We start from the raw sequence: 56,903 nt of genomic DNA on the forward strand, positions 1-56,903 counted from the left end.
TCAGTGGTGAGGGCTTCCTGCTAGAGATAGGGCAGGTGTTGCACTCACCACCTGAAACCGCCCCCATTTTTCGCGATATTTGGGTCGTTCTCGATAGAAAGCCTCCGGGAGAGTTGGGCCGGTTCCCGGTGTTCCCCGACCTGGCCCGATCCGGCACCGTCGCCCGGCCGCACGTCGCCCCGGTACGCTGGGTAGATGCGCGAACCCTGGGATCCTGCCGGCCCGAGTGTGGTCTACGCGGGCGACAACCTGCCGATCATGCGCAGGCTTCCCGGCAGCGCGTTCGCGACGGTGTACCTGGACCCGCCATTCAACACGGGACGGTCACGGCAGGCCGAGCGGGTGACGGGCGTGCGTGCGGAGGGTGGTCGGCTCGGGTTTCGGGGCCAGGGCTACGACGTGACGCGCGAAATGACACTCGCCTACGACGACCGCTTCCGGGACTACTGGGACTTCTTGGAACCTCGGCTCGAAGAGGCCTGGCGTGTGCTGTCCCCGGACGGCCTGCTCTACTTGCACCTCGACTACCGCGAGGTGCACTACGCAAAAGTCCTGCTCGACGCGATGTTCGGGCCCGAGTGCTTCATCAACGAGATTATCTGGGCCTACGACTACGGGGCCCGGACGAAGCGCCGGTGGCCGGCGAAGCACGACAACATCCTCGTGTACGCGAAGCTTCCGGATTACTACTATTTCGACGCGGAGGCGGTGGACCGCGAGCCCTATATGGCCCCGGGGCTCGTCACTCCCGAGCAGGCCGAGCGGGGCAAGCTGCCGACAGACACCTGGTGGCACACAATCGTTTCTCCGACCGGGCACGAACGCACCGGGTACCCGACGCAGAAGCCCGTCGGGATTCTGCGCCGGATCGTGCAGGCATCCTCCCGGCCGGGGGATTGGGTGCTGGATGCATTCGCGGGGAGCGGGACGACGGGGGCTGCCGCCGCGGAGTTGGATCGTCGCTTTGTCCTGATTGACGACAACCCGGAGGCAATCGACGTGATGCGTGAGCGTTTCGCGGGCCAGGGGGTGAGCTTCGCATGACCGAGGCGAATCGCGGTGGTGGCGGTGGTGGCGCGGCCGGGTTCCCCGTGCACCTGGACCGTACTGCGGAGGCCCCGCTGCCGGTGCAGCTTGCTGCGGCACTGCGCGAGGCAATCGACGCCGCAACGCTCCGCCCGGGGGAAACCGTTCCCGCCACCCGGGAGCTCGCACGTCGTCTGGGTGTTGCCCGCGGCGTGGTCGTTGTGGCGTATGAGCAGCTTGTTGCCGAGGGCTATCTCGCAGCGACGCACGGGCAGGGCACCCGGGTCAACCCGGCGCTTGAACTTGTGGAGCCACGCTCCGCGATGAGTCCGACCCCAGTGGGGGCCCCGGCGCCCGAGCCTGTGCAAGCCCCCGCCCCACTCGCCCCCGGGCAGCCGATCACCGACACCGTGGTGAGTCCGGCGTGGCGTTCTGCGTGGCGCAGTGCGGCTGGGCGGGTCGATGTGGCACCGCCTGCGCTCGGAGATCCGGCGCTGCGTCACGAAATCGCGGAGCATCTGCGGCGCATGCGCGGTACTGCCCGGCAGGCGAGCGATGTGCTGGTCACCGCCGGTACGCGAGACGGTCTCGGGCTGCTCCTCGCAGCGCTTGGCGGGGGGCGCGGCCGCGAACTTGTCGTGGGTGTCGAAGATCCGGGCTTGCCTTCGTTGCGCGGCGCCGTGCAGGCGCACGGCGCGCGGATCGTCGCGTTACCCACGGACGCCGAGGGGCTCGACACCGGACGCTTGCCCAGCGGCATGCTTGACGCCGTGATCGTGACGCCGAGCCACCAGTACCCGCTGGGCGGCTCGCTGCCGCTGCCGCGCCGACGCGAGTTGCTCGCGTGGGCGCGGCGCACCGGCGTGGTGGTGATCGAGGATGATTTCGATTCCGAGCTGCGTTACACGGGCAGCGCGCTCCCGACCCTCGCGGCCCTCGACGATCCGGCGCAGGGCTCGGTGGTGTTGCTCGGCACTTTTTCGCGCACCCTGGCCCCGAGCCTCGCTGCCGGATACCTGTTGGCTCCCGCCGGGTTGCGCGCCCGGATCGAGCCGCTGCGGCGTGAGCTGGGTGGGCCGGTATCAGGGGTTGTACAAGCGGCGCTCGCTGATTACCTCGCGAGCGGGGAGCTGCGGCGGCACACGGCTCGGATGCTGCGGCGGTATGCGGCGCGCCGTGACGCAGTGTCGGATCGGCTCGCGGGAGCGCGGGGCGTACGGGTGCGCCCGATGGATGGCGGCCTGCACACGGTGATCGAGTTCGCCGGAGCGGAGGGTCCCGTACGAGAAACCGCGGTGCTTGACGCAGCGCGTGCGGACGGACTCGGGGTGCAGGGCCTCGCTGGGTACTGGCAGCAGCGGGACAGTGTCCCCGGCCTCGCGGGCCTGGTGCTGGGTGTGGGCGGCCCGGATGACGCCGAGTTTGAGCGCGCGCTTGTACGCCTGCGCGGCATTCTCGACGCATAGCCTGCCACTTTCTTCGCTTGGGGTGGGTAGACACCTAGGGGCCGAACTTGCTACGATTGCCGAAGCGTTTCGGCAGCGTAGCCTAAGCAAGGCAATGAAGCTCCAAAACGTTTCATCAATGAACGCGGCCCGCCGCGAGACACGTGAAATGAGGAAACCATGAGTGAAGAGACGTCGGCATCGGTAGACGAGACCATGTGGAACGGCCTGCTGCACGGCGGGCTTGGGGGAACGTTCATGGGGGTGCCCAAGATCGAGCTCACGCGTGAGGCGATCGCCGCAGCGGGTGCGAAGGCCGTGGTCTACGGCTTCCCGTTCGACGCGACGACAATCAGTCGCAGTGGCGCGAACTACGGACCACGTGCAATTCGAGAGACCTCGGTGCAGTACACGAACTTCCAGGCCACCTTCGACTTTGACCTCTTCACGCATCTGCCGTTGTTCGATGGGGGCGACTGCCACGTTGCGCTGGGGAATACACCGAAGACCTTTGAGCGAGTCGAGGCTGACATCGCCGAAATCGTTGCGGGCGGAGCGATCCCCGTCGTGTTTGGCGGCGACCACTCGGTGAGTATCCCGGTCGGGAACGCGGCCAGGAAGCCTGGGACGAGCCCGGGGTGGGTGCAGTTCGATACCCACCTTGACAGTGCGCCGGACGTCGGTGGCGAGCTGCTCAGCCACTGCTGCACGATCACCCGCGCGGTCGACAATGGCTACGACCCAGCAAAAATGGTGCTCGTTGGAATCAACGGCTGGATGAATCCGAAGACTGAGCTCCAGTACTGCCGTGACCACGGTATTCGGGTGATCTGGCTCGAAGATATCTGGACGAAGGGCACGGCCTGGGCCGTCGAGCAGATCCTTGAGCGCGTCGGTGAGGAAGGGTTCTACCTGACCTTTGACATTGATGCGCTCGACGCCGCGTTTGCGCCGGGCACCTGCGCGCCGACCCCGGGCGGAATGACGATTCGGGAAGCCTTCGAGATCGTCCGGGGGATCTCGCCCGCGGGCCTGATTGGTCTTGACATTGCGGAACCCGCGCCTTCGCTGGATCACTCCACGCGCACGCAGCTGATCGCGGGCCGCCTGGCGCTCGAGGCGCTTGCGTTCCACGCTGGATCCCCAAGCGAGCCGATCTACATCGGCTAAGAGCCGTCTCATACCGCGGCCCCACGCTGTCGTTTCCAGGCAGGTGGGGCTGCGGTGTGTGCGGGGCCGGGTTAGCGCGCGTACAGGGCCGGCCGTCGCTGGGAGAGCATATCCGTGAGGGGGTCTGGGGGAGTCGCCGCGGTGCGCGAGCGGTCCGTAAGGGAAAGGTTGCCGGAGATGACACCTGATGTCGCGGAGTCGAGCTCGGCGAGGGTCCCTCCGTCTGCCATCACCAGGCGGCTCCCGCCACAGAACTCGTGTCCGGACTCGGTACCGACCCGGTTAGCGTAGGCGACGGGCACGCGGTTTTCGAGTGCCCGGGCCGTTGCCGCGATGCGGTGGTCGAGGGTGTAGGGATGCATGTTGGCCGAGCCCGCGGCGATGAGCTGTGCGCCGCGCAGCACAAGGGTGCGCGCCACCTCCGGAAACTCGATCTCGAAGCAATTCACGACGCCAATTGTGGTCTCGCACAGTGTGATGGGGGTAAGTGTGTCGCCGGCGCGGAAGGCCTCGCTCTCATTCCCGAAGAGATGGGTCTTGCGGACCATTCCCCGAACAGTTCCATCGCGGTCGATCGCGAGAATGGCATCGAAGAATCCCTCCGGTGCCGCCTCGATGCATCCGACGAGGAGCGCCGTGCCCGCGTCCCGGCACGCGGTGGCCAGCGCGATCACGCGCGGGTCGGTGTGTGTGAGCGCGAGTTCCGCCAGGCCCGCGGTCTGGTATCCGCTGAGGAACAGTTCTGGGAAGAGCAGCAGATCGGTGTCGGCAGAGCTGGCGAGCGCGGCGGTGACCCGGCGCAGGTTTGCCGCGAGGTCGCGGGGGCGGGGTGCGTCTTGAATCACCGTGACGTGCAGTGTGCGGGTGTGCATGTGGCTCCTCGTGTTGGGCAAGCAGGGGTCCCGTGGGTGCTCTGGGTACTCGGGCGGCCAGGGACGGGTTGCCTAATCGTTTCACTGAAAGATCCTAGGCCAGAACTAGCCCATTTGCTACTTGCTAAAACGTTTCGGCCGCGGTAGCGTGACTTTCGGACAGTGACGGCATGGTTCCGATGTGTCCGAACTACTTCCGGGCGCGCCAATGATCGTCGCGTCCGTCGCCGAAATGAAGCAAAGGAGTTTCTATGAGTACGGCGCCGACGGTGATGAAACGTGAATTCACCATGTTCTCTGCCTTGTCCGTGGCTTTCGCCTTCGTGTCGCCGATCGTGGCGGTCTACAGCGTGCTGGGGGTGGGGCTTGCAACCTCTGGCCCGGCATTCATCTGGGGAGGCCTTATTCTGTACGCGGGCCAGTTCATCGTGGTCCTGACCCTGGGCATGCTCGCTTCGAAATGGGCGGACTCGGGCGGGATCTATCAGTGGTCACGCAGGCTCCTGGGGCACCGCTACGGCTGGTTTGCCTCCTGGACTTACATTTGGACGCTCCTGATCACGCTTCCCGCCGTGGCGTATGCCGGGGCTGTGCTGATCCCCCCGATCTTCGATATGCCCTCGGCCGGCCCGGAACTCGTCACCTGGCTCGCAGTCGGGATGCTCGCATTCAGTACGCTGGTCAACCTCGCGGGTCGCGTGTTCATCAAGATCCTGATGGTAACGGTCATCGTGGCGGAGGCCGTGGGGTCGATCGGGGTCGCGGTCTGGCTGCTGTTCTTTCAACGACATCAAGGGCTCGAATACCTGTCGCCTGAATCACTGGGGGACTACCGCGGTGCGTTTTTCGCCGCGCCGCTCGTGATGGCAATTGCGTTCTCAAGCTATTTCGCCATCGGATTTGAGAGCGCGAGTTCGATCGCAGAAGAGGTGAAGCGGCCCAAGAAGGCGGTGCCGAAGGCGATGGTTGTGTCCTTCTTTGCAATTATGGTGATCGTGCTCTTGAGCACACTTGCCTTTACCTTGGCGGTGCCGAATGATGCGTTCCTGCAGGATCCCGAGAATGCGGCGGATCCTGCAGTAGCGATCATCGCGGCGACGTTCCCGGAACCAGTGTTCCGTGGCATCCTTGCACTGTTTGTCATCGCCTTCGCTGCCAGTCTGATGACGATTCAGATCACCGTCTCCCGGATCATCTGGGCGACCGCACGCAACGGTGAACTCCCGTTCGCCCGGTTCCTGACACGGCTCTCCGGCGAGACCGGGCTGCCACGGCGGGCCGTGCTCATTGCGGCCGTGATCGCGGCCCTATTGTTTATTCCGTTCCAGAGCGAGGGGATTCAGATGGCACTGATCTCATTCTCCTCGGTCGGGTTTTTCCTATCGTTCCTCTTCCCCGTGCTGGGGCTCGCCGTCGCTCGACTCCGGGGTCGGTGGAGCGACGACCCGAGCCTGTTCCTCGGTCGCGCCGGGAGGGCTGTGAGTCTCCTCGCGCTTGTGTGGCTGGTGTTCCAGATTGTGAATGTCGCGTGGCCCCGAGAGAGCGGTGCCGGGTGGGCGACCGACTGGTCAACGGTGATCGGGATCACCGCGGTGGGAGTCCTCGGCGTGATCGTTGAGCGCTGGGTTCACCGGAAGCGACTGCATGCTGCGTCCACGGGATCCACGATTGTTGTGTTCGAGCGTGACGAATCCGAAGACGACGATGACGAAGATCGCTCCGACCTGGAGACTGGGGCACCGTCTGCTGGTGTCCGCGGTTAGCTTGCGTCCTCCGGCTGCAGGGTGGAACCGCGCACGGTGAGCGCCGTCGGGACAAGTTCTCGGCGGCGCTCCGTCGTTCCATCGAGCCCGTCGAGGAGCAGGTCGACGGCAATCTCACCGAGACGGATGGGCTGTAGGTCGAGCGCGGTGACAGGTGTGTTCAGGCCATAGTCGAGTGAACGGCTGTCGGTGAGGCTCAAGACCTGCAGATCGTCAGGGATGCGCAGGCCAAGCGCCTGAGCGCTGCGTTCGGTCGCGTGCGCAAGCGTATCGAGAGTGGTGAGTACCGCGTCGAAGCGGCGCTCAGGTGACGCGAGCGCCGCGTGGATCGTTGCCTCGGCCTCGTCGACCCGTGGACCGGGAGAGCGCAGGATCACGGGGTCAACTCCGGCGGAGGAGCACCAGTCGAGGTATGCGGAGAGCTCATCGCGCACATACGAGGAGCTTGTCTCGCTGAGGAACAGTGCCGGACGAGCGGGCCGCACGGCACTCAGGTGGCTGAGCGCCGTCGTGGTCCCGGCTGCAAAATCGTTGTCGACCCACGAAAGGTCATCCCAGTTGCGTCCGATAGTTACACAGGGAAGGCCAGCCGTCGTGGCGGCGTGGACGAGCGGGTCGTTTTCGCTCGGGTCCACGACGATCAGTCCGTCCGCGGCTGACAGGAACGCCGGAGAGGGGGTACTCGACGGCAGCATGGAGAGGAGGAAGCCACGGTGGAATGCGTGCGCTGAGGCACCGCTGAGTACGCGGAAGTAGTAGTCGATGTCCCACTCCGGCTGCACGCCCGACGCGGTCGTGTTCGCAGACGTCGGTGAGACTGAGAGCACCAACGAGCCGGTGCGGCCTGCATTGAGATTCTTCGCGAGTCGATTCGCGGTGTATCCCAAACGGGCCGCCGTGTCGATCACGTGTTGACGCGTGGCCGCGGCGACACGACCCTTCCCGTTCAGCGCTTCTGACGCGGTGGCGACTGAGACGCCAGCCTCGTGGGCGACATCCTTGATCGTGGTGCGGCGCTGCTTCATGATTCCTCGGATTCCGTGTTCGGCAGTCGGATCGGGGCCGGTGCGGTGACGACCGCGCGGATCGCCGCTTCGAGCAGTGCGGGATCCTGCGCGGGCGGGAGTACGCTGCGTGCCTCAACGACAAGGGCGTCGATGCGCTCGCGGGTACGGGCGCTGACAAGCGCTGAGCCCGCTACCGCGGCGAGGGCCGTCTGATCCGTGGCGTGGTCGGGGCCGGCATCCGCGAAGAGGTGCTGCGCGGCCAGCCACAGTGGAAACGAGGGAACCCCGTTGCGAAGGTCGACGCCGTGGTCCTTCCCCAGTTCTTCGAGATCACCGTGGATGTCGAGCAGGTCGTCCGCGAACTGGAACGCGAGGCCCAACCGGATTCCCGCCTCGCGCGCGCGAAGTTGCTCCGCACCCGTGCGCTCCGCACTGTGCGCGGCAAGCTCGAAGGCGGCACCGAAGAGCGCTCCGGTCTTCAATGCGCCGTAGCGCTCGAGGAGCGCCAGAGCATCCGCATCCCACCGGAGCGCTGATTCCAACAGCTGCCCCTCACAGAGATCGGCGAATGCGCGAGTGAGCGCTGCCGTGACGGTGGCTCCGCGCGAGGCGCTGTGCGCGAGCGCGAGCGCGAAGAGCTGGTCGCCCACCAAGATTGCGGTCGCGGGAGTCGTGAGTTGGTGCAGAGCGGGGGCACCGCGGCGCGTGGCAGACGCGTCGATGATGTCGTCGTGGACAAGCGAGGCGGTGTGGACGAGTTCGAGGGCGGCGGCGATGTCGATGAGTTCGTCCCGGACCCCCGGGCGGTCGGGAATCCCATATGCGTAGGCGGCGGTGAGGAACGCCCGCGCACGCACGTGCTTTCCACCCGAGAGCGGGGCGATTCCCGCGGGTGCATCCTGTGCCCACGGGCTTCGAGCCACACGATCTGAGACGATGTCCGCCAGCTTCTGTACCACCGCTGAGAGGAGCTCCTCGACCGCTGACGCGGGAGCCTCATTACGTGTGCGCGACCCATCCTGGGGTGAGGTCTCAGTTGTGCTGCGGGACTGCGACTGCTGCAGGGCTGCCATTCGGATGCTCTCCTCGTCCTCGGGGCTGATTCCTCCAGCGTAGGGGCGCCGGAACCCCGGTGCCAAATCGATTCAGCAGGAAAATATCGCAGAACTCACGCGGAATTCCGGGGATCTGTCCGGGGCCCAGCCGAAGCGGGCAGGCTATCCTGAGTGCGTGAGCGTCGACAATCTTTCCCCGAGCATGCAGAACTACCTCAAAGTCATTTGGGGGCTGCAGGAGTGGTCTGACGCGCCCGTGTCGAACTCAGCCATCGCGGAGTCAGCGGGTGTGCGGCTCTCGACAGTGTCCGACGCGCTGCGTAAGCTCTCCGACCTCGAGCTGATCGGCCACGCCCGGTATGGCAGCGTGACGTTGACCGACACGGGGCGCGAAAACGCGGTCTCGATGATCCGGCGGCACAGGCTCTTGGAGACGTTCCTGGTACAGGCGCTCGGATACGAGTGGGACGAGGTGCACGCCGAGGCAGACCGCCTCGAACACGCCGTGTCAGACGAGCTGATCAATCGGGTCGATCGAGCGTTGGGCTACCCGACTCGTGATCCTCACGGCGATCCGATTCCGAGTGCGGACGGCCGGGTGCATCGCCCAGACGCAGTGATCCTGGCGTCCGTGGAAGCTCCGGCTCACGTGCGAGTCGAGCGGATCTCAGATTCCGACACCGCGATGCTGCAGTACTTCGCGAGCCGCGGACTCGTTGTCGACGCTGAACTCGACGTGTTGCCGGGAGAACCCTACTCTGAAGCCGTGCTGGTGCGGGTGGCGGGCGCGAGTGACCCGGTGAGTCTCGGGCCGGCCGCGGCGGCGTCGATGTGGGTCTCGGTGCACGGGGTCGAAGCCGCCTAGGCGCTCGGCCCGACGTTGTTTTCCCTCGTGCCGGACTCGCCCGGAGTGGGGACTGCGCAACCGTCGTGAAATCCGGGATGATGGGGGAGCGCCCTTCCGGGTGCGCGAGAGGAGCACGGTGTTCGGCTGGTCAAAGAAGCGCAAGCGTGGCGGATCGCGCCCGTTGCGACGACTGCCGAAGCGTGTCCTGGCCCCGGTTGAGGAGATTGTCGAGCAGGGGTTGCTCGTCGCGGATGTCGCAATCAGGATGACCGTGAAAAACGCCATCATCATGAACGCGTTGCAAAAGCATGTCGATTATGACGAGGCGCAGATCGTGGAAATGGTTCGCGAAGCGACGGAGGATCTCGCGCGTGAGCGTGAGCGCGATGCCAAGCACATCGCTCGGATGCGCGGCGAGATCCGGGACACGGGTCGCAGCTCCTGGAGTGAATCAGACTACGGCAACGACGACAACCGTACGCTGCGGCATCGCCAGGAAGTCTATGAGCGCGTCGCCGAGGAGCTTCATGCGAAGGCCGCCGACGAGGCGGGGCTGCAGGCAACTGCGGTACGGGCGCGCGACCTTGCGTGGCATGAAATCGGCGACTCGCTGAAGGAGCGCGCCACTCATCCCTATTACAGCGGCGGCGATTCTGAGGAGTACCAGGAGGCGCGCGATAGCCGGATCCAGCAGCTCATCGAGAAAGACCTCACGGAGCTCATGAAGGATCACGCGGCCCCCGCCGCGAGCAAACCCGAGAAGGTGCGCTTTTTTAAGCGGAAAGATCGCGAGTAGCGACCGCCCCACCGGGTGAGTTTGTCCGGGTTGCGCAGCGCCCACACAGCGGTGATGCGCTCGGATCGGATCTCGAAGCCCATCGCAGCGACAGTTCGTCCCTGCGCGGTCGCCACAAGACCGGGTTCGCCGCCTACGATCGCCTCGTGTGTCACGAGTCCCGGCGCGCGCGTGTGTGCCCCCGCGAAGAACTCAGCCACTTTGCGCGCCCCGTGAATGGGTGCGAGCGCCGCGGAGACAGCGCCACCACCATCGACCACAGCCTGAGCTGCGGGATCGAGCGTGCGTACCAGCGCGGCGATGTCGCCAGACTCCCAGGCGCGGTGAAACGCGTGGACGGCGGCGGCATGCGCGTCACGAGCGATCGGAGTGCGCCGAGATTGCCGGACCCGACGCCGGGCGTTTGCAGCGAGCTGCCTGCAGGCCTCGGCGCTGCGGCCGAGCACGTTCCCAATCTCGACGAATCGGTATTCGAAGACGTCATGCAGGATCAGCGCCACCCGTTCAGCGGGGGTCATCGATTCGAGGAGCACGAGAATAGCGAGCGAAATAGACTCGTTCATGCCGATCCGGTCGGCGGGGTCAATCGCGTCAGTCCTGTTCGCCAGAGTGGTCCAGTGCAGCGTCGGCGGGACGGGCTCGGGAAGCCACTCGCCCACATAGCGCTCACGGCGCGCCCGCGCAGATTTGAGGGTGTCGAGGCAGATTCGGCTCACCGTCGTGCTCAGCCACGCGCGCGGGTTCGTGATCTCGGAGCGCTCGTCCGGTGCGAGCCGAAACCAGCGCAGGTAGGTTTCTTGGGTGGCGTCTTCCGCCTCCGATATCGACCCGAGGAAGCGATAACTGAGCGCCATGAGGAGTCCGTGGTGGAGCTCCGGAACCTCGGGCTGATCTGGGGACATGCGGGTCCTTCCCGGTCGTGGGCCTGCGGGCGCTGCGCGTCTCGTACGGTCCGCGCGTACCCATGAGACGAGGGAGCCCCCGGAAACGTGAGGCGGGCATGGAACTTTCGGTCCGTACCCGCAGGATCTCACGTCGGGCTGTGCACTCTCGTCCTATGTGGTGAGGCGCCAGCAGACGACGGACTCTCGCCGCACGCGGGCAGCGCCTCCGGACGAAAGGAAACGGTATGGCTGACACGGTGACCCTGGTGAACGTGGTCGAGGTGACGCCTGAGCGGCGGGGCGAGGTACTGGCGCTGCTTGAAGAGGGAGCGGAGCGTGTGATCTCGCGGCGTCCCGGGTGTATCGATCTCACCCTGCTGGAGGGGCTTGACGGTCGCCGGATAATCGTCGTTGCGCGGTGGCACAGCGCTGAGGCGGCGCACGCGACGCAGGCGGACCCGGCGGCCGCGGAATATGCGCGGCGGGTCGCCGAACTTGGGGTGCCACACCCGACCGTGGCCCGTGTGGTTCGGGAGTTCTCGGGGTGACTGGCGCCGCACGGGGCTCGCGGTTCACGAGTGCTGCGGCGCACTATCTGGATGAGCGAACGAAACTTGCGGGGGCAGTGCGCGGACTCGCGCGGAAGGTCTTTCCGGACCACTGGTCTTTTCTGCTTGGGGAGATCGCACTCTACTGCTTTGTGGTGTTGCTCATTACGGGGACCTTTCTCACCTTCTTCTTCCAGGCGTCGATGGAGGAGCTCGCGTATGCGGGCCCCTATGTGCCGCTGAAAGGCGTCGAGATGTCGGCGGCTCTGGCGTCCACGCTCGACATCTCGTTTTCGGTGCGGGGCGGACTTCTGATCCGGCAGACGCATCACTGGGCGGCGCTGCTCATGAACGCCGCGATCGGGCTGCATCTGTTGCGCGTCTTCTTCACGGGAGCGTTCCGGAAGCCACGAGAACTGAACTGGGTGATCGGCTTCGTGCTCTTCGTGCTGGCGATTGCCGAGGGATTCACGGGCTATTCACTTCCCGACGACACACTCTCCGGGAACGGGCTCCGCATTGCGGACGGCGTGGCGAAGTCGATTCCGGTGGTCGGGACGTACACCTCGTTCTTGCTGTTCGGGGGCGAGTTTCCGGGCACCGCAATTGTGGGGCGACTGTACGCGCTCCACATTCTCTTGATTCCGGCGGTGATGCTCGCGCTGATCGCCGTGCACCTTGTGTTTGTGGTGCTGCACAAGCACACCCAGTACCGGGTGCCCGGTGCTACGGGTGGCAACGTCGTGGGGTACCCGCTCCTGCCCGTCTATGCTGCGAAAGCGGGCGGGTTCTTCTTCATTGTGTTCGGAGTCATCGTGCTCATCGCGGCCGTTGTGGGGATCAACCCGGTCTGGGCGTACGGCCCCTACGATCCCTCGCCGGTCTCGGCCGGGACGCAGCCAGACTGGTATATCGGCTTTGTTGATGGAATCCTTCGCTTGGTGCCGTCGGGGTGGGAGACCGAGTGGCTCGGCCTGACCTGGTCCTGGAACATGCTGGTCCCGGTGCTTGTGCTGCTCGGCTTCCTGGGGCTCGTGGCCGCGTACCCGTTTCTCGAATCCTGGATCACAGGGGACCAGCGTGAGCATCATGTACTTGTGCGCCCCAGAAACGCGCCGGCGCGCACGGGTCTCGGCGTTGCCGGTGTCATCTTCTACGCGGTGCTCTGGGCGGCGGCCAGCTCGGACCTGATCGCGACGCATTTTCAGCTTTCGATCGAGGGCGTACTGCTGGCACTGCAGCTCGCGCTTGTGCTCGGGCCGATCGCTGGTTACGCGGTCACGAAACGCGTGTGCCTCGGGCTGCAGCACCGGGACCGCGCTGAGCTTGTGCACGGTCGCGAGACGGGGCAGGTCGTCCGCTTGCCAGGGGGTGCGTATGTGGAGCGGCATGCGGCGCTGTCGCCGGACGAACGCTGGCGTCGGCTCCCGGAGCCCGGTGGGCCGCAAGTCATTCGCGTGCCGCGTGTAGGAGAGCACCTTGCGGGCAGAACTCGGCTGCGGGCCGCGCTCGCACACTGGTTCTTCTCAGATCGGCTCGTCGAGCCTGAAGTAGGTCCTGAAGTAGGTTCTGAAGTAGGTCCTGCACTAGATCCTGAAGGGGGTGACGCCGCGCACCGGGGCATTCCCTGAGCGATGAGCTTGCCCAATGGTCAGTGACCGCTGTATGGTCAGCGTATGCTGACCATTACTTCTCGCGTTGACGCCATGAATCGTCTCGGCCGCGCAATGGCTGACCCGAGTCGATCACGCATTCTCCTTGCGCTGCTCGACGGTCCGGGGTACCCGGCGCAGCTGGCTCGCGACCTTGATCTCACGCGCAGCAACGTGTCGAATCACCTCACGTGCCTGCGGGGTTGCGGGATCGTGGTGGCTGAGCCCGAGGGGCGACAGACGCGCTACGAGATCGCCGACCCGCACCTCACGGCGGCGCTCAGCGCGCTCGTTGACATCACGCTCGCGGTCGACGAGCGCGTGCCGTGTGTGGACCCTGGCTGCGCGGTCGCCGGGTGCTGCGAACCCGGCCGTGCGGGGGAGGGCACTGAGCGGTGAGTGTCGAGTGCTGCGCAGGCGAAACTTCAGCGCGTGTACCCGGCGGTGAACTCGCGGAGCCACAGCTCCCGCGGTCGTGGTGGCGCAACCCAGGGATCCGCCTCCCGCTCGCTTCAGGCCTTGCGTGTGTTACGGGCCTTGGTCTGGAAATTCTCGGTGGTCCGGCGCAAGAACTCGCCGCGCAGATCACGTTCGCGCTCGGGCTTGTGTTCGGTGCTGTCACCTTCGTGCCGGCCGCCCTGCGCGCGCTCTTCCGGCGGGGCCGGGTTGGGATCGGCTTGCTTATGACAATTAGCGCTGTCGGTGCGGTGCTCCTCGGGTATCTCGGTGAGGCGGCCGCGCTGGCGTTCCTCTACTCGCTGGCAGAGGCCCTCGAGGACGCGGCGATGGATCGCGCCCGCGGCGGGCTCCGTGCGCTGCTCTCGCTCGTTCCCGAAACGGCAACGGTGCTCCGTGGTGGATCCCGCACCGTGATTCCTGCACGCGAGCTTGGTGCGGGGGATCTCCTGCTCGTGCGTCCCGGGGAGCGAATCGCGACCGACGGAATTATCCGCGCCGGGCGCAGTGTGCTCGATACCTCCGCGATCACCGGTGAATCGTTGCCCGTGGTGGGAGAACCGGGGTTCGCAGTCTCGGCGGGAACGATCGCGGGCACGGGTGCCCTCGAAGTTGAAGCAACGGCGGACGGCACCGATAACTCACTGACGACAATCGTCGCGCTTGTCGAGCGGGCGCAGGCCGAGAAAGGGGAGCGGGCCCGGATCGCCGACCGGATCGCGCGCCCGCTCGTGCCCGGTGTGATGATCCTCGCCGCGCTTGTCGCACTCCTCGGGTCGCTCATAGGTGAGCCGGAGACCTGGATCACGCGTGCGCTCGTGGTGCTTGTGGCGGCGTCTCCCTGCGCACTCGCGATTGCCGTCCCAGTTACCGTCGTCTCTGCCATCGGCGCCGCAAGTCGCTTGGGGATCGTGGTGAAGAGCGGGGCCGCGTTCGAGCGGCTCGGCGGGATCCGGCGGGTCGCGATCGATAAGACGGGCACGCTCACTCGGAATCAGCCCGAGGTCACTGAGGTTGTGGTGGCCGCGGGGGAGTCCCGGGCCGAGGTGTTGGCGCTCGCGTCAGCCGTGGAGCGACACTCAACTCACCCGCTCGCCGCGGCGATCACGGCGGCAGGGGGGAGCGACAGAGCTGCGGTCGCTGGGGACGTTACTGAGCTTGCGGGCAGTGGGATTCAGGCGATGATCGACGGCGAGCTTGTCGCGGTAGGGAGCCCGCGCTGGGTGGATCCGGGACCCCTTGCTGGCGAGGCCACGCGGCTCGAGGATGCGGGGCACAGCTGCGTGGTTGTCGCTCGTGGCGGCCGGCCCGTCGGCGTGATCGGGGTGCGAGATGAGCTCCGAGTTGAGGCTGCCGAGGCAGTGGCGATGCTGCGGGATCGGGGGATTGCGGTCGCAATGCTCACGGGCGACAATGCCCGGGCCGCGCACGCGCTCGCCGCCGCGGCCGGGGTTCCCGAGGTGCACGCCGAGCTCCGGCCAGAACAGAAGGCGGCGTGGGTGGTGCAGTCCTCGAGTCGCGCCGCGACCGCGATGATCGGGGACGGCATCAACGACGCCCCGGCACTCGCGGCCGCGAGTGTGGGGATCGCGATGGGCGCGACCGGTTCCGACGCGGCCATCGAAAGCGCTGACGTGGCGTTCACCGGGCACGACCTGCGGCTGATCCCGCAGGCGCTCGCACACGCGCGCCGCGGTCGCACGATCATGACGCAGAATGTGGCGCTGTCGATCGCGATCATCGTGGTGCTCGTTCCGCTCGCGGTGACCGGCGCCCTCGGCCTCGCCGCGGTTGTGCTGGTGCACGAGCTCGCCGAAATGCTGGTAATCGGGAACGGGTTGCGCGCCGCGCGGGTGCCGAGACGCGACCGGAGGGTCTGAACTGCGTCCGGTACCTGGTGTTGCCAAGTACCGGTACTTAGTGTTACTGTCTAGCGGTAGGTAGTAACGCTAGTGAGTCGCCCAGTGTGGCGGCTTCAGTTCGGGGAAGGGGCGCAATGGCATCGTTGATGACCGAAATGCTTAAGGGCACACTTGAGGGAATCGTGCTCGCGATCCTGTCGGATCAGCCGGCATACGGCTATGAGATCACGACCCGGTTGCGTGATGAGGGCTTCGAAAACATCGCGGAGGGCACGGTCTACGCGCTGCTCATTCGGATCGAACAGAAGGGCCTCGTCGACATCGCGAAGGTGCCCTCCGAGAAGGGGCCCCCGCGCAAGGTGTACTCACTGAACGATGCCGGCCACACACAATTGGCAGAGTTTTGGGACACCTGGACGACCCTCTCCGCGCGCATCGCGCACCTGCGTGGCTGACCCGTCCCCGGGCACCACGACTCACACACTTTTCACTCGCGTGCGTCACACGCACGCCCTCTGACTCAGGAGTTACTTCATGATCCCCAAATGGATTGATGCCCTCATCGGCTCGCTCGACCAGAAGAAGCAGTACCGAGCCGACACCGCGCGGCTCGAGGCCCTGCCCGAGCCGTATCGCGCGGCGGCGAAAGCCTTCCAGCGCTACTTCACCTACTGGGCCGGGTTCACCGATGGCGATACCCTCGTGCAGCTGCTTGGCGATCACGTCGATCTCTGGGAGCGGGCAGCCGTTGACGGTACCCCGATCCGCGATCTTGTCGGGGAGGATCCCGTCGAGTTCGCCGAGACCTTTGCGCGAGCGTATGCCGGCAAGGAATGGATCGACAAGGAGCGGACGCGGTTAATCGCGGCCATTGACGCCGCGAGCGGGGGTGAGCGTCATGCCTAGCAGTGCAGCCGCCCGACCAGCGATCCGTGTCCGCGGCCTCGAAAAATCGTTCGGGAACCTTTCGGTGCTGCGCGGTGTGGACCTCGAAGTGCCGCGCGGCACGATCTTCGCGCTCCTCGGGTCCAACGGAGCGGGGAAAACCACGCTTGTGCGCATCCTCGCAACGCTGCTCCCCAGCGGCGCCGGGACCGCGGAGATCCACGGTCATGACGTAGCCGCGGACCCCGCCCACGTGCGCGAGTTGATTAGTCTGACCGGGCAGTTCGCCGCGGTGGATGAGGTGCTCACCGGACGCGAAAACCTGATCCTCGTGGCGCAGCTACGCCGCCTCCCGACCCCCGGTGTCATCGCGGATACGCTGCTTGAACGCTTCGCGTTAAGCGACGCCGGATCACGCCGGGCCGGCACCTACTCCGGCGGCATGCGGCGCAGGCTCGATATCGCCATGAGCCTCGTCGGGGATCCACCCGTGATCTTCCTTGACGAACCCACGACCGGGCTGGACCCGCAGTCCCGCATCGAGGTGTGGAGCACGATCACCTCCATGGCTGAGAGCGGCACCACCGTGCTGCTCACCACCCAAACGCTTGACGAGGCCGAACACTTGGCCGACCGCATCGCGATCCTGCACGATGGCACCATCATCCAGGAGGGGACGCTTGCCGAGCTGCAGCGGCTGTTGCCGGCCGCGAAGGTCGAATACGTCGAGAAGCAGCCCTCCCTGGAAGACGTTTTCCTCGCACTTGTCGAGGATCCGGCACGAAAGGCTGCATCATGACCACGCACGCGCTCACCGATACCCGGGTGCTGACCTGGCGCTCGCTGCGTCATGTGCTGCGCAGCCCGGACACGATCATCACCACCGCGATCATGCCCATCGCGATCATGCTGCTCTTTGTGTTCGTGTTGGGCGGCGCGATCAGCACCGGCTCCGGCACCTCATACGTGAACTACCTGCTCCCCGGGGTGCTGCTCATCACGATCGCCTCGGGTGTGGCCTACACCTCCTACCGTCTGTTCCAGGATCTGCGGGGCGGGATCGCGGAGCGTTTCCGGTCCATGCCGATCGCCCGCTCAAGCGTGCTCTGGGCACACGTGCTGACCTCGCTCGCCGCAAACCTCGTGTCCGTGGCGCTCGTGATCGGGGTGGCTCTGCTGCTCGGTTTCCGGACCTCAGCCTCGCCGCTCGCGTGGCTCGCCGTCGCAGGGATCCTCACCCTGTATACCCTCGCACTTACCTGGCTCGCGGTGATCGCCGGGCTCAGCGCCAAGACAGTCGACGGTGCGAGCGCGTTCAGCTACCCGCTCATCTTTCTCCCCTTCTTGAGCTCGGCCTTCGTGCCGACGGACTCCATGCCCGGACCGCTCGCGTGGTTCGCCGAGCATCAGCCGGTCACCGCCGTGGTGAACACGATCCGCGCGCTGTTCGCCGGGCAGCCCGTCGGCGCAGAGCTGTGGAGCGCGCTCGCCTGGCTCGTCGGGATCCTGATCGTCGGATTCGTGGTCGCGACATCGCTCTACCGGCGACGAGTCGGGTAGCTCGCCGGGCGGCCTTGCCGTCTTCCCAAGCGGGGCATAGCGTGGAGCGTGAGGACGGGGTACCCCGCCCAGATCTCGCAGGGAAGGGACACACGCTATGGCACAGTATGAGGTTTCGGATCGTTCAGCGGTGGTGACGGGGGCCGGATCGGGGATCGGCCGTGCGGTCGCGCTGCTGCTCGCGGAGAACGGCGCGAAGGTTGTGGTGCAGGATCTGGACGCCGGCAGTGCCGACGCCGTCGTGCAGGAGATCACCGCGGCCGGTGGCACCGCCGTCACGGTTGTCGGCGACGCCGGATCAACCGAGGTTATCGACGAGACGATTCGCGCGGCCGTGGCGCTCGCGCCCCTGAAGATCGCGGTAAACAATGCGGGAATCGGGGGAGCGGTCGGCGCAACGGCGGCCTACTCGGACGACGACTGGCAGCGCGTCATCGACATCAACCTCTCTGCCGTCTTCCGGGGCACCCGCGCCCAGCAAGCACATATGGTGCAGCACGGCGGTGGTTCGATCGTCAACATGGCCTCGATCCTGGGCAGCGTCGGCAGTGCCGGCTCGCCCGCCTACGTGGCAAGTAAACACGCGGTTGTGGGGCTCACGAAGACTGCCGCACTTGAATCGGCGGCCCTTGGGGTACGCGTCAACTCGGTCGGCCCCGGCTACGTGGATACTCCGCTGCTGAAAAACGCCGATGAGGCAACGCGCGCCGCGCTCATCGCGAAGCACCCGATGGGGCGACTCGGCCGGGCCGAAGAGATCGCGCACATGGTGGCGTTCCTCGCGAGCGACGCGGCCTCGTTCGTGACCGGGAGCTACCACCTCGTCGACGGCGGCTACACCGCTCCATAGGCCGGTTCCGGAGTTGCTGCCGCGTGACGCCCTACGCGTCAGGCGTCAGCAGTTCCGGGTGTCTCGCCAGATAGCCCTCGATAAACCAGCACGAGGCGAGCACCCGGCGGCCTTGCACAACCTCCGACGTGACCGCGTGATGCGCGAGCAGCCCGGACAGGCCAGTGCCCCGAAAATCGGGGTGCACAACTGTGTGGTCGAAATCGATGATGGTGCCGGACTCCCCGGCCGCACCCCGGAAGGAATAGTGCGCTTCGCCGATCAAGCGGCGGTCCGGCTCCGCTGCCGCAGCGTACAGCGCAAAGCGCTGCTGATCGGGCTCGTGGACGATGTGAAAGCCGTCCGCAGTCGCCTGCGTTTCCGTCAGATAGCGTGCCATGTCGCTCAGCCTAACCCGGGATCGTCAGTGGCGCTCGGCTATTCTCAAAGGGTGCAGAAGTTGTGTCGGGTGTCCGTCGCCCTCGGAGCCGCCATCGGGGTACTGATGCTTGTCGGCTGCACCCCGGAGCCAGAGCCGGAGCCCGAGGTGCTCACCGCGAGCGAGGCGGGGGGAGCGTACCTCGACGCCGTTTGCCCGGTGAATGCGGCCTGGGATATCGCAGACGCCGAGCTCGAGCAGCTTCGCCTTGCGCTCGCGCGCGGTGCGGTCTCCGACACGAAGCTCGCCGACGCGAAGCCTGTGAGCGACGCGCTGGAAGAAGTCGCCGCGGCGAGCAAGATCGCCGCGGGCAGGCTTGATCCGAAGTCGACAACGTGGCCGGAGGATGCGCAGGCCGCGGTCGACGATGTTCGCGAAACACTGCAAGACGATCGCGAGCAGATCGGCCGCGTCATGAAACTGCCCCCACATAAGCTCACCGGGTACTCGTGGGAGGGGGCCGAAGACACGGCCCGGGCCGCTGCCCAGGCGCACGAGGCCCTCGGCCTGCCCGAAGACGCTGACGCAGCGTGCGCGCAGTGGGCGGAACAGCAGTCGAAACCTCAGGTGAAGCCGCAGTCGAAACCGAGCGAGCGGCCGGAGGCTGCCGGGTAAACGTTCGGGGAAATGGCGTGGTCCGAGCCGGTTTTGGGATAAGATCGATCTCTTATGTCTTCTTCCCGCAACACGCCAGTCGATCCGCCCTCCCTCAGTACCGAACGTGAATTCGGCCCGCGCGAGCAGCTCGCGATCTGGGTGCTCCTGATCTCCTCCTTTGTGGTGATCCTCAACGAGACGATCATGGGCGTTGCTCTGCCCAAACTGATGAGTGACCTCGGTATCACGGCGGTCGCCGGACAGTGGCTGACCACGGCGTTCCTGCTCACCATGAGCATTGTGATCCCGATCACGGGCATGCTGATCCAGCGTGTGAAAACACGGCACCTGTTCATCACCGCGATGAGCCTGTTCACGCTGGGGACGCTGATCGCGGCGCTCGCCCCCGGCTTCGCCGTGTTGCTTGTGGGGCGCGTTGTCCAAGCGAGCGGTACCGCGATCATGATGCCGCTCCTCATGACGACGGTCATCACGCTGGTTCCCGAGCAACAACGGGGTCGCCTCATGGGGCGAATTGCGATTGTCATTTCCGTCGCTCCGGCGCTCGGCCCGACGATCTCTGGCTTGATCCTGCAGGTGCTCAGCTGGCGCTGGCTGTTCCTCATCGTGCTGCCGATTGCGGCAATCGCGCTTGTCATTGGGGCGCTGCGCCTTCCCAACGTGGGGGAGCAGCGGGTGGCTCGGGTCGATCTCGTGTCGGTGCTCCTCTCGGTGCTCGGCTTCGGTGGGCTCGTCTATGGCCTCAGCCTCGTGGGTGAGAGTGCCAGCGGCACGCCCCCGATCGCCCCGTGGATCCCCGTCGTAATTGGCGTGCTCGCAATGATCTTGTTCGTGTGGCGACAGCTTCGCTTGCAGCGTGAGGACCGGGCGCTGCTCGATCTGCGCACCTTCAAGTCGCGGCCATTCGCGCTGTCCGTTGTCCTGTTCACATTCAGCTCGATGGCGCTGTTCGGGTCGCTGATCCTGCTCCCGATTTACACGCAGAACGTGCTGGGCTTCGATACTCTGCAGACCGGTCTGCTGCTGCTTCCCGGCGGCCTCGTCATGGGGCTCCTCGGACCGTTTGTCGGCCGGCTCGTTGACGCTCGCGGGGCGCGGTTTGTGCTCATCCCGGGCACGATTGTTACCGCCGTCGCTTTGTGGGGCATGGCGTTGTTCACGGATTCCACACAACTGTGGCAGGTGCTCGGCACCCACCTACTCCTGAGTATTGGGCTCGCGGGTGTCTTCACGCCGTTGTTCACCGTATCGCTCGGCTCGCTGCGGCCGCAGCTCGCCTCCCACGGCAGCGCGATGATCTCCACGGTGCAGCAGGTGGCAGGTGCCGCCGGCACCGCGCTGTTCATCACGGTGATGACCCTGGTATCGACCCAGGCCGCTGGCGGCCCGGAGGCTGTCGACGCGCACGCGCTTGCGGCGGGGACGCGCATGGCGTTTTTCATCGGTGGGATCGCCGCCACCATAGGCGTGGTTGTCGCCTTCTTTGTGCGAGACGCTCCGCCGGAGGCCGCGGACGTAACTGCAGCGCCGGCTACCCCAGCGCACTGATCGAGCGCCGCACGGCCTCAGCAAGTTGGCGCACGGCCGCCGACGGACCGCTGGGGCCGGCGGGCGCGGCGAGCAGTAGTTCCCGTGCAAACCGGGGATCGTCGATGGGGCGGAGCACCACGCCCTCGGGCGGGTGGTTCCCGACGAGGCTTGGCACCAGTGCGACCGCCATGCCCGCGGCAATCAGACCGAGCACAACAGAGTAGTCGTCCGTCCGAATCGCGACGTCGATCTTGTACCCCTCGGCGAGGAAGACCTCCCGGACAAGATCGTCGAGGGTGTCGCCGGGGGTCGAGCCCATGACCCAGCTGTCGTCTGCAAGGGAGAGGAACGTCTCCCTGTCGAAGCTGCGGTGATGGGCTGCGGGGTGGGTGGCGGGCAGTGCGAGCAGCATCGGGTCTGTGAAGAGGTGAGTGGTATGCACCTCCGCGCGGAACGGGAGCTGGTAGCCGCCAGCCGCGTACACAAGCGCCGCGTCGAGGGTGTGCTGGTTGACGCGCGTGACGAGCGGTGCGAGCTCTTCAAGAGTCGCATCGAGCTCGATGCCGAGTTCTGCGACACGGCTCGTGATGCCCGGAAGGAGGCGGGCGGCAGCCGTCGGAAAGGTACCGAAGCGGAGCCGGATCCGGCCCAGCTGGGCGAGGTCTCGCACGTCGGTGAGCGCCCGGTCGGAGAGGCTCAAAATCTCCTCACCGCGCTCGAGCATCAGCGTCCCGGCGGTGGTGAGCTTGCTCCCGCGCGTGCTGCGCACCGTGAGATCCGCCCCCACGAGTCGGTCGAGATTGCGCAGGTGGTAGTCGACGGTGGGCTGACTCCATCCGAGTCGGGTCGCGGCGCGAGCTACGGAGCCCTCTGCGGCCACCGCGCTGAGCGCTTGGAGCTGGCGAAGATCGATCATCGAGTATCCCTCTCCTGTCTGGACCTCACCGGGGTCCAAAGTGGTTCCAGTTCAATATACTCTCTGGTGCCCGGGAGGTGAAGCGGGGGTTCCGGGCACCCCCAATCCCCGCCAATCTGGACACATGCTGCATCAGGATTCTCATCACGCTCCCTACTCTGACCGCACCGCAGGCACTGACGCCGCGAGTACCTTGGTGCGGGCGGCGGCGAGTTCGGGTGCCGCGCCCGCTGGCGATCCCGGCGTGGTGCCGCGCCCGGCCCCCGAGTTCGGGCCCGAGCACGCGAGGGCGCCCTACGCCGAGGCGCTGCAGCGTTTCGCGGCCTCATCACCCCGGTCATTTATGGTGCCGGGCCACGGCAATGACCCCGAGCACGGCGGCGCACACCTGGCCGAACTTTTCGGCGAGCGGGTCCCCGAGCTTGACGTGCCGCTGATGCTGCCCGGCATTGACCTGGGTGAAGATTCACCGCTCGTCGCGGCTCAGCGCCTCGCAGCGGACGCCTGGGGCGCGAAGCGCAGCTGGTTCCTGACAAACGGGGCCTCACAGGCGAACCGGACCGCCGCGATCGCGGTGCGCGGCCTGGGCGAGCGCATCATGATCCAGCGCAGCATGCACTCGAGCCTCACCGACGGCGTGCTGCTGGCCGGTCTGATCCCGTCGTTCGTCTCGCCGAACGTCGACGAGCACCACGGCATCGCGCACGGGCTCACCCCCGAGGCACTTGATGCCGCGCTCACTCGCGAGGCCGAGGCCGGCCACCCAGTCGACAGCGTGCTTGTCGTCTCGCCGAGTTACTTCGGATCCACCGCGGACGTCGCCGGCCTCTCCCGTGTCGCGCACGACCACGGTGCCGCAATCATCGTCGACGGTGCCTGGGGTGCACACTTTGGTTTCCACCCGGGCCTGCCGGAGTCGCCGGTGCGGCTTGGCGCGGATCTCGTGATCTCGAGCACGCACAAGCTCGCCGGGTCGCTGACCCAGTCAGCGATGCTGCACCTCGGTGATACTGCGATGGCGGAGCGCCTCGAACCGCTTGTGGCGCGCGCGTTCTCGATGACGGCGTCGACCTCGATGAGCGGGATCCTGATGGGCTCCCTCGACACCGCGCGCCGCGCCCTCGTGCAGGGCGGCGCGCAGATCGGTGAGGCCGTGGCCGCCGCCGCCGAGATTCGCGCTCGGCTGCGCCAGGACCCGCGCTTCCGGGTGATCAGCGACGACTTTGCGGCGTTCCCCGACATCGTGGAGACGGACGCGTTGCGGATCCCGATCGACGTGTCGGCTCTGGGGCAGAGCGGCCACTGGGTGCGCGCCCGGCTGATTGATGGCCACGGCACATACACGGAGATGTCGACGGCAACAAGCGTGGTGCTGGTGATCGGCGCGCTGCGCACGGTCGACGTCGATCGTTTCATGCGCGATCTCGGGGCCGTGGCCGACGAGGCCGCCGCGCTTCCCGCAACTGACGCGGTGGCGTTCCCGGCACTCCCGGAGTCGGGGGAGCTGCGGATGCGCCCCCGCGAGGCGTTCTTTGGGGACAGCGAGACTGTGTCTGCGGAAGAGGCTGTGGGCCGTGTCTCGGCGGATACGCTCGCCGCCTACCCGCCCGGGATCCCGAACCTACTGCCCGGCGAAGAGATTACCGCCGAGACTGTCGCATTCTTGCGTGCCGTCGCAGCCTCTCCCACGGGCTACGTGCGCGGCGCGGCCGACGCCGCCGTCGCGACCTTCCGCGTGGTGCGCGCTGGGGCGTAGGCCCACAACCGACCCGGTACTACAGAACCGACCCGGTGCGCGCAGAACTTCTTGCGCGTAACGGGTCGGTTTTGCACTACGGGGTCGGCTCTGTCGGTGACGACCCGACGCCCCGACGCCGGGGCGCGTGGGCTACCGATTTGCCTCGGAGGCGCGCTGAGTGCGGGCCCCGCGGCAGCGCCGCTCCGTGAATTTCCCGCCACCGCGCTCACCTCGCTCATCGCTCCGGTCCTGCTGCAACCGTACGCTGAGCCTCGCGCGAACACAACGACGGCGGGCGGTGATCCGTGAGGATCACCGCCCGCCGTCGTTGCTCGGCAGGACCGAGGAGAAAGTCTGAGGCTACTTCTTTTCGAAGAGGTTGCCCACGAGCGTCGAACCGATGAGCACGACCGCGAGCAGGATCACGCCGACGATCGAGATCGCGACGACGTCGACGGGCTGGCCGACGGACGAGAACATCGACTCCGAGTTGTCCTGGCCGATGGGCGACGCGAACGCGGGCGCTGCCACGAACACCGAAGCGAGAGCCACGGTTACGGCGGTGGCAATACGGGTACGGATCTTCACGATTGTTCTCCTCGCGGGTCTCAGCGGCATACGGGTCTGTGGCCCACACGCCAATACGACCATCCTAGCGTGCTTTCTCGCGCCGAGGCACCGCCCCGCCCTAGGCTGGAACCATGACACATTCGCGGCAGCACACCCCAATCGATCGCGTCGCAGAGGCGTGGGTGGACACCCTCGTGGCGCACGATCCCACGATCGGCACCTACATCGGCCGGAACGGTGGCGGGCTGCCGGACTACTCGCCTGAGGGGGCCGCGGCCTTCGCGGATGCGCAACGGGGAACGCTTGCGGCACTTGACGCCGAGACCCCGGTCGACGCTGTAGACGCCGTGACCCGAGCGGACCTCACCGCGGAGTTGCGTCTCGGCCTTGCGCAGAGTGAGGCGGGGGAGGATCTGCGCGATCTCAACGTGATCGAGTCGCCGTTGCAGCAGATCCGGGACAGTTTCGACCTCATGCCGACGGCGACGGATGCGGACTGGGCTGAGATCGGGGAACGCCTGCGCGCGGTGCCCGCCGCACTCGACGGCTACCGGGCGTCCCTCGCGCTCGGCGCAGAGCGCGGCCTTGCCCCGGCGCTCCGCCAGGTGACCGAGGTCGCCGCTCAGTCGCGGCGCACCGCGGGCACGGCCGCGGCACCCGGTTTCTTCGGGCAGCTTGTTGCAGGTCGCGGTGCGGAACTTGAAGCCGCGGCCCTCGCCGCCGCGCGTGCCTACGCCGAGTGCGCAGACTTCCTCGTGACCGATCTCGCCCCCCGTGCGACACTGGACGACGCGTTCGGCCGTGAGCGCTACGCACTCGCCTCGGAAGCGTTCCTCGGGGCGCGCGTGGACCTTGATGAGACCTACGAGTGGGGGCTCGACGAGCTCGCGCGCATGGTCGACGAACAGGAGCGGATCGCCGCGGAGATCGTTGGCGGCGCGCGACACCCGGGAATCGTGGCTGAGGCGATCGCATTGCTCGAACGCGACGAGAGCCGCAAGCTGCACGGCACCGACGCGCTGCAGCGGTGGATGCAGGAGACGAGCGACCGGGCCGTGGCGGAGCTTGGTGCCACGCAGTTCGACATCCCGCAGGAGATCCGTGCGCTCGAATGCATGATCGCACCCACCCAGGAAGGCGGGATTTACTACACGGGGCCGAGCGACGACTTCTCACGGCCGGGCCGCATGTGGTGGTCGGTGCCCGAGGGTGTCACAGAGTTCGATACTTGGCGCGAACTCACGACCGTGTATCACGAAGGCGTTCCGGGGCACCATCTCCAGATCGGCCAGGCTGTGGTGAACCGCGGCACGCTGAACGAGTGGCGGCGCCAGCTCGCGGGAACCTCGGGCCACGCTGAGGGCTGGGCGCTCTACGCGGAGCGACTCATGGAGCAGCTCGGCTACCTCGATGATCCGGCGGATCGCCTGGGCATGCTCGACGGCCAGCGCATGCGCGCGGCGCGGGTGGTACTCGACATCGGCGTGCACCTCGGCAAACCGCATCCGGACGGCGGGACCTGGGATGGTGATAAAGCGTTTGCGTTCATGGCGCAGCACGTCAACATGAACGACGGCTTCGTGCGCTTCGAGGTGCTGCGCTACCTGGGCTGGGCGGGCCAGGCCCCCTCGTATAAGGTGGGCCAGCGCATCTGGGAGCAGCTGCGTGACGAGGCCGCAGCGGGTGCAGGATCCGGTTTCGATATCCGCGGATTCCACCGCGACGCCCTCGCGCTCGGTGGAGTGCGACTGGACACGCTGCAGCGCTCGCTGCGCGGCGAGCTCGGCGCGTGACCGCGAAAGCTGTGCCCGCCCTCTGTCCGTGTGGCAGCGGCGACGCGTACGCACAGTGCTGCGGTCCGCTGCACGACGGCAGCCCCGCGCCGACGGCCGCGCGCCTCATGCGCTCGCGCTTCAGCGCCTTCGCGCTCGGCCAACAGGAGTACCTGCTCAGCAGCTGGGATCCGAGCACCCGGCCCGAGGAACTCACACTTGACGACACGATTGAGTGGCGTCGGTTGTTCATCTCGGACACCTCCGCGGGAGGCGAAGACGACAACCACGGCTGGGTGGCGTTTACCGCGATCGGGAGGACGCCTGCGGGGCGTTTCGAGCAGGCGGAACGCAGCTTCTTCCTCCGCGGTGCCGACGGTCACTGGCGCTATGTGGACGGGGAAGAACGCTAGCGCGCCGGATCCGGCACGGCCGCTCGCACCACTACAGTTGTGCTCATGGTCAATGAAGCCTTGGAGTACACGCACGACGTCGTCATCGTCGGAGGCGGGCACAACGCGCTCGTCGCCGCAGCCTATCTCGCACGGGCGGGGAAACGGACGGTGGTGCTCGAACGCCTTGATCACTTTGGCGGTGCCGCGGTGTCCGAGGAACCCTGGCCGGGGGTCGAGGCGCGGCTGTCTCGCTACTCCTATCTGGTGAGCCTGTTGCCGCAGCAGATCGTGGCGGATCTTGGCCTCAAGCTTGAACTCGCGCGCCGACGCTACTCCTCGTATACGCCTGATCCGGCGGATCCGAGCCGCGGCATCCTCGTCGACAACGGGGATGCGGCAGCGACAACCGCATCGTTTGCGCGTGTGACGGGGGACGCCGCGGAGGCGGAACGCTTCGACGCGTTCTATGCGCGGCTCGTACCCGTCGCCGAGCTGCTGTTCCCCACGGTAACGGACCCGCTGGTGCGGCGCTCGGAGCTGCAGCGGCGACTCGGGGATGACACGCTGTGGGCGGAGCTTTTCGAGCGGCCACTCGGCGGCCTGATCCGAGATTCGCTGACAACTGACATTGCTCGGGGGATCGCTCTCACCGATGGCTTGATCGGGACCTTCGCGACGGCAGATGATCCGTCGCTGCGGCAGAACAAGTGTTTCTTGTACCACGTGATCGGCGGCGGAACCGGAGACTGGGACGTGCCCGTCGGGGGGATGGGGCGCGTGAGCGGTGAATTGGAACGGGCCGCCCGGGAATCGGGGGCGGAGCTCCGTGGCGGGGCCGAGGTGCGCGCCATCACGGCCGACGGCACCGTGCGGCTCAGCGATCCGGCGGCCGATCCCGTGCGCGGGCGACTTGTCCTCAGCGGCGTCGGCCCGGCGGTCCTCGAACGCCTCCTGTCGGAAGGGAACGCCCCGGCCGCCGCTGTACGGGAGGCCCCGGAGCGCCCCGAGGGGGCGCAGGTGAAGATCAACATGCTGCTGAGCCGACTCCCGAAGCTGCGTGACTCCGAGGTCGATCCGCGCGCCGCGTTCGCCGGTACCTTCCACATCAACGAGACCTTCACCCAGCTCGAGGAGGCGCACGCTGCCGCGACGGCTGGAGGGCTTCCCGCTCCGATCCCGGCCGAGATCTACTGCCACTCCCTGACGGACCCGTCGATCCTGAGCCCGGAGCTCCAGGCCGCCGGAGTCCAAACGCTCACGCTGTTCGGGCTCCATGTGCCGGATCGGCTCGTGACCGGGGACACCAACGCTGAACTGCGCGCGGAGCTGCTCGCCGCGGCGCAGCGCTCCCTCGACTCGGTGCTCGCCGAGCCCATCGCCGACTGCATCTTCATCGCCCCGGACGGCTCGCCGTGCATCGAGGCGCGCACCACCGCCGACCTCGAGGAATCCCTCGGCATGATCGGCGGGGATATCTTCCACGGTGCCCTGTCGTGGCCGTGGGCGGAGGACGATGAGACCCTCGACACCCCTGCCGCGCGCTGGGGCGTCGACACTGCGCTGCCGAACCTGCTCGTGTGCGGCTCAGGGGCCCGGCGCGGCGGTGCCGTCAGCGGGATCGGCGGCCATAACGCGGCGCACGCCGCGCTGGAGTTGCTCGCGGAGTAGCGCACGCTGGAGTGGGGGCGGGCTGGTGCCGCGCGGGCCGCAGCCCGCGCGGCTGACGCCTACGCCTGCGCGTCGCGGATCCAGGCCTCAACGTCGTCTGCGGTGCGCGGGATCCCGGCAGAGAGATTCACGCAGCCGTCCTCGGTGACAACGATGTCGTCCTCGATGCGCACGCCGATGCCGCGGAACTCAGCGGGCACAGTGAGGTCGTCGGGCTGGAAGTACAGGCCGGGTTCGATCGTGAAGACCATACCGGGCTCCAGGACGCCCTCCATGTACATCTCGCGCCGCGCCTGCGCGCAGTCGTGCACGTCGAGGCCGAGGTGGTGACTCGTGCCGTGCACCATGTAGCGGCGGTAGTAGGCCGTGCCGTCGTCCTCGGGCAGGAAGCCCCAGTCGCGGGTGTGTCGTTCGATCACCTGCATCGCTGCCGCGTGGACATCGCTGAACCGGATGCCGGGCCGCACGATCGCGCGCGCAGCGTCGGCCGCTTCGAGTACCGCGTCGTACACGCGCCGCTGCACCTCCCTGAAGGTACCGGAAACCGGGACCGTGCGCGTGATGTCGGCGGTGTAGAGGCTATCGAGTTCGATGCCCGCGTCGAGCAGCAGCAGGTCGCCGCTGCGCACGGGGCCGTCGTTGCGGATCCAGTGCAGCGTGCAAGCGTGGGGGCCGGACGCCGCAATCGTCTCGTAGCCGACAGTGTTGCCGTCGAGGCGGGCGCGCTGGTTGAACACGCCCTCGACGATGCGCTCGCCGCGGGGGTGCGCGCTCGCCGCGGGGAGCGCGGCGAGCACCTCCGTGAAGCCTGTCGCCGTTGCGTCGACCGCGGCCTGCATCTCGTTGAGCTCGAAGGGGTCCTTCACGAGGCGCAGTTCGGAGGTGGCGCGCGCCAGCTCGGCGTCGTCGAGTGTGCGGTCGGCATCACCGGGAACAAAATCTGCGAGGTGCGCGGTCGCGATGCCGAGCGCCGCAGCGACCTGGCCGAGGGAGGGTCGGGGGCCGATCCAGAACTCGCCGATCTCCGGGTTCGCGAAAAACTCGTCGCTGTCGCGGCCCGCGCGCTCGCGGAAGTACAGGGTGGCGGTGTGGCTGGTGTCGCCCGCTGCGGGATCCTGCGCCGGATCCAGCACGAGGATCGCGCCGGGCTCGCTCTCCGAGCCCCAACCGGTGAGGTGGGCGAAGGCGCTGTGCGCGCGGTACTGGTAGAACGTGTCGTTCGAGCGCTGCTTCATCGCGCCCGCAGCGATAACGAGGCGTTCGCCCACGAACTGGGCGGCGAGTGTGGTGCGGCGTCTTGCAGCGAACGGTGCCACGGGGAGTTCAGCGGGAAGCGAGGTGGGCTGCTCTGCCCAGCCGCTGGAGATGAACTCCGCGAAGCCGCGTGTCTGCGGGGTGGTGCTGCGGTTACTGTTGTCGATTTCGACCTCGTGAGTCGTCTGCGCGGTATCGGTCATGCCCCCATCTTCTCACTCAGAGATGCGTGGACGCGGTGCAGACATAGAATGATTCTTATGGCAGATTCCGGAGCGACGCGTGCGTATGACCTGCACACGCACTCTGTGCACTCCGACGGGACGACGCGGCCCGAGGAGATCGCGCGCGAGGCCGCTGATCTGGGGCTCGCGGGCTTTGCGCTCACGGACCACGACACGATCTCCGGGTGGGGCGAGGCGCGCGAGGCGGCCGCTGCGCACGGGATCGAGTTCATCCCCGGGATGGAGCTCACCACCCAGCACGCCGGGTACTCCCGCCACCTGCTGGGGTATGGCATGGACCCGGCCGCCGCGGAGCTGTTCGCGGCACTCGAACACGTGCGCAGCGCCCGGATCGAGCGCGCCCGTGAAATGGTGCGCCGAGTGTCCCTGGACTACGCGATTCGGTGGGAAGACGTGGTGGGGGATGGAGACGCCCGCACTGTGGGTCGGCCGCACGTGGCCGACGCACTTGTCGCGGGTGGGTATTTCCCGGACCGCAGCACGGCGTTCGAGGTGGCTCTCCACCCCGGGTCCCCGTACTACCTTGGCACCTACGCGCTCGACACAAGTGACACGATCCGGATGGTGCGCAGAGCCGGGGGAGTTGCCGTGCTTGCTCATCCGGCCGCGATCCGGCAGCGCAGTGCGGCCACCCCGAAAGACATTGCGGAGCTCGCGAGTGCGGGACTCTGGGGCGTCGAACTCGACCACCCTGAGAACCGCGAGGACTGGTTGCCGCCGCTTGTCGCCGCCGTTGCCGAGCTCGGGCTGGAGACGACGGGCGCGAGCGACTACCACGGTGCGGGCAAAGCGAACCGGCTCGGGCAACGTACGACGCCGGGCCCCGTTGTTGACCGGCTCCGCGCAGGCCTCACCGTGTCGAGCTAGCTGCGTTCTGCCCGCACCACCCTCAGCCGAGGAACGCGGCAACCCGGGCGTTAAAAGCCTCGGGCGCGGTAATGAACCCCGCGTGCACGGGGATCGTTGAGAACTCCGCGCGGGGCAGGTGCGCCGTGACCCAGCGCTCGGCAGCTGCGGCCCAGCTGTCCTGTGCAAGGAAGAGCAGTGGCTTGCCGCTGTCGTGGTACGCGACGGCGGGGGCTGTGAGGTCCGTGGCGAGGCCCTCGACGCCCGTGATGATTGCGATGTGCTCGGGAGTGCGGGCACCGTCTGCGATCAGCCGCGCCACCGCGGGCTCCGCGGCTGCATCGGCAGGGTCCACGCCGAGTGCATCGCTCGCGATGTAGGCGAGGAAACCCGCGCGGTCGGTCGAGAGGAAGGTAATGTACGCGGGCAGCCCGTCGTGGCTGAGCGCCGCCTCGCCCCACTCAGCCGGGTCACGCGGATCGAAGGGGACACGCGGCGGTTCGTCGATGAGGATCAGCTTCGCAACCCGCTCGTGGCCGTGCTGCTCCAGGTACGAGAGCACATCGAGCACGCCGAACGACCAACCGGCGAGCGCGAGGCCAGGGAGATCGAGCGCTTCGATGACGGCGGCGAGGTCGCGGCCGCGCTGCGGGAAGTTATTGCCGGTGAGCGGCTTGCTGGATTCGCCGTGGCCTCGGGGGTCGAGCGCAATCACCTCATAGCGCTCGGCCAGCTGAGTGAGCTGGTGCACAAACACCTCGCCCGAAAAGTTCCAGCCGGGCACCAGCAGCAGTGGGGTGCCGGATCCGGCCCGGAGCACGCGGAGCTCAACATCAGGGGCCACGGAAATGCGCTCCGCAATGACGGTGTCGGGCAGCGGCGGGAAGTGAATGCTCATGCCCTCACGCTACGGAGGATTCACGCCGTGCGGAAGCGTGTGTCGCCGTGTGACGGGCCGGGCTTACTCAGTGATCGGGCTGGGGCTGTTGAGCGACACTGTGAGATGGGTGGTGACGTGCTGCACTACGCCGCCCACAGCAATCCAGCCGTTCGCCGCCGTTGCAAGAACATCGGCGAGATCCCCGTCGAGCCGCGTCGCAAAGTGGTCCGAGCCCGCGTAGACCCCCGCGGCCTTCGCCTCCTCGATTGCGGCGTAGATGGGGCTCATGTGATCCCCGGTCGACCCGCCGTCGAGCAGCGGGTACAGCGACCAGTGGGCCCGCGCACGGACACCGGTGGGCGCGAGCACCACGGGCTCGGCTCCGAGCGCATCGACCCCGGCCGGAAGCGCGCACGCAAGTTCGCCGGGGCAGCCTCGCGACAGCAGGATCGCCGCCGACAGATGCGCCCCGCTCGCCGCGGCCGCCGCGATCACGTCCCGCAGGAACGCGAGCACGCGCGCCTCGGTCCCGCCCACAAACGTCGAAATATCGTTCGTCTCGATTGTGAGTTCGTCACGGTTTGCGTTAGCCAGTGCATCGAGAATGATCCGTACATAGTCCGAGTCGTAGACGGAGAGCGTGAAGCGCGCCCCCACGCCGTAGTCGACGGGGGAGAGGGCCGGGCTGAGATCAAGTGCATTCGTGGTCACGGGGACAACCCTAGGAGATCCGACACCGAATCTGGAATCTGCTACGGTGTGGAGCACACGGGAGTCCGGTAGGCCGGGCTGAGAGGAAAGTACTCAACTTTCGACCGTCGAACCTGATCTGGATCATGCCAGCGCAGGGAGACACTCTTGAATTACCCGTGCCCCCTCAACGATTGAAAGGGCACGCATATGCGTCACCACACCCCTGTCCGCACACCACGACTCCTCGCCGCGGCCGCGGCGCTCGCCGCCGGAACGATCGCTTTCGCGGGGTGCGCGGCTCCGGCGTCCCCCGCTACGGGCGAGGGCGGATCCGGCACCGCAGCCGCGTCGGATCTGGCCCCGGTGACCTTCGCCCTTGACTGGGCACCGAACACCAACCACATTGGTCTCTACGTTGCCGAGGCGGAGGGCTACTTTGCCGACGCCGGGCTGGACGTCGAGATTCTGCCGTACGGTTCGACCCCCGCCAGCCAGCTTGTCTCGGCCGGGGAAGCCGACTTTGGAATCGGGGGCCAGTCTGGTGTGCAGATGGCCCGCACCGCCGGGCTCGACGTGACCTCGGTGTACCGGATCACCCAAACAGACACCGGTCGGCTCGTGGTCCTGGGTGACCGCGAGGACCTGCAGCGGCCGAAGGATCTCGACGGGCTCGTGTTCGGTGGCTTTGGGGCCCCGCTGTTTGGCGCGCTCGCGAGTTCCACGATCCAAGGCGACGGCGGGACGGGGGACTTCGAAGAGGTTGTGCTCGACACCGGTGCCTACGAGGCGCTGTCGCAGGGGCGGATCGATTTCACTCTCTCCGTCGCGACCTGGGAAAACCTGCAGATGGACATCGATGGCCATCCCTACCGCGCCTGGCGCTACCAGGACTTTGGAGTCCCGGAGCAGCAGTCGACAGGCATCATTTCGAGCGACGCGTATTTGTCGGAGCACCCGGCTGAGGCACAGGCATTTGTGCGCGCCGTTGCCCAAGGGTATGAGTTCGCGGCACAGCACCCCGAGCAGGCGGCGGACATCCTGCTCGCCGCGAACCCGGACACGCTGGGTACAGCCGAGGAGCTTGTGCGCCGCAGCGCTGAGCTGATGGCGCAGGACGGCTACTTCGTGGCGCAGGACCGCGAGATCGGTGCGGTTGATCCCGCAGCCTGGGACGCGTTCGGCGCGTTCCTCTTCGCGGGCGGCTTCCTGACTGATGCCGAGGGGAAGCCGGTGACCGAGGAGCCGGACTGGTCAACGTACTACACCGACGACCTCCGGTAATGCGGGCGGGACTGGAGCCCGCGACACGGGCCACCCGAGTTGCAGGGATCGTCGCGCCGCCAGCGATTGCCGTGGTGGCGCTCCTCGGCCTGTGGCAGTTCGCGACAACCGCCGGGTGGGTGCCCGCGGATCTTCTCCCGTCACCCACCCGGGTCGTGACCGCAGGAGCGGGGGAGCGCGAGGCGCTGTGGCGGCACGCGCTCCCCACGCTCACGGCGACCCTGACTGGATTCTCGCTCTCGGTGGCCGTCGCGTTCCTCGTCGCGACGCTGCTTGATTTCTCGCGTGTGTTGCGCCGCGCGATCCTGCCGTTGCTCGTGGTCAGCCAGACGCTGCCGCTGATCGCGCTCTCCCCGCTCGTGGTGCTGTGGTTCGGGTTCGGGCTGCTCCCCAAGATCCTGCTTGTTGCCTTTGTGACCTTCTTCCCCATGGTTGTGGGTCTGCTCCGGGGCTTCGCCACCGCGGATCCCGACGCGGAACACCTGCTGCGCTCGATGGGCGCGAACCGGTGGCAGGTGTTTCGCATGCTGCGGCTGCCCGCGGGTATCCCGTCGTTTTTCTCGGCGCTGCGCATCTCGATCACGTACGCCGTGGTCGGCACGATCTTCGCGGAGTACGCCGGTGCCGTAGCAGGCCTCGGCGTGTACATGCAATCTGCGAAGCACGTCTTCCGAACGGATCTCGTGCTTGCCGCGGTGGCGGTGAGCTCGGTGCTCACGCTGACGCTGTTTGGGTGTGTGGCGCTGCTCGAACGGGTGGCGGTTCCGTGGCTGCGGATCGAGCAAGGGGCGGCGCGGTGAGCGGGGTGAGGGATCCTGTGGCCCCGTCAGGTCCGGGTGCCGCGCTTGAGCTGCGCGGGATCCGGAAATCCTTCGGTGAGCAGGCGGTCTTGGCCGAGCTCAGTCTGCGCGTGGGCGCGGGGGAGATCGTTTCGCTTGTCGGGGCGAGTGGCAGTGGGAAATCGACGCTGCTCTCGATCCTTATTGGGGCGCTCCGTGCGGAATCGGGTGAGATCAGATTCGGCGGTGCGGCCGTCGAGCCGGCGGCGCTCGGACACGATCGCCCCTTTGCGTACATGCCGCAGCGCGATGTGCTGTTGCCGTGGCGGCGGATTCTCGACAACGCAGGGATCGGTCTCGAAGTCGCGGGGATGCCGCGCCGGATCGCACGCGCTCGGGTGGGGGAGCTGTTCGGCCCGTTCGGTCTCGCCGGGACCGAACGGCGCTATCCGCGCCAGCTCTCCGGAGGGATGCGGCAGCGGGTATCTTTTCTCCGTACAGTAGTGCAGGGCAAGCCCGTGCTGCTGCTCGATGAGCCGTTCGGAGCGCTCGACGCGATTACCCGCGATGAGCTGCAACGCTGGCTCCTGGAGATCTGGGGCGCGCACGGCTGGAGCATCTTGCTCATTACCCACGATATTCGCGAGGCCGTGCGCCTCAGCGATCGCGTGCTTGTGCTCGGGGCTGCTCAAGGCCGGGCAGATCAGGCCGCCTGCATTGTCGGGGAGGTCGCCGTCACCCGGGAAATTCCGCGGGCCGACGGCTTCCTGCTGGATCCGCGCGTGCCGCATCTCGAGGCCGAACTGCACCAGGTTTTGGCGCGGGCGGCAGGCTGAGGCGCTGCGGCACGACAGGCCCCTAGACATGACTCACGGCCCGGCACGGAAGGATTTCTCCTTGAGTGCCGGGCCGTGAGAGGCAATGCGCGGGGTGTGGTTATGCGGCCGGTGCCTCTGCGGCGGGCGCCTCGCTCGCGCCGCTCGTGTCACCCTGCGCGGCACCGTTCTGGCCCTCGGCCGAACGGCCCGAGCCGCCCCGGCGGCGGCGACGACGGCGCGGCGTCCCCTCGCCATCGCTCGCGAGGGGAGCGCCCGGCTCTCCGCCGCCCGCGGCGTCGTGGCCGTGCTGCTCATGTCCGTGAGCCTCGTGGCGTCCGGGGCCCTGCGGGTTCGCGTCGCGGGTGCGGCGGCGGGTGCGCGAGCTGTTGCCCGCTCCTTCTTCCCCGGAGCGCGCGTCACCGGAGCGTGCGGCACCGGATCCGCCGCGGCCACGGCCGCGATCCCGGTCGCCACCTGTGCGGGGTGCCCGCTCCTTTGTTGGCGTCGCCTTCAGACGTCCCTTTGTGCCCTCGGGAATCTTGAGGTCTTCGAAGAGGTGCGGCGAGGAGGAGTAGGTCTCGACCGGCTCCGGTACGCCGAAGTCGAGGGCCTTGTTGATGAGCGCCCACTTGTGCAGATCGTCCCAGTCAACAAATGTCACGGCGATCCCGGTGCGGCCTGCGCGGCCGGTACGGCCCACGCGGTGCAGATACGTCTTCTCCTCGTCGGGCACGGTGTGGTTGATCACGTGGGTGACGTCGTCCACATCGATGCCGCGGGCGGCAACGTCGGTGGCGATGAGGATGTCCTTCTTGCCCGCCTTAAACGCGGCCATCGCCCGCTCGCGCTGCTCCTGGTTGAGGTCACCGTGCACCGAAGCCGCGTTGTAGCCGCGGTCGACGAGTTCCTCCTGCAGCCGCGCGGCTGCGCGCTTGGTGCGCATGAAGATCACGGTCTTGCCGCGGCCCTCAGCCTGCAGGATCCGACCGATCACCTCGTCCTTGTCGAGCGAGTGGGCGCGGTAGACGATGTGCTCAATGTTGGCCTGCGCGAGGCCCTCATCCGGATCCGTCGCGCGGATGTGGATCGGATTCGACATGAAGCGGCGCGCGAGCGTCACGATGGTTCCCGGCATGGTGGCCGAGAACAGCATCGTGTGCCGGATCTGCGGCGTCAGCGAGAAGAGCTTTTCGATGTCGGCGAGGAAGCCGAGGTCCAGCATCTTGTCGGCCTCGTCGAGCACCATTTCGCGGACCTGCGAGAGGTTGAGTAGCCGCTGGTTTGCGAGGTCGAGCAGACGGCCGGGGGTGCCAACCACGATCTGCGCGCCAGCTTTGAGCTGCTCAATCTGGCCCTCGTATGCCTTGCCGCCGTAAATCGAAACGACCGATGCGGCACGGTTCTTCGCTGCGAGGACAAGGTCCTCCGTGACCTGCACGGCAAGCTCACGGGTCGGTACGACAACAAGTGCCTGCACCCCGGGCTCCGGGTTCGCGCCAACGCGCTGCAGCAGGGGGAGACCGAAACCAAAGGTCTTGCCGGTGCCCGTCTTTGCCTGGCCGATAATGTCTTGCCCCGTCAGCGCGAGCGGGATCGTCTGTTCCTGGATCGGAAAAGCATCGATGATGCCTTCGCCGGCAAGTGCATCGACCATGTCCTGGTCGACGCCGAGTTCGAGAAAAGTTGCCACGTGTGCGTCCTTTAACAGTGTGCGGTGCTGCGCGCGTTGTCCAAAGGCGCAGCGGCCGATCGCTCCTGCGGCGTCGGCGGTGAATACGTACAGGGCCCAGTCTATTCCGGGATCCTGCGCTTTTCCGCGTGCGCGGCCAGGTATTTTGTCTCGGTGTGGATGCCGCGCCCGGCTCTGGGCGGCGATAAGCTTGCAGAATGTTCGAGTGGATCCGAGGCCTGCGCCGCACATCCGCCCCCGCCCGGAAGCTGCGCTCCCGCGGTGACGCGGCGGCAACCGAGCGCGTCGAGATCGCCGAGTTTGCGCCCGGAATCCTGCCGTTTCTCGGATTGACGGCGTACCTGCAGCTGGAGCTGTACGAAGCTGCCACGCGTGCGGTCTCCGGGGCGCCGAGCCTCGAGGCGAAAAACGTGCTTGCGGAGGTCGCGGGGCAGACGCTCTCTAAGCATCAGCTGCTCACCACCGAAATTCGGAGCCGCGGGCATGAGCCGCACGTATTGATGACCCCGTTTGCGAAGGTTATCGACGAATACGTGGAGCGTATCGACACCCCCGACTGGCACCAGCACGTGCTCTCGCTGTACCTTGTCGGGGGCCTTTTCGACGATTTCTTTGCGAACCTTGCCGAGGGGATTCGCGACAACTACCGTACTGAGGCGATCCGGATCCTGAGCAACCACGCGGGCCGAGCCGAACTGAAAGCGCTGCTTGAGGACGCGATGGCGGAGGATGAGGGCCTGGGGAGTTGGCTCGCGCTCTGGGGCCGCCGCCTCGTGGGCGACACGCTGCTCGTGTCCCGTGAGGCGCTCGCGCTGAGCGAGCGCCGTGAGTTCGATGCGAGTGAGGTCGAACCTGTGTTTACCGAGCTGATCGCTGACCACATCCGGCGCATGGACGGGCTGGGCCTCACTGCCTGATGGTGCTTCCCATGACGACCCCGCGCTGCGATTACTTCGAGGCCGGGCGCTGCCGATCTTGCGCGTTGATCGAGACGCCGATCGCCGAGCAGCTCGCCGCGAAGGATGCCCGGTGCCGTGCCCTGCTTCCGGAGGTCCCTGCAGCGGTCTGGCTTCCCATCGTCTCCGGCGGTGAACGCGACTTCCGGAACAAGGCGAAGCTCGTTGTCGGTGGTTCCGCGGGCGCGGTCACGCTCGGGATCCTTGGCCCCGGTGGCATCGGCATAGACCTTCGTGACTGCCTGATCCAGGAGCCTGCGATCCGCGCCGCGATCCCGCGCATCGCCGCGTTCCTTGATGACACCGGACTCGCGCCCTACGACGTGCCCCGGCGGCGCGGTGAACTCAAATACGCGCTTGTCACGGCGGCCCCGTCCGGCGCACTCATGCTGCGCTTCGTCGTGCGGAGTGAGCACGCTCTCGGGACGCTGCGCCGGGCACTCCCCGAACTCCGGGCGGCCGTGCCGGAGGCAACGGTACTCTCGGTGAATCTGCTTCCCGAGCACGTCGCGCTGCTTGAGGGGGAGCGGGAGGAGCTGCTGCTCGGGTCGTCGCTCACGATGGAGCTTGGCGGTGGCGGATCCCGCGCGGGGGAGCCCCGTGCGGACGGGAGTGGCGTCGCGCTGCACCTGCGGCCCCAGAGCTTCTTCCAAACAAACACGACCGTGGCCCGGGAGCTCTACGCCCAGGCCGCCGACTGGGTGGCGCGCGTTGACCCCGCGTCGATCTGGGATCTGTACTGCGGCGTGGGTGGCTTTGCGCTTGCCTGCGCTCCGCGTGTGGGAGAGGCAGGCGCGTCCGGCTCGGACGCGCGGCGCGTGCTGGGCGTGGAGCTGTCTGCAGAGGCCGTGCGATCCGCTGAACGCAGCGCGCAGGACGCGGGCATCGAGGCGCGTTTTATTGCGCAGGACGCGACCGCGTTTGCACTGGGGGCCGCTCCCGCGGACGTTCCCGAGCTTGTTATCGTGAACCCGCCGCGCCGCGGGATCGGCGCAGAACTCGCCGCCTGGCTTGATGGCTGCGGGGCTGACCGGGTGATCTACTCGAGCTGCAATCCGGAGAGCCTCGCTCGCGACCTGGCCGCGATGCCGGGTCTTGTGGTGCGTGAGGCCCGCGTGTTCGACATGTTCCCGCACACGAACCACCTCGAGGTGATGGTGCTGCTCGAGCGGCGGTAGGGCCTGTGTCGGTGTGAAATTCGCGCACCGCAAGCCCCTGCGCTCAGGCCCGGCGAAACTCGGGGCTACCGAAGTGCCCCGGCTCGGTGAAAGCCGCCCAGTCGAGCGTGACGGACTCCGGTGACACCTCGGCCAGGCACACAAGGAGCGACTGGGTGGGGTAGCCGAGTGGACGGTTGTCGCGCACGATGGCGCGGTCGTCTGTGGCACCCAACTCCGCCGTGCGGGCGAGCAACGCCGTCCACGCCTCTCGCCATTCGGACTGCGGAAGACCCGCCAACGATTGGAACTCGGGGAGCCACCGGGTAATCCGCTCCGAGCGGGGGTCATTCACCTCGTGGTGAGCGATCATGTGCACGCCGGGCGGCAGCGGCTCGCGCCGGAGCGACCGCCCGTCCCTGACCACACCGTCCCAGTAGATCACCTCGACTGCGCCGCCGGCGACGTTGACGAGCGTAAACGCACCGGTGAGCGGTGGCTCGGGCAGCGGTGTGCTCGCGACAGCGTCGAGCACGAGGCCGCCACGGGAGCGGAACCCGCCCGCGGCTTCGGGCACGTCCGCGGCGCGGTTCACGATCACGGCGAGCCGGCCGCCCCCGGTCGCCCGGGCTGGAACTTCAGTGCCCGCCACTCCGCGCGCGGCGAGCCAGGCCCCACCCGCTCGGCGATCCCGCACTCCAAGTGTCCCCGGGTGCGCCTCGGGCCACCACGGACCCGGGGGATCCCACGCGCGGTCCGGATCCTCGTCTCGCACCGCGAGCACGCGGGTCGTTGCGTTCGGGCCAGCGGGTACCTCGATCACGACGGTGCACATGGACCCGAGTGTAGCCAGACGGATTCATTCCCCGGAATCAAGGCCCGGGGTGCGAGGATGGGGGCGTGAACATTGTGCTGGGAGTCAGCGGCGGGATCGCCGCCTATAAGTCCGTCGCTCTGGCCCGCCTGCTTGTTGAGGCCGGCCACGAGGTGCACGTGGTGCCGACCGCGGACGCGCTCCGCTTTGTCGGGCAGCCCACCTGGGAGGCAATCAGCCGCAACCCAGTCACCACGTCAGTCCACGACGACGTGCCCGAAGTGCGGCACGTTGCGCTCGGACAGCGCGCTGACATTGTTGTCGTTGCACCGGCAACGGCCAACACGCTTGCGCGCATGACCGCGGGCCTCGCCGATGATCTGCTCGGCACGACACTGCTCGCGACGAAGGCCCCGGTGATCGTGGCCCCGGCCATGCACACCGAGATGTGGCAGCACCCCTCGACGCAGGACAACGTCGCGATCCTGCGCGCTCGCGGGGTTGTGTGTGTTGGCCCCGAGAGCGGCCGGCTCACAGGGAACGACACCGGCCCGGGCCGCATGAGCGAACCCGCGACGATCTTTGATCGGATCACGGCGGTGCTCGCCGCGGGCGTTGCCGAGGACGCCGCGGAAGCTGCGGGGCTGCTCACGGAGGCGGCACCGGTGAGTGATGACACGGTGGTGGCGAGCGTGCCCACGAGCGCGTTCCCGGCGGCGGAGGCCGAGGCAGCACTGAGCGAGCCCGCAGCTGTGGGGCCCGGTGATCTTGATGGCGTGCGCGTTCTCGTGACCGCGGGCGGCACGCGGGAACCGATCGACCCGGTGCGCTACCTGGGGAACCGTTCGAGCGGACGACAGGGGGTGGCAGTCGCCGCGGCCGCCGCGGATCGCGGCGCGAAAGTGGTGCTGCTCGCGGCGAATATTGATGACGCGGTGCTTGCGGAGGTCGCGAATCGTGCGGCCGTGCGCATTGTGCCGGTCGGGACCACCGCCGAACTCGAATCGGCGGCACACGCGGCGTCTGCCGGGGCAGAAGCGGTGATCATGGCCGCCGCCGTCGCGGACTACCGGGTCGCCGACGTTGCCGATCAGAAAATCCGTAAGGAGGACGCCCCGGGGAGTGCCCCGACGCTGACGCTTGTCGAGAACCCTGACATCCTGGTGGGGCTCGTGCGCGAGCGCCGGCCGGGGCAGGTGATCGTGGGCTTTGCGGCCGAGACCGTCGAGAGCGAGGACGAGCTGCTCGAGCGCGGTCGGCGCAAGCTCGCGCGCAAGGGCGTCGACCTGCTCGCAGTGAACGCGGTCGGTTGGACCGAAGGCTTCGAATCCTCCGACAACGCGGTACGCGTGCTCGACGTCGACGGCACCGTGGTGAGCTCGGTGTCGGGCACGAAGCGCGAGGTGGCGGATCGCCTGCTCGACGCGGTGCGCGACGAGCTCGACGCGGCGGCCCGGTAGCGCGACGGGGGTCAGGGCACGCGAACGGGGCCGCGGATCGGGTGATCCGCGGCCCCGTTCGGGAACCGGTGCCCGCACAGCGCGGGCGGGCGTGGTGTGCGCGCTTAGCTGACGAAGCCGACGCGGCGGCCGGCCTCGCCGCCCAGCTCCACGAACGCGACCGATGCCGCGCTTACGAGGTACTGACGGCCCTTCGTGTCGACGAGCGAGACGAGATCCGACTCCTTGCCGCTGGCGGCCTCGAACAGGGCGCGCACTTCGTCAGCGGTCGCACTCGTCTCGAATGCGAGCTCGCGTGCCGACTGCTTGATGCCGATGCGTACTTCCACGGGGGCCTCCTCAGGTGCGGTGGCTCGGAGCCACACGGTTGGAACTTCTTCGAGTCTAGGGCTGGGAGCTGTTCGAGCGCCCGGTTCGGCGGCGTCGTTCGCCCTGAGCGCAGCGCGTCAGAGCGAACGACGCGATGCTACGGGCCGACCGGGGTGAGCGTCAGCTCGTCCTGTGTGCTCGCGCGCACGGCATCACGGGAGTACCCCCACGCGTATTGTTCGCCCCGCGCCCAGCCCTCGGCTTGGTCGGTGTAGTTCGGGTGGAACGCGTGCCCGCTGGCACCGGTCAGGTTCTGCCAGGTTGACGCATCCCAGTCGGCGACGTCGATCACCATGCGCATCGACGGGACCGTGCTTGTCGCATAGCCCTCGTCAAGGCTCCATCCTGTCGCATTCACAACACCGGATCCGCCGCCCACAGCGTACGGTCCGCGGTTGAAGAGGGCCTCGATGGGTGCGATCCCGCTCGTGCCGAAGGTGCCGTGTGTGAGGGGGAGCGCGTGCAGCTCGCCCCAGTTCCAGCGCGCGGGATCCTTGCCCTGGAGTTTCTGCAGGTCCTGGGTGGCGCGAGTGGCTGCGCGGGCGAGGAACTCCTCGCGGGTCGTGCTCTCACCGTGCACGCTGCTTGTCCACCACACAGAGTCCGGGTCTTCGAGGAGGAGTGCGAACACGCGCGCGAGCCGGGATTGGTCGTCCCGTGGGATCTCGATGCCTCGATTGTCCACGAGTTGTGCGGTGACTGCGCGCCACATCACGTTCGCGTAGGCGGCCGCGGCCGAGTCAGGGTCGTTCTGGCCGTCCCAGTCGGCGAGGAGATCAAGCGCCGCCCGGGTGTCCGCGTCCGCGACCTCGAGCGATGCGACGGCCTGCTGCAAGGCCTCCGCGCCGGGGAACTTGTTGTCCATGTGAATCTTGGCCATGTCCTTCGCGGTGAGCGGGCCAGTCGCGATCCGCTCGTCCAGGAGCTCCACGATGCGCGCAGCTCGGTACCCGTAGTCCCAATCGCGGCTGAGGAAGTAGGGGTAGTCGTCGGTCACGATCGCGTTGTTTGCGGTGACGATAACACCGGATTCGGGGTTGTAGCTCATGGGTTGCTCAGCGAAGGGGATATAGCCCTGCCAATCGTATGCGCTGTCCCAGCCAGGCTGAGGGAGCCAGCCGTCGCCTGCTCCGCGGATCGGAAGTCTGCCCGGGGCTTGATATCCAATGTTGCCCTCGGGGTCCGCGTAGATCAGGTTCTGCGCGGGCACGTCGAACTGCGAGGCGGCGAGCCGGAAATCGGCGAAGTCCTCGGCGCGGTTCAGCGTGAAGATCGCTTCGGCCGTGCGGCTCATATCGAGCGCAGTCCAGCGGAGCGCGAGCGCGAAGTCGCCGGGCGGGAGCGGCACGCTGCTGGCTGCTGACGCGGCGGCCGCGCCGGATCCGGCACCGACTTTGGGGTCTTTGGCAATCTCCGTGAAGCTCGGTTCGATCCCGGACACGATGGGCCCGTGTCCGGTGGAGCGGACCTCGATGTCGACTGCGTCCCCGCCCGCGACAGCGATTGTCTCCGTGCGGGTCTCGAAGGGCTTCAGCTCGCCGTCCTGCCAGTAGCCCTCCTCGGTGACGCGCTCCACGTACAGATCGGCCACATCGGTAGTGAGGTTCGTGAAGCCCCACGCGATGTGCTGGTTGTGCCCGATCACGATGCCGGGGAGGCCAGAGAAACTGAACCCGGCAACGTCGAAGGGACACTCGGGGGTGACTGTCGCGCATGTGAGCTGCATCTGGGTCCACACGGAGGGCAGCTCAGCGCCGAGGTGGGGATCATTCGCGAGGAGCGGCTTGCCAGAGGCGGTGTGCTCGCCCGAGACCACCCAGGAGTTTGATCCGACGCCTTCGCCGGCACCGCCCACGAGCGCATCGACCTCGGTGAGGAGTTCGCCGAGCGCGGCGAGCTCCGTCCCAGCGGCGAGCCCAGGCGTCGCAGTGGGCGCTGGGGCCGGGTTCGTGCCGGTGGTGACCGACAGGCCCGCCGGATCATCCGCGAGGATCACCGGGTGCTCCTCGAACGGGTAGCCCGGGTACAGTTCCGTGAGCTGCTCGTTGCCTAGACCCTGCGCAAGCAGCGCCCGCGCGGTCTCGTCCTCGATGTTGGTGCGCAGATCCCAGGCCATTGCCTTGAACCACGCGACAGAGTCCGCAGGAGTCCAGGGCTCGGGGGTGTAGTCCGCGTTTTGGAGGCCGAGCACCGCGTATTCGAGGGACAGTGCGCCGCCCTGGCGTTCGGCAAGGTACGCGTTCACGCCCGCGGCGTAGGCCTCGTAGTACGCACGCACATCGTCTGGGAGCGCGGCGACCTCCTGCTCCGCCGTGCGGTGCCAACCGAGCGAGCGCAGGAACGTGTCAGTGCCGAGCTGAGACTCTCCAAAGAGCTCCGACAGCCGCGCGCTGGTGAGGTGGCGACGGAAGTCCATTTCCCAGAATCGATCCTGCGCATGCACGAGACCCTGTGCGAAGAAGAGATCGTCGCTCGTTTCCGCAGTGATCGTGGGGATGCCGTGCGCATCCCGCTGCACGCGCACGTCCGAGCTGAGCCCCGCGACGGCAAGTGTGCCGTTCGCTTGCGGAAATGACCGGGTGACCGCCCATGCGCCGAACCCGCCGGCAAGCAGCGCGAGCGCGACGATCGAGGCGAGGACCCAGACAATGATCCGGCGCAGCTTGCGGCGCTTGTTCGCGGGGGTGCGTGGCACGGAGAGTGCTTCGGTCACGGCCATATCGAGGTCCTCCTCGTCGAGGGTTCGCGGTGCGTGGAGCCCGCCGCGGGGTGTGCTTCAGAGTCTGCCACGAACCTCCGACAGTGCGCGCCTCGCCCCTCCGATGCCCCGCGAACGGTGAATGTCGGAGGTGCGCAATAGGCTTGCCGCATGATCTCCTTCGACCCGTCTCAGCTCCGGGCGCTTGCCCTGGATCCGACGCGCCACGCACGTGTGCTCGGCGCTCCGGGCACCGGGAAAACGAGTGTGCTGCTGGAGGTCTGTACACGGAGCCTTGCGTTGCCAGGGTGGGGTGAGGACGACGTCCTTGTGCTCGCGCCGAACCGGCTCGTGGCCGCGGCGCTGCGGGCGGAGGTCGAGCGTGGTCTGGGGCGCGCGTTCGGGGGGACGCCGGTACGTACGGCGGCGTCACTCGCGTTCGCGGTGTTGGCCCGCGCTGCAGCGCTCGAGGGGACTGTCGCGCCGCGCCTGCTGACGGGGACCGTACAAGACGAGGCGATTGCCGAGGTGGTGACCGCGGGGGTCGCGGTGCACGGTGCCGGCATTGCGGGGCTGCCGCCAGAGGTGCTGCACAGTCCGGCCTTCCGGGCGGAGCTCCGTGAGCTCTGGCGAGTTGCCGACGATTTCGGGCTCGTGCCAGGGGAACTCCGACAGCACGTCGCTGAACTCGAGGCGGCGGCAGCGACGGAGGCCCATACGCGCCTGCCGGATCCAGAGTTGCTCGCGCGGTGGCGGGACGGATTCGGACTGATTCAGGCGGTGGCGGATCGGATTGCCGATGAGCGCCCGAACGAGCTGAGCTCAAGCGGCCTGCTCCGGGAAGCGGCCGCGGCGGTGCGGCGTGTGGTCGCAGCGGGGGACACGGCCCGCCTCGCGATCCCGCGACTGATCCTCGTCGACGACGCGCAGGAGCTGGGCGAGGGTGAGCTGGCGTTGCTCGCCGCGTGCGCGGAGGGCGGGAGTCGGATCTGGGTGTTCGGCGACCCAGACGTGGCCACGGGCGCATTCCACGGTGAGCGGACACTGGTGCTGGCGCGGCTTGACGCGGAACTCGAGCGCCGCTCTGCCCCGCACGTGCCGGGGACGCCGCGCGAGCCGGCACAGCGTGTGGTCCTCGAGCGTGCGTATCGACATGGGCCCGAGCTTCGTCGCGCAATCGCGGGACTCGCTGAGCGGGTCGGGGCCGCCGGAGCGGGCGAGCAGCGTGCGGCACTCCCACGAGCTGCCGCCGCGGCGGATCCGGATTCCGCCGTGCAATTCGCGGTCGTGGGCTCGGCCGCCGAGCAGCTCGGGGCGATCGCGCACAGGCTCCGCGCGCGGAGGCTTGGGCTGGGTGCCGCCGACCCCGTGCCGTGGGACGAGATGGCGGTGTTGTGCCGCAGCCGGGGGGAAGCCGTACGTGTGGCGCGAGTGCTCGCCGCCCACCAGGTCCCCACCGGGATTGCGGCGGGCGGCATCGTGCTTCGTGAACACCAGATCGTTCGCGAACTGATCCGCCTGCTCCAGCACGCACTCGGTCTGCACCCGCTGAGCCCCGCCGAACTGCTGCCGCTCGCGGGCGGAGTGATCGGAGGGCTCGACCCGGTTGCCCTGCGACGATTGCGTGGGGCGCTCGTATTGCAGGAACGGCGGGACTCACGCACGCAGACTCGGGAGCCCCGGAGCATTGAAGAGGTCGTCGCCGAAGCTTTCGCGGCGCCGGGCCCGCTCCCGATTGTGGATAGCGCGGGCGGGCGGGCGGTGCGTCGCCTGGGACTCCTCGCGGCTGCCGGGGTCCGCGTACACGAGGCGGGTGGAACCGCTCGCGAGGTGCTGTGGGCACTGTGGGAGGGAACGAAACTCGCGACTTCGTGGCAGAGCGATGCGCTCGATAGCCGCGGTGCACGCTCCGACGAGGCGCACCGCTCGCTCGACGCGGTGGTGGGCCTGTTCTTCGCGTTGCAACGACACGAAGAGCAGGACAGCACGCAAGCGATCGCCGAGCTCCTCGCTGAGCTGCTGAGCAGCGCCGTGCCAGAGGACTCGCTTGCACAGCGCAGCCAGCGTGCCGCAGTGACGGTCACGACACCGCAGGGCGCGATCGGGCGAGAATTTGCGGCCGTGGCCGTGGTCGGGTTGCAAGACGGTGCATGGCCGAATCTCCGAGCCCGCGGCTCACTGCTCGGTGCCGCAGCCCTCGAACGATGGTTGCGAGGTGGTGAGGCCGTGCCCCCCTCCCGGAAAGACACGATGCACGACGAGCTACGGCTTTTCGTCCACGCATGCGCGCGGGCATCCCGGGAACTGCTTGTGGTCTCCGTCGCGGACGAGGACCAGCATCCCAGCTCACTGTTCGGCCTCGGGCGGGAGTACCGCCACGATGAACTCCCCAGTTCGCGCCTGACGCTGCGCGGGGTGACCGCGGCGATGCGGCGGCGACTCACGGCCGAGCCGGGCGACCGCGGGGCGCTGCGCGCGCTTCGGGAGCTTGTCGGTGCGGGGGCTGCCGGCGCGCATCCTGACGAGTGGTACGGGGTGCTGCCGCCGAGTACCACGGCCCCGCTTGTGCCGCTCGACGAGGATCCGGAGGCCACGGTGTCCGTGAGTCCCTCCCAACTCGATCAGGCGGAGACTTGCCCGCTCGACTGGGTGATCGCGCGCCTGGGCGGCAGTGCCGGCAGCGTGCAGGCGAGCCTGGGCACGCTTGTGCATCATGCCTTTGAGACCGCGCAGCGCTCTGACGCCGACGAGATGCTTGCCGCCGTCATGGCGGAGTGGCGCAAGCTCGAATTCGACGCCGATTGGGAATCGGTGCGCGCGGAGCAACGTGCGGCGCAGATGACGGGGGGCCTTGCTGCCTACCTGCGGGAGTTCGCCGCGTCCGAGCGGCAGCTCATCGGGAAAGAAGCCAGCTTTGCGGTGCCGATCGACCGGGCCGTGCTCAGCGGGATCGCGGACAGGCTCGAGCGCCGCGAGCTTGCCGACGGGACGGCTGAGATTACGGTGCTGGATCTGAAAACCGGGCGGTCGGCACCGAGTAAAGTGGCGGCGGAAACCCATGCCCAGCTCCGGGCCTATCAGCTCGGTGTGACCCTGGGAGCCTTCGATGTGGCCGGTGCGGACGCGGCCGGTGCGGACGGTGCCGGTGCGGACGGGGCCGGTGCGAACGGTGCCGCTGACGCGGAGGGCACCATCGCACACACGATTGAATCGCGCAGCGGCGGTGCGCGATTGCTGTATGTCCACCCGGATGCCACAGGCTCGGCGGAGTTCATTGAGCGCGTGCAGCAGCCCATTGATGCCGAAGCGATACAGGAGATGGAGGAGCGCGTGGCGAGCATCGCACGGGTGATGGCGGGTGGCGACTTCACCGCCCGGATCGAACACCACTGCTCGGATCCGCACCAACCGGGAAACTGCCGGCTCCACATTATTCCGGCGGTGAGTCACGGATGAACAAGTCAGAACCGAGCAAGTCAGAACCGAGTAAGCCAGAACCGAGCAAGTCAGAACCGAGCAAGTCAGAACCGAGTAAGCCAGAATCGAGGAAGCCAGAACCGAGCGCGGCGGGCACGGCCGCTGGGCCGGACGGTCCCCAGGCGACCACCCCGCTCTTCTCCGCGGCGCGGATCGCGGAGCTGTTGGCGGTGCCGCCCGCGACCCCGCTGACACCGACGCAGGAGCAGGCCGCCGTGATCGAGCACACGCTCGGCGGCAGCACGCTCGTTGTCGCGGGCGCTGGGAGCGGGAAAACTGAGACGATGGCGAACCGGGTTGTGTGGCTCGTCGCGAACGAGTTTGTTGCGCCGGATCAGGTGCTGGGCCTCACCTTCACCCGGAAGGCCGCAGGAGAGCTCCGGGAGCGGATCACCGGGCGGCTTGCGACCTTCGTTGACCGCCTGAGGGATGCAGCGGAGCGGGGAACTCTGAGCGATGAGGAGACCGCCGCATCCGTGCGTCTCACCGCGCTCCTCGGCGACGGCCTCGACATCCCTGAGGTCAGCACCTACAACTCATTTGCGGCCGGGGTGCTGCAGGAGTTCGGAATCGCAGCGGGTGTGGCCCCCGGCGCAGCTGTCATCGATGAGGCGACGGCCTGGCGGCTCGCCCGTGACGTCGTGATCGGCAGCGCCGATCCGGAGCTCCTTTCAAGCGAGCTGCAGACGCCCGCATTGATCCGGCACATAGTGAATCTTGACCACGCTGTGGCTGACAACCTCACCTCGCTCGACCGTGTGGACCAGATCGTCGCCGAGTTTGCGCGCGTGCTGCATCTGCCATACTCCGAAAAGGAGATCGGCGGCGAGCCGAGCGGAAAGGTCTACGCCCCGGTTCGGGATGCCGTCGCTGCGCTCGCGGAAACCCCGCTGATCAGCCGACTGGCTCGGGAGTATGCCGCCGAGAAGGAGGAACGCGGGCTCATTGAATTCCCCGACCAGTTGGCGCTCGCGACGCGCGCGCTTGAGGCGTCGCCCGACGCTGTTGCGACCCTGCGCCGCCGACACCGAGCGGTGCTGCTTGACGAGGTGCAGGACACCTCGGTCGGCCAGACCCGTTTCCTGGCGCTAATCTTCGCGGGGGCAGCCGTGATGGCCGTGGGCGATCCACACCAGTCGATCTATGGCTGGCGCGGCGCGTCCGCGGAGGGACTGCGCTCCTTCCACCAGGATTTCGCCCCCCGCCGCGGCGACCGGGGGATCGGTGCATCTGCGCCGTCTGTCCAGGCCACGCTGACGCTCTCCACAAGCTGGCGAAACCCCGGTCTCGTGCTCGACGCCGCGAACACAATCGCGGCACCGCTCGCGGCCGCCTCCGCGATCGACGTTCCCCAACTGGCACCGCGCCCTGGGGCCGGGCCTGGGGCGGTTGAATGGGCCTACCCCGAAACCATCCACGAGGAGCGGCAAGCCGTTGCAGCCTGGCTGCGTGACGCTCGTGAGGCTCACCGCGCCGTGCACGGTGAGCCGGCAACAGCCGCTGTGATTTTCCGAACTCGGCGGCATATGGCACCGTTCTCCGCCGCGCTCACGGAGCTCGGGGTACCCAACCGAATTGTCGGGCTTGGCGGTCTCCTCTCCACCCCTGAAATCACCGACATCGTGTGTGTGCTGCGTTGCCTGTGGTACGCCGATGCCGGGGGCGACCTTATCCGTATCCTCGCGGGCCCCCGTTTCCGGATCGGGGTCGCAGACCTCGCGGGGCTTCGGGACACCGCGCGCTGGTTTGCGGGTCGCGACGTCACCCAGCAGCCGCTCAGCCCCGAGGATCGCGCGGACGACGAGGTCCTGCCGGACCCGGACCGCAGTTTCACGCTGCTCGATGCGCTCGACCAGATTGCCGGGATGCGCGACCTGGACCACGGCGCGCTGCGGGGGATCAGTCCGACAGGCCGCGAACGGCTCCGCGAGGCTGGCCGAATGCTCGCGGCCTTACGCCAGGGCGTGGGCGGTGACATTGGCGAACTGATCGGATCCGCCGTGCAAGCGCTGCGCCTCGATATCGAGCTTGACGCGAACGAGGCAAGGGAGCACGCCGGGAGCTCGGCAGCGCACGCCAACATCGACCTGTTCACTGACCTCGTCGATTCCTATCTTGCGGTCGACACCCGAGGCACGCTCGCCTCCGTGCTCGAGTGGATCGAGCGCGCCACCGAGTCCGACGAATCAGCGGAACACGTCGCGGCACCGGTGCCCGGTACCGTCCATCTCATTACGGCGCACGGCTCCAAAGGGTTGGAGTGGGATCTTGTCGCCGTACCGCGTCTGGTAGCGGGGGAGTTCCCCGGATCCGCGCGGAGCGGCGCCGGATGGTTGCGCACCGGGCAAATCCCGGACGAGCTTCGCGGTGACGTCGCGGCGCGCCCGCAACTGAATTGGCGGATCGCCGAGACTCAGAAGGAGCTGCGCGACCGGATCGCGGAGTACAAAACAGAACTGCAAGATCGCCATGCGGACGAGGAACGCCGCCTGGCCTATGTCGCGATCACCCGCTCTGCCGATCGGCTCTTCCTGAGCGGGTCGTTCTGGGGTGGGCAGACCCGTGCGCGCGTGCCTTCCGTGTTCCTGCAAGAGCTTGCTCAGACCGGGATTCTCGCGGGCCTGCCCACCGAGAGCGCTCATGATGCCGACCCGAGCGTGCGTGACGAGATCACGGCGCGGTGGCCGCTGCCCCCGCTCGGTCCCCGCGACGCAGCGGTGCGTTCGGCCGCCGCTGCGCTCCGGGAAGAGCTCGCCGCTGGCCCGGAGACGCGCAGCACCTCAGAGGAACCGCTCGATGAGACAGTTGAACTGCTCCTTGCGGAGCGTCGGGCCGCGGCCGTTGCCGCTGCGGGCGGCGGCCCTGCGGTACCCTCTCCGCTCGCGCCGGAGGTCGATCTGCCGGAGCGGATCACCGCCTCCACCTTCCACGAGTTTGTGGAAGACCCTGTGCGCGCGGAGCGGCTGCGCCTGCGTCCCCTCCCACAGCGGCCGTACCGGCGCACGCGTGTCGGTAACCGTTTCCACGAATGGGTCGAGCGGCGCGCGACAACGGCCGTGGGGCAGGCACTGCCGCTTGCGGGTCTCGACGAGCTCGCCTTCGCTCGTGGGAGCTTCGGGGAGGAGAACGGGCCGGGCGACGGCCATCCGGCCGCCGCACCCACCGCGCAGCAGGATGTGGAGGCTGAACTGCAGCCGCTGATCGAGCAGTTCGAGCGCTCGCGCTGGGCGCTGCTCGAGCCGCTCGCGGTTGAACTCGAGGTATCGCTTCCGTTTGCTGGGCGCACGCTCGTCTGCAAACTCGACGCCGTCTACCGCCAGACTGCAGACCGTGGCGGGGATGACCGTGTCGAGATTGTGGACTGGAAGTCGGGCCGCCCCCCGCGCACGGACGCTGAGCGCGAGTCGCGGTTCTTCCAGCTCGACCTCTACCGCCACGCCTACGCGCTCTGGTCCGGACGCGACCCGGACCTCATCGACGTGTCGCTGTTCTACGTCGCCGACGGCATAGAATTGCGCAGCCGGAGCCCGCGGACTCTCGCCGAACTCGAGGAAATCTGGTTGGGCGCGGCCGGTCAACTTACGGATGGATCTGCTGAGTAACGGGCAGGGGAACCGCGGGTGCGTCGAATCCGCCCGCACGCTCCTGCTCGACGCGCGTACGACGCCGGAACTCGCCTGGGGCCTCCCCAAATGTCGCCTTAAACAGGCGCGTAAAGTGCGGGGGGCTCGTAAACCCATAGCGCGCGGCGACGGCGGCGATCGGCAGGTAGTCCTGCAGCGGGCTGGCGAGCTCCCTGCGGCAGAGCTCTAAGCGCCGTCCGCGAATCCATTCGGCGACACCCACGCGGTACTCCGTGCTGAAGTGTTTGTGGAGGGTGCGAACTGCCACAAACAGGGCGGCAGCCACTCGATCCGGACTCAGCTCCGGGTCCGCGATGTGATCGTGGATGAAGTTCACCGCACGATCAACGAGGCTTTCCGCCCGGCTCGGTTCTGCGAGTGACGCGTCGGTGCGGCCCAGTTCCGCGTGCACCACTGTGGAGACGAGGTCGACGGTATTGCGCGCGAGGCGCAGCCCGCTCGCCGCAGGGATCGTGGCGAGCGCGCCGATGAGCTGGGTGAGAAAGGGCAACACCATGCCCGCGATCGGCCCGGTACCCGAGATCCGTGTCGCGACGAGCTCCCGGGAGAGCTCCGTCGGCAGCGTCAACAGGTGCTTGGGAAACACCAGAATTGCATTTCGGAACTCATCGTCCAGGCTCAACGAATATGCACGATCGCTGTCGTAGAACGCAAGGTCGCCAGTCTGGAGGGTGGCTTCTTTGCCGTCCTGGCGAATCACCCCAACACCTGCGAGCTGCAGGTGCAGCATGAAGTTACTCTGCGGTGAGCGATTCGCGACAGCCTGCGGGCGCTCGACCTCGTGTTGCCGGGCGCGCACATCGAAAGCCTCGATGTCTCCGAGGCGGCGGCCCCGGATCGCGCCGTGAAAGCGCTGCGGCCGATTCGAGCCGACAGTGAGCGGCGCAAATCGATCCGACACGAGCTGCGAGAATCGCTCGATCTCGTGGGTCGCGATGCTCTCCATCGCCGATGTTCCTGGTGCGTCCTCCACGATGAGGCTCCTCCTTCACTGCAGACTCCCGCGACGGCGGGAAGTTCCGGTCGTGAGGACCGTGTTCGCGACTCTAGCAAGTGGGCGCAGGATCACCCAGCGTTTTCTGGGCCCGCCGCACCAGGGCCACCGCAGTGTGCGGCGACGTCCAAGCCCGGTGCGCTCCCGCACAACGAGCCGCCCCGCGCCGTGCTTAGCGGGTGCGCCCGCCCGTCAGGTCGTCGTCAGTGTATGGCTGAGTGAGTTGCGAGTCCTCGTCATCCGTGAGCGCGGCGGGCCGCGCCTGATCTGTGGGCGTGGGATCGGGCTGGGCGGACGAGCTGTGGCCCGCAGCCGGATCAGTGAAGTCGAAGTCGGGCACGATCCCGGTATCGGCCCCGAGCGCGGCAAACTCTGCGAGTTCTGCCTCGGTGACTGGCTCGGGAACTGACGCCATGCCCGATGCGTTGTTCGCGACAGGCTCGTCGGCCTCGGGGAGCCGTTCGACGAAATCGGTCTCGTTGCCGAACATGCGATCCTCGTCGAGTGCCTCGACGGCGGCCGTGTCTGACACGTGCGTCGAAACCGCGGGGGTTTCCTCGAGGAGCGCGGCGACCTCGGTTTCTCCGAGCGGGGAGCGTGATTGCGTGGAAGCGTAGGCCACGCTCAGCACACCACTGACACCCACCATGCGGTCCATCATCGCCACGGCGTCATCGATGACCGATTGATCGTGAATCTCGGTGCCGTGCAGCAGCCACTTGGCGACCTCGAGCTCGTGGTAAAGCGCGGCGCGGGTGCGCAGGTTAGGCATCGATCCGGCGTTGCGCTGACTTACGTAACGTGCAAGCACCGCGTCGAGCACGTCGCTGCCCGGCGCAAGGAGCCAGGCGAGATCCGCCGCAGGATCACCAACGGACAACTCGGACCAGCCCACCACGCCAGTGATCTTGTCGCCGTCGACGCGGAAGCGCGCCGCCTCGAGCGAGCCATGCACAGTTGTCGGGGCAAAGTCCCAGAGCTCCGCGGCCTCCACTGTCCGCTGCCAGCGCTGCAGCACAGTCTCGGGGATGAGTCGCGTCGCTTCCGCACGATCAATGATTCGGGTCGCCGCGAGTCGCAGATCCTGCGCCGTGGATATGGGGAGGCCGCCGCTCTGGGCCACGCCCAGGGGGAGCTCGTGGATCGCGGCGATGGCTTCGGCGAGTGGCTGCAACAGAATCGCGTCGTCGCTGAGGTCCTCTGCGACAAACTGCGCACCATCAACAAACGTGGAGACAACGGCGCGCGTCTCGCCGGCGCGGGTCAACCCGAGGGTCTCGGGAACCGCGAACGGAAGCCGGCCCCGGGGGCCCGCTGTGAGCGCGGCGAGCCCAAGAATCGTTGCCGACTGCTGCACCTCAGCGGCCTGGGTGCGGGGAACGCGGACAAGCAGCTCGGCGTCATCGCTCACGATGACGGCTTCCGCGAAGCTGGGATCCTCGTCGTGTTCGCGCACTCCGAACACTGCGAGGCCCGGCACCGCCGAGGTTGCGAGCGCGGCTAGAGTGAAAGGGATGCTGGCCATGTACATCAGGGTATGCAGGCACAGCGCGCGGAGGGTAACGCCACGCGCACCTCGGCGCACACTCACCGCCAGGGCAACGGCCCTCCGGCGAGCGCGTCCCGTGGGCACAGACACACGACAACACAGGGAGCACACATGAACGAGGACCGACCGCCGCTCGCGAGCGGCGCGCTGGACCGAGACGCGGCGACCCGGGCTACTCCGGAGCTGTTGGCGGCGGCGTGGCGTGAGCCGGGAGCGCGTGTGCTCCGAATGCGCGGGGTCGAGATTCCGATCGTGGACGTGGCCGCCGCCCCGAGGTTGTCCTTGATCCCGACGCAGGGGGAGACGCCAACTCCGGGCGTAGGTCACGGCCCGGGCGCGGTCTATCTCGGGCGTATGGCTGGCGATGCGATGTTCGCGATTGATGAGCCGGTGCCGGATCCCGCAGCGGTGCCCGCGGCGCCTGCGCATCTCGATGAACGCTGGGCGCACCCGTTCACCGCCGCCGAAGACCTGCCCGAGACCGAGCGCGAGCTGTTCGCCGTCGCGTCGGCGCTGCTGCGCTGGCACGAATCTGCAGGCTTCTCGCCGCGCGATGGGGAACCCACCGAGGTGATGCAGGGCGGCTGGGCCCGCCGCGACGCACGCGGCGCGGAACTGTTCCCGCGCACGGATCCGGCGGTCATTGTGTTGATCGAACATGAGGATCGGGTCCTGCTCGGATCGAATGCGCTCTGGGAATCGGGGCGGTTTTCGCTGCTCGCTGGTTTTGTCGAAGCCGGGGAATCGCTGGAACAGACCGTGGAGCGTGAGGTCTTCGAAGAAGCCGGGGTGCGCCTCGACGGGATCACCTATGTGACGTCGCAGCCGTGGCCGTTTCCACGCTCGCTCATGCTGGGATTCCGCGCGCGGCTCGCGGCGGGCGCGGATCCCGACGCGCTGAACCCGGATCCCGAGGAGATCTCGGAACTGCGCTGGTTTACGCGCGAGCAGCTGCGCAGCCCGGAACCCGGGATCATCCTTCCCGGCCCGGTGTCGATCGCGCGGTGGCTGATCGACCGGTGGGTCGCGGAGGGTGACGCGAGTGACCACTGACGCTGAAGCAGTGCTGGAGGGGCTCGACCCGGAGCAGCGCCAGATCGCGGAGCATCTCCGTGGGCCTGTCTCGGTCCTCGCCGGTGCCGGGACGGGGAAAACCCGCGCGATCACGCACCGTATCGCCTACGGGGTGCGCTCTGGGGTGTACGCGCCGGAGCGCGTGCTCGCGGTGACCTTCACGAGAAAGGCTGCGGGGGAGCTGCAGGGCCGGCTTCGTGGGCTTGGGGCGGACGGGGTGCGCGCGCAGACCTTCCACGGGGCCGCGCTCGCCCAGCTGGGGCATTTTTGGCCGGACGTGATCGGTGGGGCCGCACCGCAGATCATCCCGGGTAAAGTCGCGGCGCTTTCGCAGACTGTTGAGGCGGCTGGCCTGCGGCTCGGCGGCGAAGCGCTGCGTGATTTGGCCGCCGAGATCGAGTGGCGCAAGACATCGATGCTCAGCATCGACCGCTACAGCGAGCGGATCGAGGAGCGCCCGATCCCGACAGGCTTGACCGCTGAGCAACTCATTGACCTGCACGGGCGCTATGCCGGGCTGCTTGAGGAGCGACGACAGATCGACTTTGAGGACGTGCTTGTGCTCCTCACCGGCATGCTCGAGAGCGAGCCGCGCGTCGCGCTCCAGGTGCGCGAACGCTACCGCTTTTTCACCGTCGACGAGTATCAGGACGTGTCGCCGCTGCAGCACGCCCTGCTGCGTGTCTGGCTGGGGGACCGTGATGATCTCTGTGTCGTGGGGGACGCTAGCCAGACGATTTACTCGTTTGCGGGCGCGTCAAGCTCGTACCTCCTGCGCTTCGGCGTGGAACACCCGAATGCCCGCCAGGTGCGTTTGGAGCGCAACTATCGCTCCGTTGAACCTGTCGTCAGGCTATCGAACCGGTTGATGCGGGATCGTCCGGGCGCGTTGACGCTTTCGGCAATACGCGAGGACCCGGCACCCGCCGCGCCGACGTTCGAATGGTTTGCGAGCGAGTATGACGAAGCGCAGGCGGTTGCGGGATCGATCGCGGCGGCGATCCAGTCAGGAACTCCCGCCTCCGAAATTGCGGTGCTGTACCGCACCAACGCGCAGTCAGCACGATTTGAGGAAGCGCTTCGGCAGCGCGGGATCGGCGTGCGCGTGCACGGGGCACAGCGGTTCTTCGACCGGGCGGACGTGCGGCAAGCGGTGATGCTGATCCGTGGCGAGGCGAAGGTTGCGGACGATCGTCCGCTGTTCCAGATTGTGAGTGACGCGCTCCGCGCTGGCGGGTGGACGGCAAAAGTTCCGGAGGGCGCGGCCGAGCGCGAGAAGTGGGAGGCGCTCAGTGCGCTCCTGTCACTCGTGGACGAAATGCCACCGGGCGCGGGGATTCGGGAATTCAGTGAAGAACTGCTCGCGCGCCAGCGCACGCAGCACGAGCCAACCCTCGACGCGGTGACGCTGAGCGCGGTGCACGCGGCGAAGGGTCTCGAGTGGACTCTCGTGCACGTGGCGGGGCTCAGCGAAGGGCAGTTTCCCATTGTGCACGCTGTGGACGAGGCCAGCATCGATGAAGAGCGCCGTCTTGCGTACGTGGCGTTCACGCGCGCGCGGGACACGCTGCGGCTTTCGGGTGTCGGGGGCGTGGGCCGTGCGGCGCGGCATCCCTCGCGGTTTGTGGGGGAAGCGGGCCTGGTCTAGGACCGGCCCCCGAACCCGCACGTTACCCGAGCGCGCCACACGCGCACTCCGGATGCGCGGGGATGGGCAGGCTTTTGGGGGCTCCGGAGAGTCGTCCCCGCGCAACGGGGTACCTGGTTTGCCCACGCTCATTCGCGGTGGGCGTCCAGTCCTGGCCCGCGAGTGTCTTCGCGTGCCAGGCGTCAAGTACCGCCGCCGCCGCGACACCCGCGGCGGCCCCGACGATCGGGGTCTCGCTCGCTGGGCGGGACCCCATCAGCTGCGCGGCGAACGC

50 protein-coding genes and 1 riboswitch (1 of these 51 running past the window's edge) are annotated in these 56,903 nt (G+C 67.6%); of the genes, 33 read left to right on the forward strand and 17 right to left on the reverse strand.

Annotation, left to right across the window (positions count from 1 at the left end; genetic code table 11):
• Window positions 1-195 precede the first annotated feature (195 nt).
• The 3 genes from FM113_RS03075 to speB all read left to right on the forward strand — a co-directional run bounded on the left by FM113_RS03075 (window position 196) and on the right by speB (window position 3,641).
• The gene (locus tag FM113_RS03075; protein ID WP_087011404.1) at window positions 196-1,044 is read left to right on the forward strand and encodes a site-specific DNA-methyltransferase; all 849 of its coding nucleotides are present in this window, start codon (window positions 196-198) and stop codon (window positions 1,042-1,044) included.
• Complete coding sequence (locus FM113_RS03080) at window positions 1,041-2,492, forward strand: PLP-dependent aminotransferase family protein (RefSeq protein ID WP_087011406.1); 1,452 nt, start codon at window positions 1,041-1,043, stop codon at window positions 2,490-2,492. Before FM113_RS03075 ends, FM113_RS03080 begins: the two co-directional genes overlap by 4 nt.
• Window positions 2,493-2,651: 159 nt before the next feature.
• Window positions 2,652-3,641 (forward strand): agmatinase, encoded by a 990-nt coding sequence (gene speB / locus FM113_RS03085; protein ID WP_087011408.1) that lies wholly within the window; start codon window positions 2,652-2,654, stop codon window positions 3,639-3,641.
• 71 nt (window positions 3,642-3,712) lie between these two features.
• Here speB and FM113_RS03090 read toward each other — a convergent pair whose 3' ends face one another.
• Window positions 3,713-4,513, reverse strand: coding sequence for a nitrilase-related carbon-nitrogen hydrolase (locus tag FM113_RS03090; RefSeq protein ID WP_087011410.1), 801 nt, complete (start codon window positions 4,511-4,513; stop codon window positions 3,713-3,715).
• A gap of 251 nt (window positions 4,514-4,764) precedes the next feature.
• Here FM113_RS03090 and FM113_RS03095 point away from each other — a divergent pair, with 251 nt between their 5' ends.
• Complete coding sequence (locus tag FM113_RS03095) at window positions 4,765-6,276, forward strand: APC family permease (RefSeq protein WP_087011413.1); 1,512 nt, start codon at window positions 4,765-4,767, stop codon at window positions 6,274-6,276.
• Here the strand turns inward: FM113_RS03095 and FM113_RS03100 are convergent.
• Both FM113_RS03100 and FM113_RS03105 read right to left on the reverse strand, forming a co-directional pair.
• Window positions 6,273-7,301, reverse strand: coding sequence for a LacI family DNA-binding transcriptional regulator (locus tag FM113_RS03100; RefSeq protein WP_087011415.1), 1,029 nt, complete (start codon window positions 7,299-7,301; stop codon window positions 6,273-6,275). The two genes, FM113_RS03095 and FM113_RS03100, sit on opposite strands and share 4 nt — an antisense overlap.
• Window positions 7,298-8,356 carry a polyprenyl synthetase family protein gene (locus FM113_RS03105; protein ID WP_087011417.1) on the reverse strand — a complete coding sequence of 353 codons (1,059 nt, stop codon included), beginning with the start codon at window positions 8,354-8,356 and terminating at the stop codon, window positions 7,298-7,300. The genes FM113_RS03100 and FM113_RS03105 overlap by 4 nt, the downstream gene beginning before the upstream one ends.
• 157 nt (window positions 8,357-8,513) lie before the next feature.
• Here FM113_RS03105 and FM113_RS03110 point away from each other — a divergent pair, with 157 nt between their 5' ends.
• On the forward strand, window positions 8,514-9,203 hold the full coding sequence (locus FM113_RS03110) for a metal-dependent transcriptional regulator (RefSeq protein ID WP_087011420.1): 690 nt from the start codon (window positions 8,514-8,516) through the stop codon (window positions 9,201-9,203).
• 118 nt (window positions 9,204-9,321) lie between these two features.
• Window positions 9,322-9,981 (forward strand): asparagine synthase, encoded by a 660-nt coding sequence (locus tag FM113_RS03115; protein WP_087011422.1) that lies wholly within the window; start codon window positions 9,322-9,324, stop codon window positions 9,979-9,981.
• Here FM113_RS03115 and sigJ read toward each other — a convergent pair.
• Entirely contained in the window at window positions 9,915-10,883 is a 969-nt protein-coding gene (gene sigJ / locus FM113_RS03120; protein WP_087011424.1) for an RNA polymerase sigma factor SigJ, read from the reverse strand. The two genes, FM113_RS03115 and sigJ, sit on opposite strands and share 67 nt — an antisense overlap.
• A 227-nt stretch (window positions 10,884-11,110) precedes the next feature.
• Here sigJ and FM113_RS03125 point away from each other — a divergent pair, with 227 nt between their 5' ends.
• From FM113_RS03125 to FM113_RS03165, 9 genes are all read left to right on the forward strand, one after another.
• On the forward strand, window positions 11,111-11,413 hold the full coding sequence (locus FM113_RS03125) for a putative quinol monooxygenase (protein WP_087011425.1): 303 nt from the start codon (window positions 11,111-11,113) through the stop codon (window positions 11,411-11,413).
• Complete coding sequence (locus FM113_RS03130) at window positions 11,410-13,044, forward strand: cytochrome bc complex cytochrome b subunit (protein WP_087011427.1); 1,635 nt, start codon at window positions 11,410-11,412, stop codon at window positions 13,042-13,044. The genes FM113_RS03125 and FM113_RS03130 overlap by 4 nt, the downstream gene beginning before the upstream one ends.
• Window positions 13,045-13,089: 45 nt before the next feature.
• Complete coding sequence (locus FM113_RS03135; RefSeq protein ID WP_087011429.1) at window positions 13,090-13,464, forward strand: helix-turn-helix transcriptional regulator; 375 nt, start codon at window positions 13,090-13,092, stop codon at window positions 13,462-13,464.
• Between the two features lie 95 nt (window positions 13,465-13,559).
• On the forward strand, window positions 13,560-15,401 hold the full coding sequence (locus FM113_RS03140) for a cation-translocating P-type ATPase (RefSeq protein ID WP_254908852.1): 1,842 nt from the start codon (window positions 13,560-13,562) through the stop codon (window positions 15,399-15,401).
• 116 nt (window positions 15,402-15,517) lie between these two features.
• Window positions 15,518-15,838: a PadR family transcriptional regulator gene (locus FM113_RS03145; protein WP_087011434.1), complete on the forward strand. Its 321-nt coding sequence runs from the start codon at window positions 15,518-15,520 to the stop codon at window positions 15,836-15,838.
• A 79-nt stretch (window positions 15,839-15,917) separates the two neighbouring features.
• Window positions 15,918-16,289 (forward strand): DUF1048 domain-containing protein, encoded by a 372-nt coding sequence (locus FM113_RS03150; RefSeq protein ID WP_087011436.1) that lies wholly within the window; start codon window positions 15,918-15,920, stop codon window positions 16,287-16,289.
• Window positions 16,282-17,067, forward strand: coding sequence for an ABC transporter ATP-binding protein (locus FM113_RS03155; RefSeq protein ID WP_087011438.1), 786 nt, complete (start codon window positions 16,282-16,284; stop codon window positions 17,065-17,067). Before FM113_RS03150 ends, FM113_RS03155 begins: the two co-directional genes overlap by 8 nt.
• Window positions 17,064-17,828, forward strand: coding sequence for an ABC transporter permease (locus FM113_RS03160; protein WP_087011440.1), 765 nt, complete (start codon window positions 17,064-17,066; stop codon window positions 17,826-17,828). The genes FM113_RS03155 and FM113_RS03160 overlap by 4 nt, the downstream gene beginning before the upstream one ends.
• Before the next feature lie 97 nt (window positions 17,829-17,925).
• Window positions 17,926-18,678 (forward strand): SDR family NAD(P)-dependent oxidoreductase, encoded by a 753-nt coding sequence (locus FM113_RS03165; protein ID WP_087011442.1) that lies wholly within the window; start codon window positions 17,926-17,928, stop codon window positions 18,676-18,678.
• 31 nt (window positions 18,679-18,709) lie between these two features.
• On the opposite strand, the gene FM113_RS03170 is transcribed toward FM113_RS03165, so the two are convergent.
• Window positions 18,710-19,057, reverse strand: coding sequence for a GNAT family N-acetyltransferase (locus tag FM113_RS03170; RefSeq protein ID WP_087011444.1), 348 nt, complete (start codon window positions 19,055-19,057; stop codon window positions 18,710-18,712).
• A 51-nt stretch (window positions 19,058-19,108) separates the two neighbouring features.
• Here FM113_RS03170 and FM113_RS03175 point away from each other — a divergent pair, with 51 nt between their 5' ends.
• Together FM113_RS03175 and FM113_RS03180 are read left to right on the forward strand one after the other, a co-directional pair.
• Window positions 19,109-19,711, forward strand: a complete 603-nt coding sequence (locus FM113_RS03175) for a hypothetical protein (protein ID WP_140393276.1) — start codon at window positions 19,109-19,111, stop codon at window positions 19,709-19,711.
• A gap of 54 nt (window positions 19,712-19,765) precedes the next feature.
• A complete protein-coding gene (locus tag FM113_RS03180; protein ID WP_087011448.1) occupies window positions 19,766-21,262 on the forward strand; it encodes an MDR family MFS transporter in 1,497 nt (498 codons plus the stop codon).
• Here FM113_RS03180 and FM113_RS03185 read toward each other — a convergent pair.
• Window positions 21,246-22,160, reverse strand: coding sequence for a LysR family transcriptional regulator (locus FM113_RS03185; RefSeq protein WP_087011450.1), 915 nt, complete (start codon window positions 22,158-22,160; stop codon window positions 21,246-21,248). The genes FM113_RS03180 and FM113_RS03185 overlap by 17 nt on opposite strands.
• A 124-nt stretch (window positions 22,161-22,284) precedes the next feature.
• On the opposite strand from FM113_RS03185, the gene FM113_RS03190 reads away from it, so the two are divergent.
• The gene (locus FM113_RS03190) at window positions 22,285-23,916 is read left to right on the forward strand and encodes an aminotransferase class I/II-fold pyridoxal phosphate-dependent enzyme (protein WP_087011452.1); all 1,632 of its coding nucleotides are present in this window, start codon (window positions 22,285-22,287) and stop codon (window positions 23,914-23,916) included.
• Window positions 23,917-24,012: 96 nt separating this feature from the next.
• On the forward strand, window positions 24,013-24,207 hold the full coding sequence (locus tag FM113_RS03195) for a hypothetical protein (protein WP_087011454.1): 195 nt from the start codon (window positions 24,013-24,015) through the stop codon (window positions 24,205-24,207).
• A 51-nt stretch (window positions 24,208-24,258) separates the two neighbouring features.
• Here FM113_RS03195 and FM113_RS03200 read toward each other — a convergent pair whose 3' ends face one another.
• Entirely contained in the window at window positions 24,259-24,486 is a 228-nt protein-coding gene (locus FM113_RS03200; protein ID WP_087011456.1) for a hypothetical protein, read from the reverse strand.
• Window positions 24,487-24,599: 113 nt separating this feature from the next.
• Here FM113_RS03200 and FM113_RS03205 point away from each other — a divergent pair, with 113 nt between their 5' ends.
• The 3 genes from FM113_RS03205 to FM113_RS03215 are packed head-to-tail and all read left to right on the forward strand — an operon-like array spanning window position 24,600 to window position 28,303.
• On the forward strand, window positions 24,600-26,261 hold the full coding sequence (locus tag FM113_RS03205) for a DUF885 domain-containing protein (RefSeq protein WP_087011459.1): 1,662 nt from the start codon (window positions 24,600-24,602) through the stop codon (window positions 26,259-26,261).
• The gene (locus FM113_RS03210) at window positions 26,258-26,653 is read left to right on the forward strand and encodes a YchJ family protein (RefSeq protein ID WP_254908841.1); all 396 of its coding nucleotides are present in this window, start codon (window positions 26,258-26,260) and stop codon (window positions 26,651-26,653) included. The genes FM113_RS03205 and FM113_RS03210 overlap by 4 nt, the downstream gene beginning before the upstream one ends.
• 45 nt (window positions 26,654-26,698) lie before the next feature.
• Window positions 26,699-28,303, forward strand: coding sequence for an NAD(P)/FAD-dependent oxidoreductase (locus tag FM113_RS03215; RefSeq protein ID WP_087011588.1), 1,605 nt, complete (start codon window positions 26,699-26,701; stop codon window positions 28,301-28,303).
• A 59-nt stretch (window positions 28,304-28,362) separates the two neighbouring features.
• Here FM113_RS03215 and FM113_RS03220 read toward each other — a convergent pair whose 3' ends face one another.
• On the reverse strand, window positions 28,363-29,760 hold the full coding sequence (locus FM113_RS03220; protein ID WP_087011460.1) for an aminopeptidase P family protein: 1,398 nt from the start codon (window positions 29,758-29,760) through the stop codon (window positions 28,363-28,365).
• 57 nt (window positions 29,761-29,817) lie between these two features.
• Here FM113_RS03220 and FM113_RS03225 point away from each other — a divergent pair, with 57 nt between their 5' ends.
• Window positions 29,818-30,669: a PHP domain-containing protein gene (locus FM113_RS03225; RefSeq protein WP_087011462.1), complete on the forward strand. Its 852-nt coding sequence runs from the start codon at window positions 29,818-29,820 to the stop codon at window positions 30,667-30,669.
• A 22-nt stretch (window positions 30,670-30,691) separates the two neighbouring features.
• On the opposite strand, the gene FM113_RS03230 is transcribed toward FM113_RS03225, so the two are convergent.
• Together FM113_RS03230 and FM113_RS03235 are read right to left on the reverse strand one after the other, a co-directional pair.
• Complete coding sequence (locus tag FM113_RS03230) at window positions 30,692-31,546, reverse strand: alpha/beta fold hydrolase (protein ID WP_087011464.1); 855 nt, start codon at window positions 31,544-31,546, stop codon at window positions 30,692-30,694.
• A 63-nt stretch (window positions 31,547-31,609) separates the two neighbouring features.
• Window positions 31,610-32,239 carry a YkoF family thiamine/hydroxymethylpyrimidine-binding protein gene (locus tag FM113_RS03235; RefSeq protein ID WP_176387061.1) on the reverse strand — a complete coding sequence of 210 codons (630 nt, stop codon included), beginning with the start codon at window positions 32,237-32,239 and terminating at the stop codon, window positions 31,610-31,612.
• Between the two features lie 47 nt (window positions 32,240-32,286).
• Window positions 32,287-32,397: riboswitch (TPP riboswitch) on the forward strand.
• A 31-nt stretch (window positions 32,398-32,428) separates the two neighbouring features.
• On the opposite strand from FM113_RS03235, the gene FM113_RS03240 reads away from it, so the two are divergent.
• The 3 genes from FM113_RS03240 to FM113_RS03250 are packed head-to-tail and all read left to right on the forward strand — an operon-like array spanning window position 32,429 to window position 35,117.
• Window positions 32,429-33,502, forward strand: a complete 1,074-nt coding sequence (locus FM113_RS03240) for an ABC transporter substrate-binding protein (protein ID WP_087011468.1) — start codon at window positions 32,429-32,431, stop codon at window positions 33,500-33,502.
• Complete coding sequence (locus tag FM113_RS03245) at window positions 33,502-34,302, forward strand: ABC transporter permease (protein ID WP_087011470.1); 801 nt, start codon at window positions 33,502-33,504, stop codon at window positions 34,300-34,302. The genes FM113_RS03240 and FM113_RS03245 overlap by 1 nt, the downstream gene beginning before the upstream one ends.
• Window positions 34,299-35,117, forward strand: coding sequence for an ABC transporter ATP-binding protein (locus FM113_RS03250; protein ID WP_254908842.1), 819 nt, complete (start codon window positions 34,299-34,301; stop codon window positions 35,115-35,117). Before FM113_RS03245 ends, FM113_RS03250 begins: the two co-directional genes overlap by 4 nt.
• 100 nt (window positions 35,118-35,217) lie before the next feature.
• Here the strand turns inward: FM113_RS03250 and FM113_RS03255 are convergent, their stop codons facing one another.
• Entirely contained in the window at window positions 35,218-36,789 is a 1,572-nt protein-coding gene (locus FM113_RS03255) for a DEAD/DEAH box helicase (RefSeq protein ID WP_254908843.1), read from the reverse strand.
• Window positions 36,790-36,986: 197 nt separating this feature from the next.
• On the opposite strand from FM113_RS03255, the gene FM113_RS03260 reads away from it, so the two are divergent.
• Together FM113_RS03260 and FM113_RS03265 are read left to right on the forward strand one after the other, a co-directional pair.
• Complete coding sequence (locus FM113_RS03260; RefSeq protein ID WP_087011474.1) at window positions 36,987-37,706, forward strand: ferritin-like fold-containing protein; 720 nt, start codon at window positions 36,987-36,989, stop codon at window positions 37,704-37,706.
• An 11-nt stretch (window positions 37,707-37,717) separates the two neighbouring features.
• Window positions 37,718-38,923, forward strand: coding sequence for a methyltransferase domain-containing protein (locus FM113_RS03265; protein WP_087011593.1), 1,206 nt, complete (start codon window positions 37,718-37,720; stop codon window positions 38,921-38,923).
• Between the two features lie 43 nt (window positions 38,924-38,966).
• Here the strand turns inward: FM113_RS03265 and FM113_RS03270 are convergent, their stop codons facing one another.
• Window positions 38,967-39,737, reverse strand: coding sequence for an NRDE family protein (locus FM113_RS03270; RefSeq protein WP_087011476.1), 771 nt, complete (start codon window positions 39,735-39,737; stop codon window positions 38,967-38,969).
• Between the two features lie 65 nt (window positions 39,738-39,802).
• Between FM113_RS03270 and FM113_RS03275 the strand changes: the two genes are divergently transcribed.
• Window positions 39,803-41,176, forward strand: coding sequence for a phosphopantothenate--cysteine ligase family flavoprotein (locus FM113_RS03275; protein ID WP_087011478.1), 1,374 nt, complete (start codon window positions 39,803-39,805; stop codon window positions 41,174-41,176).
• 104 nt (window positions 41,177-41,280) lie between these two features.
• Here FM113_RS03275 and FM113_RS03280 read toward each other — a convergent pair whose 3' ends face one another.
• Window positions 41,281-41,505, reverse strand: coding sequence for a DUF3107 domain-containing protein (locus tag FM113_RS03280; protein WP_087011480.1), 225 nt, complete (start codon window positions 41,503-41,505; stop codon window positions 41,281-41,283).
• Window positions 41,506-41,642: 137 nt separating this feature from the next.
• Complete coding sequence (locus FM113_RS03285) at window positions 41,643-44,264, reverse strand: penicillin acylase family protein (protein WP_087011482.1); 2,622 nt, start codon at window positions 44,262-44,264, stop codon at window positions 41,643-41,645.
• Window positions 44,265-44,414: 150 nt separating this feature from the next.
• On the opposite strand from FM113_RS03285, the gene FM113_RS03290 reads away from it, so the two are divergent.
• Together FM113_RS03290 and FM113_RS03295 are read left to right on the forward strand one after the other, a co-directional pair.
• Window positions 44,415-47,699, forward strand: a complete 3,285-nt coding sequence (locus tag FM113_RS03290) for a PD-(D/E)XK nuclease family protein (protein WP_087011484.1) — start codon at window positions 44,415-44,417, stop codon at window positions 47,697-47,699.
• On the forward strand, window positions 47,696-51,322 hold the full coding sequence (locus tag FM113_RS03295) for an ATP-dependent DNA helicase (protein WP_087011486.1): 3,627 nt from the start codon (window positions 47,696-47,698) through the stop codon (window positions 51,320-51,322). Before FM113_RS03290 ends, FM113_RS03295 begins: the two co-directional genes overlap by 4 nt.
• On the opposite strand, the gene FM113_RS03300 is transcribed toward FM113_RS03295, so the two are convergent.
• Entirely contained in the window at window positions 51,300-52,337 is a 1,038-nt protein-coding gene (locus FM113_RS03300; protein WP_140393277.1) for a helix-turn-helix domain-containing protein, read from the reverse strand. The two genes, FM113_RS03295 and FM113_RS03300, sit on opposite strands and share 23 nt — an antisense overlap.
• 193 nt (window positions 52,338-52,530) lie before the next feature.
• Window positions 52,531-53,883 carry a phosphotransferase gene (locus FM113_RS03305; protein ID WP_087011490.1) on the reverse strand — a complete coding sequence of 451 codons (1,353 nt, stop codon included), beginning with the start codon at window positions 53,881-53,883 and terminating at the stop codon, window positions 52,531-52,533.
• Window positions 53,884-54,018: 135 nt separating this feature from the next.
• On the opposite strand from FM113_RS03305, the gene nudC reads away from it, so the two are divergent.
• Window positions 54,019-54,960 carry an NAD(+) diphosphatase gene (gene nudC / locus FM113_RS03310; protein ID WP_087011492.1) on the forward strand — a complete coding sequence of 314 codons (942 nt, stop codon included), beginning with the start codon at window positions 54,019-54,021 and terminating at the stop codon, window positions 54,958-54,960.
• Complete coding sequence (locus FM113_RS03315) at window positions 54,950-56,629, forward strand: ATP-dependent helicase (protein WP_087011494.1); 1,680 nt, start codon at window positions 54,950-54,952, stop codon at window positions 56,627-56,629. The genes nudC and FM113_RS03315 overlap by 11 nt, the downstream gene beginning before the upstream one ends.
• A 22-nt stretch (window positions 56,630-56,651) precedes the next feature.
• Here the strand turns inward: FM113_RS03315 and FM113_RS03320 are convergent, their stop codons facing one another.
• Window positions 56,652-56,903 carry the 3' end of a hypothetical protein gene (locus tag FM113_RS03320; protein ID WP_087011496.1) on the reverse strand. 579 nt of this gene lie beyond the right edge of the window, so 252 of the gene's 831 nt are visible here — the last part of the coding sequence; the start codon falls outside the window, past its right edge; the stop codon is at window positions 56,652-56,654.

The organism is Leucobacter sp. 7(1) (genome assembly GCF_900163635.1).
Classification (GTDB): domain Bacteria; phylum Actinomycetota; class Actinomycetes; order Actinomycetales; family Microbacteriaceae; genus Leucobacter.

Excerpts from the sequence above, each read along its gene's own strand:
- FM113_RS03075 (WP_087011404.1), top strand. The coding sequence starts at position 196 with ATGCGCGAACCCTGGGATCCTGCCGGCCCGAGTGTGGTCTACGCGGGC.
- FM113_RS03080 (WP_087011406.1), top strand. The coding sequence starts at position 1,041 with ATGACCGAGGCGAATCGCGGTGGTGGCGGTGGTGGCGCGGCCGGGTTC.
- speB (WP_087011408.1), top strand. The coding sequence starts at position 2,652 with ATGAGTGAAGAGACGTCGGCATCGGTAGACGAGACCATGTGGAACGGC.
- FM113_RS03090 (WP_087011410.1), bottom strand. The coding sequence starts at position 4,513 with ATGCACACCCGCACACTGCACGTCACGGTGATTCAAGACGCACCCCGC.
- FM113_RS03095 (WP_087011413.1), top strand. The coding sequence starts at position 4,765 with ATGAGTACGGCGCCGACGGTGATGAAACGTGAATTCACCATGTTCTCT.
- FM113_RS03100 (WP_087011415.1), bottom strand. The coding sequence starts at position 7,301 with ATGAAGCAGCGCCGCACCACGATCAAGGATGTCGCCCACGAGGCTGGC.
- FM113_RS03105 (WP_087011417.1), bottom strand. The coding sequence starts at position 8,356 with ATGGCAGCCCTGCAGCAGTCGCAGTCCCGCAGCACAACTGAGACCTCA.
- sigJ (WP_087011424.1), bottom strand. The coding sequence starts at position 10,883 with ATGTCCCCAGATCAGCCCGAGGTTCCGGAGCTCCACCACGGACTCCTC.
- FM113_RS03125 (WP_087011425.1), top strand. The coding sequence starts at position 11,111 with ATGGCTGACACGGTGACCCTGGTGAACGTGGTCGAGGTGACGCCTGAG.
- FM113_RS03135 (WP_087011429.1), top strand. The coding sequence starts at position 13,090 with ATGCTGACCATTACTTCTCGCGTTGACGCCATGAATCGTCTCGGCCGC.
- FM113_RS03145 (WP_087011434.1), top strand. The coding sequence starts at position 15,518 with ATGGCATCGTTGATGACCGAAATGCTTAAGGGCACACTTGAGGGAATC.
- FM113_RS03150 (WP_087011436.1), top strand. The coding sequence starts at position 15,918 with ATGATCCCCAAATGGATTGATGCCCTCATCGGCTCGCTCGACCAGAAG.
- FM113_RS03155 (WP_087011438.1), top strand. The coding sequence starts at position 16,282 with ATGCCTAGCAGTGCAGCCGCCCGACCAGCGATCCGTGTCCGCGGCCTC.
- FM113_RS03160 (WP_087011440.1), top strand. The coding sequence starts at position 17,064 with ATGACCACGCACGCGCTCACCGATACCCGGGTGCTGACCTGGCGCTCG.
- FM113_RS03165 (WP_087011442.1), top strand. The coding sequence starts at position 17,926 with ATGGCACAGTATGAGGTTTCGGATCGTTCAGCGGTGGTGACGGGGGCC.
- FM113_RS03170 (WP_087011444.1), bottom strand. The coding sequence starts at position 19,057 with ATGGCACGCTATCTGACGGAAACGCAGGCGACTGCGGACGGCTTTCAC.
- FM113_RS03180 (WP_087011448.1), top strand. The coding sequence starts at position 19,766 with ATGTCTTCTTCCCGCAACACGCCAGTCGATCCGCCCTCCCTCAGTACC.
- FM113_RS03185 (WP_087011450.1), bottom strand. The coding sequence starts at position 22,160 with ATGATCGATCTTCGCCAGCTCCAAGCGCTCAGCGCGGTGGCCGCAGAG.
- FM113_RS03190 (WP_087011452.1), top strand. The coding sequence starts at position 22,285 with ATGCTGCATCAGGATTCTCATCACGCTCCCTACTCTGACCGCACCGCA.
- FM113_RS03205 (WP_087011459.1), top strand. The coding sequence starts at position 24,600 with ATGACACATTCGCGGCAGCACACCCCAATCGATCGCGTCGCAGAGGCG.
- FM113_RS03215 (WP_087011588.1), top strand. The coding sequence starts at position 26,699 with ATGGTCAATGAAGCCTTGGAGTACACGCACGACGTCGTCATCGTCGGA.
- FM113_RS03220 (WP_087011460.1), bottom strand. The coding sequence starts at position 29,760 with ATGACCGATACCGCGCAGACGACTCACGAGGTCGAAATCGACAACAGT.
- FM113_RS03225 (WP_087011462.1), top strand. The coding sequence starts at position 29,818 with ATGGCAGATTCCGGAGCGACGCGTGCGTATGACCTGCACACGCACTCT.
- FM113_RS03230 (WP_087011464.1), bottom strand. The coding sequence starts at position 31,546 with ATGAGCATTCACTTCCCGCCGCTGCCCGACACCGTCATTGCGGAGCGC.
- FM113_RS03240 (WP_087011468.1), top strand. The coding sequence starts at position 32,429 with ATGCGTCACCACACCCCTGTCCGCACACCACGACTCCTCGCCGCGGCC.
- FM113_RS03245 (WP_087011470.1), top strand. The coding sequence starts at position 33,502 with ATGCGGGCGGGACTGGAGCCCGCGACACGGGCCACCCGAGTTGCAGGG.
- FM113_RS03260 (WP_087011474.1), top strand. The coding sequence starts at position 36,987 with ATGTTCGAGTGGATCCGAGGCCTGCGCCGCACATCCGCCCCCGCCCGG.
- FM113_RS03265 (WP_087011593.1), top strand. The coding sequence starts at position 37,718 with ATGACGACCCCGCGCTGCGATTACTTCGAGGCCGGGCGCTGCCGATCT.
- FM113_RS03270 (WP_087011476.1), bottom strand. The coding sequence starts at position 39,737 with ATGTGCACCGTCGTGATCGAGGTACCCGCTGGCCCGAACGCAACGACC.
- FM113_RS03285 (WP_087011482.1), bottom strand. The coding sequence starts at position 44,264 with ATGGCCGTGACCGAAGCACTCTCCGTGCCACGCACCCCCGCGAACAAG.
- FM113_RS03290 (WP_087011484.1), top strand. The coding sequence starts at position 44,415 with ATGATCTCCTTCGACCCGTCTCAGCTCCGGGCGCTTGCCCTGGATCCG.
- FM113_RS03295 (WP_087011486.1), top strand. The coding sequence starts at position 47,696 with ATGAACAAGTCAGAACCGAGCAAGTCAGAACCGAGTAAGCCAGAACCG.
- FM113_RS03305 (WP_087011490.1), bottom strand. The coding sequence starts at position 53,883 with ATGGCCAGCATCCCTTTCACTCTAGCCGCGCTCGCAACCTCGGCGGTG.
- nudC (WP_087011492.1), top strand. The coding sequence starts at position 54,019 with ATGAACGAGGACCGACCGCCGCTCGCGAGCGGCGCGCTGGACCGAGAC.